48 protein-coding genes and 1 pseudogene (2 of these 49 running past the window's edge) are annotated in these 57,671 nt (G+C 59.5%); 15 read left to right on the top strand and 34 right to left on the bottom strand.

The features are described 5' to 3' along the window. Positions 1-2,281 carry the 3' portion of an AAA family ATPase gene (locus LVW35_RS13050; protein ID WP_233896042.1) on the top strand. The gene continues 1,358 nt to the left of window position 1, outside the view, so the window shows 2,281 of its 3,639 coding nt (coding positions 1,359-3,639); the start codon falls outside the window, past its left edge; it ends in the stop codon at positions 2,279-2,281. Continuing rightward, complete coding sequence (locus LVW35_RS13045; RefSeq protein ID WP_233896041.1) at positions 2,278-2,871, top strand: glutathione S-transferase; 594 nt, start codon at positions 2,278-2,280, stop codon at positions 2,869-2,871. The genes LVW35_RS13050 and LVW35_RS13045 overlap by 4 nt, the downstream gene beginning before the upstream one ends. A gap of 46 nt (positions 2,872-2,917) precedes the next feature. Here LVW35_RS13045 and LVW35_RS28925 read toward each other — a convergent pair whose 3' ends face one another. From LVW35_RS28925 to LVW35_RS13020, 6 genes are all read right to left on the bottom strand, one after another. Then, the gene (locus tag LVW35_RS28925; RefSeq protein WP_267924900.1) at positions 2,918-3,043 is read right to left on the bottom strand and encodes a hypothetical protein; all 126 of its coding nucleotides are present in this window, start codon (positions 3,041-3,043) and stop codon (positions 2,918-2,920) included. Positions 3,044-3,202: 159 nt separating this feature from the next. Further along, a complete protein-coding gene (locus tag LVW35_RS13040) occupies positions 3,203-3,382 on the bottom strand; it encodes a hypothetical protein (RefSeq protein WP_016980181.1) in 180 nt (59 codons plus the stop codon). A 156-nt stretch (positions 3,383-3,538) separates the two neighbouring features. Then, positions 3,539-4,714: a lactonase family protein gene (locus tag LVW35_RS13035; RefSeq protein WP_233896040.1), complete on the bottom strand. Its 1,176-nt coding sequence runs from the start codon at positions 4,712-4,714 to the stop codon at positions 3,539-3,541. Then, the gene (locus tag LVW35_RS13030; RefSeq protein ID WP_233896039.1) at positions 4,701-4,997 is read right to left on the bottom strand and encodes a DUF5629 family protein; all 297 of its coding nucleotides are present in this window, start codon (positions 4,995-4,997) and stop codon (positions 4,701-4,703) included. Before LVW35_RS13030 ends, LVW35_RS13035 begins: the two co-directional genes overlap by 14 nt. A gap of 78 nt (positions 4,998-5,075) precedes the next feature. Further along, on the bottom strand, positions 5,076-7,451 hold the full coding sequence (locus tag LVW35_RS13025) for an efflux RND transporter permease subunit (protein WP_233896038.1): 2,376 nt from the start codon (positions 7,449-7,451) through the stop codon (positions 5,076-5,078). 16 nt (positions 7,452-7,467) lie between these two features. Further along, the gene (locus LVW35_RS13020; RefSeq protein WP_233896464.1) at positions 7,468-8,508 is read right to left on the bottom strand and encodes a WD40/YVTN/BNR-like repeat-containing protein; all 1,041 of its coding nucleotides are present in this window, start codon (positions 8,506-8,508) and stop codon (positions 7,468-7,470) included. Positions 8,509-8,814: 306 nt separating this feature from the next. Here LVW35_RS13020 and LVW35_RS13015 point away from each other — a divergent pair, with 306 nt between their 5' ends. Continuing rightward, positions 8,815-9,930: a Gfo/Idh/MocA family protein gene (locus LVW35_RS13015; RefSeq protein ID WP_233896036.1), complete on the top strand. Its 1,116-nt coding sequence runs from the start codon at positions 8,815-8,817 to the stop codon at positions 9,928-9,930. Positions 9,931-10,044: 114 nt separating this feature from the next. Here the strand turns inward: LVW35_RS13015 and LVW35_RS13010 are convergent, their stop codons facing one another. The 10 genes from LVW35_RS13010 to LVW35_RS12965 all read right to left on the bottom strand — a co-directional run bounded on the left by LVW35_RS13010 (position 10,045) and on the right by LVW35_RS12965 (position 23,551). Then, a complete protein-coding gene (locus LVW35_RS13010; RefSeq protein WP_233896034.1) occupies positions 10,045-11,748 on the bottom strand; it encodes an AMP-binding protein in 1,704 nt (567 codons plus the stop codon). A gap of 31 nt (positions 11,749-11,779) precedes the next feature. After that, positions 11,780-13,078: an acetyl-CoA C-acetyltransferase gene (locus LVW35_RS13005; protein WP_233896032.1), complete on the bottom strand. Its 1,299-nt coding sequence runs from the start codon at positions 13,076-13,078 to the stop codon at positions 11,780-11,782. Further along, complete coding sequence (locus LVW35_RS13000) at positions 13,075-13,965, bottom strand: MaoC/PaaZ C-terminal domain-containing protein (protein ID WP_233896030.1); 891 nt, start codon at positions 13,963-13,965, stop codon at positions 13,075-13,077. The genes LVW35_RS13005 and LVW35_RS13000 overlap by 4 nt, the downstream gene beginning before the upstream one ends. Positions 13,966-13,968: 3 nt before the next feature. Then, positions 13,969-15,312, bottom strand: a complete 1,344-nt coding sequence (locus tag LVW35_RS12995; RefSeq protein WP_233896028.1) for a 3-oxoacyl-ACP reductase — start codon at positions 15,310-15,312, stop codon at positions 13,969-13,971. Positions 15,313-15,341: 29 nt separating this feature from the next. Then, positions 15,342-17,867, bottom strand: coding sequence for an acyl-CoA dehydrogenase (locus tag LVW35_RS12990; RefSeq protein ID WP_233896026.1), 2,526 nt, complete (start codon positions 17,865-17,867; stop codon positions 15,342-15,344). Between the two features lie 269 nt (positions 17,868-18,136). After that, positions 18,137-19,591, bottom strand: coding sequence for an outer membrane protein transport protein (locus tag LVW35_RS12985; protein WP_233896024.1), 1,455 nt, complete (start codon positions 19,589-19,591; stop codon positions 18,137-18,139). Between the two features lie 131 nt (positions 19,592-19,722). Beyond that, positions 19,723-20,217 carry an alkane oxidation protein activator PraB gene (praB, locus tag LVW35_RS12980; RefSeq protein ID WP_233896022.1) on the bottom strand — a complete coding sequence of 165 codons (495 nt, stop codon included), beginning with the start codon at positions 20,215-20,217 and terminating at the stop codon, positions 19,723-19,725. Between the two features lie 132 nt (positions 20,218-20,349). Beyond that, a complete protein-coding gene (praA, locus tag LVW35_RS12975) occupies positions 20,350-20,844 on the bottom strand; it encodes an alkane oxidation protein activator PraA (protein WP_233896021.1) in 495 nt (164 codons plus the stop codon). 133 nt (positions 20,845-20,977) lie between these two features. Continuing rightward, the gene (locus LVW35_RS12970; protein ID WP_233896020.1) at positions 20,978-22,258 is read right to left on the bottom strand and encodes an alkane 1-monooxygenase; all 1,281 of its coding nucleotides are present in this window, start codon (positions 22,256-22,258) and stop codon (positions 20,978-20,980) included. A 294-nt stretch (positions 22,259-22,552) separates the two neighbouring features. After that, entirely contained in the window at positions 22,553-23,551 is a 999-nt protein-coding gene (locus LVW35_RS12965; protein ID WP_233896019.1) for an alpha/beta fold hydrolase, read from the bottom strand. 266 nt (positions 23,552-23,817) lie between these two features. Between LVW35_RS12965 and LVW35_RS12960 the strand changes: the two genes are divergently transcribed. Genes LVW35_RS12960 through LVW35_RS12950 form a run of 3 tightly spaced genes read left to right on the top strand, consistent with a single transcriptional unit; the run spans position 23,818 to position 27,092 of the window. Then, complete coding sequence (locus tag LVW35_RS12960) at positions 23,818-25,356, top strand: flavin-containing monooxygenase (RefSeq protein ID WP_233896018.1); 1,539 nt, start codon at positions 23,818-23,820, stop codon at positions 25,354-25,356. Further along, complete coding sequence (locus tag LVW35_RS12955) at positions 25,353-26,243, top strand: SDR family NAD(P)-dependent oxidoreductase (RefSeq protein ID WP_233896017.1); 891 nt, start codon at positions 25,353-25,355, stop codon at positions 26,241-26,243. The genes LVW35_RS12960 and LVW35_RS12955 overlap by 4 nt, the downstream gene beginning before the upstream one ends. A gap of 15 nt (positions 26,244-26,258) precedes the next feature. After that, positions 26,259-27,092: a metal-dependent hydrolase gene (locus tag LVW35_RS12950; protein WP_233896016.1), complete on the top strand. Its 834-nt coding sequence runs from the start codon at positions 26,259-26,261 to the stop codon at positions 27,090-27,092. Here the strand turns inward: LVW35_RS12950 and LVW35_RS12945 are convergent. Further along, positions 27,089-29,164 (bottom strand): EAL domain-containing protein, encoded by a 2,076-nt coding sequence (locus tag LVW35_RS12945; protein WP_233896015.1) that lies wholly within the window; start codon positions 29,162-29,164, stop codon positions 27,089-27,091. The genes LVW35_RS12950 and LVW35_RS12945 overlap by 4 nt on opposite strands. A 252-nt stretch (positions 29,165-29,416) precedes the next feature. On the opposite strand from LVW35_RS12945, the gene LVW35_RS12940 reads away from it, so the two are divergent. Beyond that, positions 29,417-29,746 (top strand): DUF6388 family protein, encoded by a 330-nt coding sequence (locus tag LVW35_RS12940; RefSeq protein ID WP_233896014.1) that lies wholly within the window; start codon positions 29,417-29,419, stop codon positions 29,744-29,746. Positions 29,747-29,750: 4 nt separating this feature from the next. Here the strand turns inward: LVW35_RS12940 and LVW35_RS12935 are convergent, their stop codons facing one another. Genes LVW35_RS12935 through tssA form a run of 16 tightly spaced genes read right to left on the bottom strand, consistent with a single transcriptional unit; the run spans position 29,751 to position 49,445 of the window. Next, positions 29,751-30,596 carry a serine/threonine-protein kinase gene (locus tag LVW35_RS12935; RefSeq protein WP_233896012.1) on the bottom strand — a complete coding sequence of 282 codons (846 nt, stop codon included), beginning with the start codon at positions 30,594-30,596 and terminating at the stop codon, positions 29,751-29,753. Next, on the bottom strand, positions 30,593-31,336 hold the full coding sequence (locus tag LVW35_RS12930; RefSeq protein ID WP_442799649.1) for a PP2C family protein-serine/threonine phosphatase: 744 nt from the start codon (positions 31,334-31,336) through the stop codon (positions 30,593-30,595). Before LVW35_RS12930 ends, LVW35_RS12935 begins: the two co-directional genes overlap by 4 nt. Next, positions 31,303-34,653 carry a type VI secretion system membrane subunit TssM gene (gene tssM, locus LVW35_RS12925; RefSeq protein ID WP_233896007.1) on the bottom strand — a complete coding sequence of 1,117 codons (3,351 nt, stop codon included), beginning with the start codon at positions 34,651-34,653 and terminating at the stop codon, positions 31,303-31,305. The genes LVW35_RS12930 and tssM overlap by 34 nt, the downstream gene beginning before the upstream one ends. A 15-nt stretch (positions 34,654-34,668) precedes the next feature. Beyond that, positions 34,669-35,532, bottom strand: a complete 864-nt coding sequence (gene icmH, locus LVW35_RS12920; protein ID WP_233896005.1) for a type IVB secretion system protein IcmH/DotU — start codon at positions 35,530-35,532, stop codon at positions 34,669-34,671. A 5-nt stretch (positions 35,533-35,537) separates the two neighbouring features. Further along, the gene (tssK, locus tag LVW35_RS12915) at positions 35,538-36,866 is read right to left on the bottom strand and encodes a type VI secretion system baseplate subunit TssK (RefSeq protein WP_233896003.1); all 1,329 of its coding nucleotides are present in this window, start codon (positions 36,864-36,866) and stop codon (positions 35,538-35,540) included. 1 nt (position 36,867) lies between these two features. Beyond that, entirely contained in the window at positions 36,868-37,353 is a 486-nt protein-coding gene (tssJ, locus tag LVW35_RS12910; RefSeq protein ID WP_233895997.1) for a type VI secretion system lipoprotein TssJ, read from the bottom strand. 5 nt (positions 37,354-37,358) lie between these two features. Further along, on the bottom strand, positions 37,359-38,531 hold the full coding sequence (tagH, locus tag LVW35_RS12905) for a type VI secretion system-associated FHA domain protein TagH (RefSeq protein WP_233895991.1): 1,173 nt from the start codon (positions 38,529-38,531) through the stop codon (positions 37,359-37,361). A gap of 15 nt (positions 38,532-38,546) precedes the next feature. After that, positions 38,547-38,678 carry a type VI secretion protein gene (locus tag LVW35_RS12900; protein ID WP_233895989.1) on the bottom strand — a complete coding sequence of 44 codons (132 nt, stop codon included), beginning with the start codon at positions 38,676-38,678 and terminating at the stop codon, positions 38,547-38,549. 42 nt (positions 38,679-38,720) lie between these two features. Continuing rightward, a complete protein-coding gene (locus tag LVW35_RS12895; protein ID WP_233895988.1) occupies positions 38,721-40,253 on the bottom strand; it encodes a sigma-54 interaction domain-containing protein in 1,533 nt (510 codons plus the stop codon). After that, positions 40,250-42,682 carry an AAA family ATPase gene (locus LVW35_RS12890; RefSeq protein WP_233895986.1) on the bottom strand — a complete coding sequence of 811 codons (2,433 nt, stop codon included), beginning with the start codon at positions 42,680-42,682 and terminating at the stop codon, positions 40,250-40,252. Before LVW35_RS12890 ends, LVW35_RS12895 begins: the two co-directional genes overlap by 4 nt. A gap of 12 nt (positions 42,683-42,694) precedes the next feature. Then, positions 42,695-43,702, bottom strand: a complete 1,008-nt coding sequence (gene tssG / locus LVW35_RS12885) for a type VI secretion system baseplate subunit TssG (RefSeq protein WP_233895983.1) — start codon at positions 43,700-43,702, stop codon at positions 42,695-42,697. Further along, positions 43,666-45,453: a type VI secretion system baseplate subunit TssF gene (tssF, locus tag LVW35_RS12880; protein ID WP_233895981.1), complete on the bottom strand. Its 1,788-nt coding sequence runs from the start codon at positions 45,451-45,453 to the stop codon at positions 43,666-43,668. The genes tssG and tssF overlap by 37 nt, the downstream gene beginning before the upstream one ends. Continuing rightward, positions 45,443-45,844 carry a type VI secretion system baseplate subunit TssE gene (tssE, locus tag LVW35_RS12875; RefSeq protein WP_233895975.1) on the bottom strand — a complete coding sequence of 134 codons (402 nt, stop codon included), beginning with the start codon at positions 45,842-45,844 and terminating at the stop codon, positions 45,443-45,445. The genes tssF and tssE overlap by 11 nt, the downstream gene beginning before the upstream one ends. Before the next feature lie 14 nt (positions 45,845-45,858). Further along, entirely contained in the window at positions 45,859-47,334 is a 1,476-nt protein-coding gene (gene tssC, locus LVW35_RS12870) for a type VI secretion system contractile sheath large subunit (RefSeq protein ID WP_233895973.1), read from the bottom strand. A gap of 27 nt (positions 47,335-47,361) precedes the next feature. Then, positions 47,362-47,859, bottom strand: a complete 498-nt coding sequence (tssB, locus tag LVW35_RS12865) for a type VI secretion system contractile sheath small subunit (protein ID WP_233895971.1) — start codon at positions 47,857-47,859, stop codon at positions 47,362-47,364. A gap of 32 nt (positions 47,860-47,891) precedes the next feature. Further along, positions 47,892-49,445: a type VI secretion system protein TssA gene (gene tssA, locus LVW35_RS12860; protein ID WP_233895963.1), complete on the bottom strand. Its 1,554-nt coding sequence runs from the start codon at positions 49,443-49,445 to the stop codon at positions 47,892-47,894. A 477-nt stretch (positions 49,446-49,922) separates the two neighbouring features. On the opposite strand from tssA, the gene LVW35_RS12855 reads away from it, so the two are divergent. Continuing rightward, positions 49,923-50,438, top strand: coding sequence for an Hcp family type VI secretion system effector (locus LVW35_RS12855; protein WP_233895958.1), 516 nt, complete (start codon positions 49,923-49,925; stop codon positions 50,436-50,438). Positions 50,439-50,489: 51 nt separating this feature from the next. On the opposite strand, the gene LVW35_RS12850 is transcribed toward LVW35_RS12855, so the two are convergent. After that, a complete protein-coding gene (locus LVW35_RS12850) occupies positions 50,490-51,311 on the bottom strand; it encodes an aldo/keto reductase (protein WP_233895957.1) in 822 nt (273 codons plus the stop codon). 106 nt (positions 51,312-51,417) lie between these two features. On the opposite strand from LVW35_RS12850, the gene LVW35_RS12845 reads away from it, so the two are divergent. The 7 genes and pseudogenes from LVW35_RS12845 to LVW35_RS12815 all read left to right on the top strand — a co-directional run. Then, the gene (locus LVW35_RS12845) at positions 51,418-51,912 is read left to right on the top strand and encodes a DUF1543 domain-containing protein (protein ID WP_233895956.1); all 495 of its coding nucleotides are present in this window, start codon (positions 51,418-51,420) and stop codon (positions 51,910-51,912) included. 97 nt (positions 51,913-52,009) lie between these two features. Beyond that, positions 52,010-52,339, top strand: a pseudogene (locus LVW35_RS12840) (hypothetical protein); the annotation flags it as partial. Between the two features lie 141 nt (positions 52,340-52,480). Continuing rightward, complete coding sequence (locus LVW35_RS12835; protein WP_010210937.1) at positions 52,481-52,762, top strand: peptidylprolyl isomerase; 282 nt, start codon at positions 52,481-52,483, stop codon at positions 52,760-52,762. 130 nt (positions 52,763-52,892) lie between these two features. Beyond that, on the top strand, positions 52,893-54,752 hold the full coding sequence (locus LVW35_RS12830) for an extracellular solute-binding protein (protein ID WP_233895955.1): 1,860 nt from the start codon (positions 52,893-52,895) through the stop codon (positions 54,750-54,752). Then, positions 54,752-55,816 carry a microcin C ABC transporter permease YejB gene (locus LVW35_RS12825; protein WP_233895954.1) on the top strand — a complete coding sequence of 355 codons (1,065 nt, stop codon included), beginning with the start codon at positions 54,752-54,754 and terminating at the stop codon, positions 55,814-55,816. The genes LVW35_RS12830 and LVW35_RS12825 overlap by 1 nt, the downstream gene beginning before the upstream one ends. Then, complete coding sequence (locus tag LVW35_RS12820; protein WP_233895953.1) at positions 55,816-56,838, top strand: ABC transporter permease; 1,023 nt, start codon at positions 55,816-55,818, stop codon at positions 56,836-56,838. Before LVW35_RS12825 ends, LVW35_RS12820 begins: the two co-directional genes overlap by 1 nt. Positions 56,839-56,848: 10 nt before the next feature. Next, on the top strand, positions 56,849-57,671 hold the 5' portion of the coding sequence (locus LVW35_RS12815; protein ID WP_233895951.1) for an ABC transporter ATP-binding protein. The gene runs 752 nt beyond the window's last position; only the first 823 of its 1,575 coding nucleotides appear in the window; its start codon is at positions 56,849-56,851; its stop codon lies beyond the right edge, outside the window.

The following is a 57,671-nucleotide window of genomic DNA, read 5'->3' as shown; positions in this document are numbered from 1 at the left end:
GATCGGCAATCGCCTGAATAAAGGTCAGGCCGAACTGCCGCAACTGGAGCAACGTGCGACCAGCGCCGCCGAGCAGTTCACCCAGCAACGCGAAGCCCTGGACCTGCTGTATCAAGAGGCCGGTGCCGAGCCCCATGCAGTGGCCGAGCAGATCCAATTGCTGGCGAGCCTGCTGCAAGACAATCGCAAACAACAACGCGCCTTCGAAGACCTGACGCGTCTGTGGGACAACCAGCAACAGCTGGACCAGCAAGCCGCTGCGCTGACGCAAAAGCTCACCGATGCCCAACAGCAACGCGAGCAGCTCAACCAGACAGGCCTGCAAACCAAGGCCGAGCTGACCGTTGCCGAACAGACGCTGAGCGTGACCAAACAATTGCTGGAACGTCAGCGCCTGGCCCGCAGCGCCAGCGTCGAGGAGTTGCGCGAGCAGTTGCAAGACGACCAGCCCTGCCCGGTGTGCGGCAGCCACGAACACCCCTACCACCAGCCCGAAGCGCTGCTGCAAAGCCTCGGTCGTCATGACGAAAACGAAGAAGCCACCGCGCAGAAAGCCGTAGATAGCCTCAAGGAAAAACTCACCGAGTTGCGTGGCGAAGTGGGCGGTTTGATCGCCCAGCAGAAGGAATACCTGCAACAGCAGGAACACCTGGCGACCCAACAGCAAGCGCTCAAGCCAAGCCTGGATGCGCATCCGCTGACCGCATCGTTGCTCAATCAGGAACCTGCCAAACGCAGCGCCTGGCTTGAACAGCAACTGGGCCAACTGAGCCAAAGCATCGCCCAGGACGAGCAACGCCAAGGCGCCCTGCTCAACCTGCAACAAAACGTCGGGCGCCTGCAGCAACAACTGCAAGCCGCCCAGGAAGCGAGCCAGCAGGCCCGTCAATTGCTGGTTGACCAGCAACGCGAGCTGGCCAGTGACCGCGAACGCCTCGACCAGGAGCTGAACGCCTTCGCCAGCCTGCTACCCGCACAAACCCTGGAAGGTCTGCGCACCGAGCCGGCCGCCACCTTCATGCGGCTGGACCAGCAGGTCAGCCAGCGCCTGGAACAGCTGGGCCATCAACGCGATGAGCTGGCCGAACAACAAGAACGCCGACAGGCGATCGAGAAAGAACAGTCTCACCAGCAGCATCGTCAACAACAGCTCGACGCCCTGCTCCAGCAGGTCACCGAGCTGGCGACCCAACAGCAAGCGGCCCAGGCAAAACTCAGCGCGTTGCTCGGTGAACACACCAGCGCCGAATACTGGCAACAGCAGCTGGACCAAGCCGTGACCCAGTCACGCCAAAGCGAAACCGACGCCAACAAACAACTGCAAGAAATCCATAACGCCCTGATCCAACTGGCCGCCGACCTCAAGGCCCAGCAGGAACGCGAACAGGCGTTGCAGGCCGAACAATATGCCCTCGCCACGCGTATCCGCGAATGGCGCGCCTTGCATCCGGAACTCGATGACGCTGGCCTTACCCGCTTGCTGGCCTACGATGACGCTCAGGTCAGCCAATTGCGCCAACAGCTGCAGCACAGCGAAAAAACCGTCGAACAGGCCAAGGTGCTGTTGCAAGAGCGCGAACAGCGCCTCGCCGATCACCAGGCCCTGCACAATGGCAACCTCGCAGCCGAGGAGCTGGACAGCACCTTGGCCACGCTCAATCAACAACTGGCCGAGAGCGAGAAACACTGCGCCGAATTGCGCGCGCGCCAATCCGAAGACCAGCGCCGCCAGGAGGCCAATAAGGCCTTCGCCGAGCAGATTGCCAAGGCGTATGACGAGTGGCAGCGTTGGGCTCGCCTCAATGCACTGATCGGCTCGGCCACCGGTGACACTTTCCGCAAGATCGCCCAAGCCTACAACCTCGATCTGCTGGTGCACCACGCCAATGTGCAACTGCGTCAGTTGGTGCGGCGCTACCGCCTCAAGCGCGGCGGCAGCATGCTCGGCCTGTTGGTGATGGACACGGAAATGGGCGACGAACTGCGCTCGGTGCATTCATTGTCCGGCGGCGAAACGTTCCTGGTATCCCTGGCGTTGGCGCTGGGCCTGGCATCGATGGCGTCGAGCACGTTGAAGATTGAGTCGCTGTTTATCGACGAAGGCTTCGGCAGCCTGGACCCGGAATCCCTGCAATTGGCCATGGACGCGCTGGATGGCTTGCAGGCTCAGGGCCGTAAGGTTGCAGTGATCTCCCACGTGCAGGAAATGCACGAACGTATTCCGGTGCAAATCCAGGTCAAACGCCAAGGTAATGGCTTGAGCACCCTGGAGGTCAAGTGAGCGAGGCGCTGTTGTATTCGTTCCGGCGCTGCCCGTATGCCATGCGGGCGCGTCTGGCCCTGTGCTACAGCGGCGTGCCCGTGCGCGTCATTGAAGTCAGCCTGAAAGCCAAGCCGGCCGAGATGCTGGCGTTGTCACCCAAGGGCACAGTGCCGGTGCTGAGTGTGAATGGCGAGGTGATCGATGAAAGCCTGGCGATCATGCAATGGGCGCTAGCGCAGCATGATCCTGATGATTGGTTGCTGCAGGGTGACCCGGCGGTACTGGCGTTGATTGCCGAGAACGACCAAGGCTTCAAGTATCACTTGAATCGATACAAATACGCCGAGCGCTACCCGGAACATCCCATGGAACAGTATCGGGCCGAGGCAGAGGTGTTCTTGCAGAAGCTAGAGGGTTTGCTGGCGGGTCGCGCCCATTTGCTGGCCGATCACCCGAGTATGACGGACATGGCCCTCGCGCCGTTTGTGCGACAGTTTGCCCATGTGGATCGGGAGTGGTTTGCCGGTGCACCGTATCCCCGGTTGCAGCAGTGGTTGCAGCAGTTTCTGCAGTCGCCGCTGTTTATTGCGGTGATGGCAAAACATTAATTAACTGTGGTGAGCCCGCTCACCGCAGAAAGGCCGCTCACCACCATTAGCCCTCAACCAGGTTCAGTAATCGCTCGCGGGCAATCTCAGGCTCACCGTCCGGCAAATGCACGGAAGACAAGATGGGAGTGGAATAGAGGGCCAGAATGAGTGCGGCGAGTCGGATTGCCATGCTGTCGATTCCAGGTAGAAAGGCGTCAAAAGTTGAGCGTCAAATTTAAACACATGGCAATGTGATATCAATCATTTTTCTTTCGCACCTGCACAAACGCCAAACCACTGGAACAAGCCTGGCTTCGTTCCAGTGGTTTGGCGTCTGCTGTTGCGCGGGTTATTGCTGGGTTTTGTGATCCAGTGCAGCGTAGAAGTTGGCGCTCTGTTGCAGGTATTTCTGGGTGTAAGCGCTGGTGCTGGATTTTTTGCCGGAGACTTCCACGCTGGCCGCAGCTGGCAGGGCAACGGTGGCGGAAACAGCGGATGCGGCGATGATGGAGAAGAGATTCAGATTCATGTCGGTAACCCTTGTGTTCGTTTGGTTGAGTGGCCGGGGAAGGCCTTGGAACCAAACTTACGCCCGAGGGCTAAGCCTTAGAAATGCTTTGAAACATTAGCCGCTATTAATAGAATTAATACAAAGGCTCAGGCCCCGCATTGCGGGGCCTGTGGCTTATTGACGCAGCAGGAATTTGAGGTCGCTGGGCGCATCGATCGGCAATTTCTGCACGGTTTTACCCAGCAGGCCGGTTTTGGGGTCGCGTTCGACCACCACGATTTCGTTGCTTTTCTGGTTGGCGATCAGCAAAAACTTGCCGCTCGGGTCCAGGCTGAACTCGCGCGGATGGTCACCTTCCACGGAACGGCGTTGCAGTTCCTTGAGGTGCGCGGTGGCCGGGTCGATGCTGAATACCAGCAGTTGATTGGCCGTGCCACGGTTGCTCACGTACAGGAATTTGCCATCGCTGGAGGCGTGCAGCGCGGCGCCGGCCTTATCGGCCACCGGTTGCCCGGCGGCGAAGTCCACCAGCTGGGTTTGGGTCAGTTGGCCGTCTTTGTAGTCGAACACGGCGACCTGCGCGCTCATCTCGGTGGTCAGCCAGGCATGCTTGCCATCGGCGCTGAACAACAAATGACGCGGGCCACTGCCGGGCGGTAATTGCACCGAGGCGGGACTGGCCGGGGTCACTGGCAGCTCAGGGTTGGCCTTCGGATCGTAGTGGTAGGCAAACACCTTGTCCGCGCCCAGGTCCTGCACAAACACGTATTTGCCATCCGGCGACGAGACCACCGAATGCACGTGATTGGATGCCTGGCGTTCAGGGTTGATACGACTGGCCGGGTGCCCGCTCAGTTGCACCGGCGCTGACAGCTTGCCCGTGGCATCCACCGGCAACACCGCCAGGCTTCCGCCCGGGTCTTCCAGTACCGAATAGTTGGCCACGAACAGGTAGCGCCCATCGGCGGCCACGCTGGAATGGGTCGGTTCGTTGCCCAGGCTCTGCACTTGATTGATCAGGGTCAGCTGATGATTCTGCGGGTCGATGCTGTAGCTGCTCACACGCCCGACCGGGTCTTTCTGGCCTGGACCGTTCTCGTTGACCACAAACAGATGCTTCTGGTCCTTGGAAACCGTCAGCCAGGACGGGTTCGCCGCTTTGGCGGCCAGCACTGGCCGGCCCTGGAACTTACCGGTTCGGCTATCGAACTGCAGGCGGTAAATACCTTCGCTGCTGCCAGCGGTGTAGCTGCCCACCAGCAGTTCATAAGTGTCGGCCGGCGCGGCTTGCACCGACATGGCGCCTACGCTGCCGGCAATCAGCAAAGGCCAGAATTTACGCATCATCATCCGCTTCATCCTCATCGTTATTGTTGTCGCCCTTGATCGCGTTCAGGCAGACCAGACGGTGTTCACCGTCTTCGTTGCGCAAGAGCCAGCTTTGCAAGCTGTCATCAAAGGTGGCGGCGCTCAGTTGTTCTGGACTGAACATCCAACGCTTGAGTTCCCGGCCATCCATGCTTTCGATCAGCAAGTGCTGGTCGAACGTGAAGTCGAAGGCATGCAGTCCGTTGATGATCAGCATGTCGCTGTCGGTCAGGGCGGTGCTCAGGTTGGGTTGCGAATCGGTCATGATGTGAAGTCACTGCGGGGGAAAAGACACATGATAGGTCAATTCCCCCGCGGTGCCTTGCGGCAATGGTCTAATCGATCAATGCGCGAAGAGTGAGTTGCCCTTCTGCCCTGCCAGTTTCTCGGGTTTGATCAGGAAACGCGCCAGCGCCGGCAGCAGCCACAACGCACCAAACATGTTCCACAACAGCATGAAGGTCAGCATCAGGCCCATGTCGGCCTGGAACTTGATGGCCGAGAAGATCCAGGTGCACACGCCAATCGCCAGGCACAGGCCGGTGAACAGCACGGCCTTACCGGTGGACTTGAGCGTCTGATAGTAGGCCTCTTGCAACGGCAACCCGGCACGCAGGAAACTCTCCAGGCGGCTGTAGATGTAGATGCCGTAGTCCACGCCAATCCCCACGCCCAACGCCACCACCGGCAAGGTCGCGACCTTCACGCCGATGCCCATGAACGCCATCAGCGCGTTGCCCAGCACCGAGGTCAGGACCAGCGGCAGCACGATGCACAGGGTCGCCGCCCAGGAGCGGAAGGTAATCATGCACATGGTCGCCACGCACAGGTACACCAGGATCAGGATGGTCAGTTCCGATTCCTTGATCACCTCGTTGGTGGCGGCCTCGATCCCGGCGTTACCGGCGGCGAGGATGAACTCCAGGCCGTCCTTGTTGTTTTCCTTGGCGAAGTCCTGCACCGCATGCACCGCGCGGTCGAGGGTTTCGGCCTTGTGGTCGTTGAGGAACACCAGCACCGGTGCCAGCGAGCAGGTATTGTTGTACAGCCCATCGGCGCGGGCGATGGAGTTGTTCAGTACATCCGGGTTACGCGACAGCGTTTCCCATTTCAGGTTGCCCTCGTTCATGCCCTTGATCATCTGCTTGGACACGGTAACCAGCGAGATCGCCGACTGCACGCCCTCGGTGTTCTGCATCTTCCACATCAACTGGTCGATGGGCGCCATGGCTTCATAACGCGAGCAGCCTTCGGCCTTGGTCTTGACCATCACCACCAACACGTCGGAGCTGGTGGAGTAGTTGCTGATGATGAAGTTGTTGTCTTTGTTGTAGCGCGAGTCCGGGCGCAGTTCCGGCGCGCCTTGGTCGAGGTCGCCGATCTTGAGGTTCTGGCTGTACCAGAGGCCACCACCAAAGGCGATCAGGGCCAGGAAGATCGAGACTGGCGCGACTTTCGGGCTGGCGAATTTCGACAGCAGGCGCCAGAACGGATGCTCGCGGTTCGCGTCTTTCTTGCTCTTGGCAATCGCGCGTTTGCTGATACCGACGTAGGAAATCGCCACTGGCAGGAGGATGAGGTTGGTGAACACGATCACCGCCACGCCGATAGAGGCGCCGATGGCCAGTTCGCGGATCACGCCAATGTCTATGATCAACAGCGTGATAAAGCCCACCGCGTCGGCGAGAATCGCGATCATCCCTGGCAGAAACAGTTGGCGGAAGGTGCGGCGCGCCGCGGTCAGTGCGTTGTCCGCTTCGCTGGATTGCAGGGCGATACCGTTGATCTTCTGTACGCCGTGGGAAATACCGATGGCGAAGATCAGGAACGGCACCAGCATCGAGTAGGGATCCAGCCCGAACCCGGCGGCATGCATCAGGCCCAGTTGCCAGACCACCGCCACCAGGGTGGTGCTCAACACCGCAATGGTGCTGCGCAGGCAGTTGGTGAACCACAGCAGCAGGACCAGGGTGATGCCGAAGGCCACGCCGAAGAACAGCACCACCATGATCAGGCCATCGATCAGGTCGCCGACTTTCTTGGCGAAACCGACGATATGAATCTGGACGTTGGGATTCTGCTCCTGGAATTTGGTGCGGATCTTGTCTTCAAGCTCATGGGAGAACTTGCGGTAGTCCAGGGCCAGCAACTTGCCCTGGTCCTGCGGGTCCGGGTAGGACTCCAGCAGCGGGATGTCGACGATGCTCGACTTGAAATCGTTGGCCACCAGGCGCCCGACCTGGCCAGACTTGAGCACGTTGTTGCGCAGCTGATCGAGGCTTTCAGGCGAGCCGTTGTAGCTTTGCGGGATCACTTCACCGCCGGCAAAACCTTCTTCGGTCACTTCGGTCCAGCGCACGCTGGGGCTCCACAGCGACTTGAGGCCCGAGCGGTCGACGCCGGAAATGTAGAACACCTCGTCGTTGATCTGCCGCAGGGTTTCCATGTATGACTGGGTAAAGATGTCGCCGTCCTTGGCCTCCACCGAGATGCGCACCGTGTTGCCCAGGTTCGCCAGGTCATTGCGGTGCTCCATCATCTTCTCGATGAAGGGGTGCTTGAGGGGGATCATTTTTTCAAAGCTGGTGGACGGGCGAATCAACGTCGCCTGCCAGAACAGGAAAATGCTCACCAGCAGGCAGATCACGATCACTGCCGGGCGGTTGTTGAAGATCAGGCGCTCAAGAAAGGTCGCTTTATCGTTGTGATGACTGCTCATTCTATCCCCGCCCTTCTTATTGTTTTGTCGGTTCAGCGCCAGTTGGCGTGGCAACACGCACGCCACCCTGCCCGGCCAGAATCAAGTTGCCATTGCCGGCCGCCGTGACGGACGAAAGGGAAATGCGGTCCGGACGGTTGAACACGCTGAATGTCACGCCGTCGTCATGGCTGACCACCACGCTGCCACCGTTGCCGACGACAACAATCGAACCGTCATCCAACAACGTCGCTCCGGACAAACCAAACTCCAGCGCTCCCCGCGCGGCGTTCAGCTCAACTTGCTCCCAGGTGCTGCCGAAATCCGTGGAGCGGTACAGGTTGCCGCGCAACCCATACGCCAGCAGGGTTTGCGGCTGCGCCGTGCTGATCACGCCAAACAGCGAACCCTCGTAGGGGCCTTCAAGCTTTTCCCAGGTCTGGCCGTCGTCGCTGGAGCGGAACATGCTGCCCTGCTCACCGACGATAAGCAGGCCAGCGCCCTTGATACGGGCGATGGCGTTGAGATGGTATTGGTCTTCGTTGTCGAGGCGGTCGCTGACGTCCTCCCAGGTCTTGCCGCCGTCGGTGGTTTCGACCAACGCACCGTAGGCACCGACGGCCAGCCCGTGGTTGGCGTCGTTGAACCATACGTCGAGCAACGGGGCTTCGCGCTTGAGATCCTGGTATTGCTGGCTCCAGGTGGCGCCGCCATCGGAGCTGGCAAGAATTTGCGCATCGTGGCCCACCGCCCAGCCTCTCTTGTCATCGACGAAAAACACCGCCGTGAGCAACTGCCGGGTGGGGACTTTGGCTTGGGTCCAGGTGCTGCCCTGGTCATCGGAATAGAGGATGTGCCCGCGATCACCGACCGCCACCAGGCGTTTGCCCGCGCGGACAACATCGATCATCAGGCCTTTGGCGGCCTTGGGGGATTCAATCGCAAACGAGGTATCACCGGCGGCCTGGACAGAGGTCGACAACGCGGCCGCCGTCACCCCCAGTCCAAACAGCGAGAGCGCTGCGGCCAGCATCGCAACCCTGCGTGCGGCGCGTGGGCGGCAGACAACCCACCCCATGACAGGCTCACTCATAGACCTTTCTCCCATTTATTATTGTTATCGCTGCCTTCCGGGGCCTTGAAACCTGCAATCTAGAGCGCCTGGAGGAAGCAGGGGCCATCCTATCGGGCTTTCGAATCGTCTGACAATCGGCGCTACGTTATCTTTTGTTAACTGACGCCCTTTCGTCAGAGCCTGAATATAGTTGCATTCGCCGGGGTGATCATCGTAACCCTTATGAATTTTTATTCTATCTATTGAATTTAGGGAATTTTTATTCCATTAATAGCCCTTCTGAAAACAATAATCCAAAGGACCACGGCGATGCGTGAACTCGGAATCGGCTTGATCGGCACAGGCTTCATGGGACGCGCCCACGCCTTGGCCTTTAATAACGCTCGCGCGGTATTCGAACTGCCGGCACACCTGAAGCTGGCGGCACTGGCCGATGCCGACACCGAACGCGCACAGCGCTGCGCCACCGCCTGGGGATTTGCACAGGCCCATGGCGACTGGCAGGCGTTGATCGATAATCCCAACGTCGATGTAGTAGCCATCACCACCCCCAACCATTTGCACTACCCCATGGCCATGGCGGCCATCGCCGCAGGCAAGGCGGTATATTGCGAAAAACCTCTGGCCGTGAGCCTGGAACAAGCCGACGCCATGCGCCGCGCCGCCAGTAAGGCAGGCGTAGTGACACGGGTGGGTTACAACTACCAGCACAACCCGATGATTACGCTGGCGCGGCAAATGATTGCCAAGGGCGAACTGGGCGAAATCATCAGCTTCCAGGGCGAGTTCAGCGAAGACTTCATGGCCGACCCGGCCTCGCCATGGTCGTGGCGTTGCGAAGTCGAGCATGCCGGCGGCGCCCTGGCGGACCTGGGCAGCCACTTGCTGTCTATGGCGCGTTATCTGGTGGGTGATGTGGTCAGTGTGTGCGCCGATACCCAGACCGTCCACGCCCAGCGACCGTCCGTCAAAGGTAGCTCGGAGCACAAACCCATCGCGGTGGATGATCAGGTGCACGCCCTGCTGCGCTTCGCCAATGGCGCGCGCGGGACGGTGAGCAGCAGTTGGCTCAAGCAGGGGTACAAAAATCACCTGAATTTCGAGATCAGCGGGACCCAAGGCACCTTGGCGTTCGATCAGGAGCGGTTGAATGAATTGCAGGTCTGTCGCGTGGGCCAGGACGGATTCCAACGTCTGCTCGCAGGCCCTGCCCTGCCCGGTTATGCAGCGTTCAGCCCAGCGGCGGGCCATCAGTTGGGGTACAACGAGTTGAAGACACTGGAGGTGCAGGAGTTGATTCTGGCGCTGGCCGGTCAAGGTGCGGATGGCACGGACTTCGAGGGGGCGTGGGAGGTGGAGCGGTTGGCGACGGCGATTCGCGTGGCAGCCCGTGAAGAACGCTGGGTACAAGTGGGCACGGTCTAAACCGTGGGAGCGGGCTTGCTCGCGAATGCAGTGCGTCAGTCGCCAGATTCATGCACTGACACTCCGCATTCGCGAGCAAGCCCGCTCCCACATTGACTCACCTAAGCCGTAAGATCAGCGCAAGGCCCGGCGCAGCACTTTGCCGACGGTGGTCTTGGGCAACTCGGTGGTGCGGAACTCCACATATTTCGGCATTTTGTACCCTGTCAGATATTCCCGGCAGTGCGCCAGTATCTGCTCCTGGGTCAGGTTCGGGTCCTTGCGCACCACGATAATCTTGACCTTCTCCCCGGTCACGCCATCTTCCACCCCAATCGCCGCCACTTCGGCCACGCCAGGATGAAGCGCCACCACGTCCTCGATTTCATTGGGGTACACATTGAAACCCGAGACCAGGATCATGTCCTTTTTGCGGTCCACCAGGCGGATGTAGCCGCGCTCGTCCATCACGCCGATATCACCCGTCGACAACCATCCCTCGGCGTCCAGCACCTCGGCAGTGGCCTCCGGTCGTTTCCAGTAGCCCTGCATCACCTGCGGCCCACGCACTTGCAGTTCGCCCTGCTCGCCTATGTCGGCCAGTTCGCCATCTTCGCGAATAAAGCGTACCCAGGTCGACGGTAATGGCACGCCGATGCTGCCTGTGAACTCCATCTCGCGCATGCGCGCAATGTTGATCGGGCTGATGCTCACCACCGGCGAACACTCGGTGAGGCCGTAGCCTTCGATGATCGGCAGCCCAGTGACTTCCTTCCAGCGCTTGGCCACTGCCGTGTGCGTGGCCATGCCGCCCGCGATTACCATGCGCAGGTCGGAAAAGTCCCGTGCGCAGAATTCCTTGTTCTCCAGCAGACCGTTGAACAAGGTGTTAACCCCGGCAATCCCATTAAAGCGTTCCTTGCGCAGTATCATCTGCACGCGCTTCACGTCCCGTGGGTTGGCGATCAGGATGTTGCGCCCGCCCAGGCACATGAACATCAGGCAATTCACCGTCAGGGAAAAGATGTGATACAGCGGCAACAAGGTGACGTTGGTCTCCTGTTTGTCCTGATCCAGTTGGTCACCCACCCAGGCCTTGGCTTGCAACAGGTTGGCGATGATATTGCGGTGGCTGAGCATCACACCCTTGGCATCCCCCGTGGTGCCGCCGGTGTACTGCAGAAAAGCCAGGTCATCGAGCTGCATCTCTACCGGAAAATGGTTGAGCGCCCGCCCCTGTTTCAATACCTGGTTGAAACGCACCGCCCCCCGCAGGTTGAACGCCGGCACCTGCTTTTGCACGCTACGCAGGATGAAGTTCATCGCCGCGCCCTTGAAGGTGCCGAGCAAGTCGCCGATGGCCGCGATCACCACGCGCTTGACGCTGCTGCCGGTGATGACTTTTTCCAGGGTGTGGGCGAAATTTTCGAAGATCACCACGGTTTCCGCGCCGCTATCCTTGAGCAGGTGCTTGAGCTCGTGGGAGGTGTACAGCGGGTTGACGTTGACCACCACCGCGCCGGCGAGGATCGTGCCCAACAGGCAGATCGGATACTGCAAGCAGTTGGGCATCATCAGCGCCACGCGGTCGCCTTGCTTGACGCCCTGACCCTGCAGCCAGGCAGCGAACGCAATGCCCTGGACCTGCCAGTCGGCGTAGGTCATTTCGGTGCCGATGCTGACGTAGGCCACGCGCTCGTGGAATTTGTCCAGGTGTTCCAGGAACACTTCGCGTAACGATGGGTAGTCCATGATAGCGGCATCGATATCCGCCGGGACGCCAGGCAGGTAAGCGTTCAACCAGATCCGTTCGGTGTGTTCCAGGCTTACAGCGTTCATGGCAGTCTCCTTGTTGTTGTTTTTGATAGAGCTACTTTTCGACGATGGCGGTAATGCCCAGCCCACCCGCCGCGCAGATGGAAATCAGGCCACGCCCGCCGCCACTCTCATGGATGAGCTTGGCCAGCACCGCCAACTGCCGCCCCCCAGTGGCGGCGAATGGATGGCCACAACCGAGCGAGCCACCGTTGACGTTCATTTTCGTGCGGTCGATAGGGCCCAGCGGTGCGTCCAAGCCTAGACGCTCGCGGCAATAATCGGCGTCTTCCCAGGCTTTGAGTGTGCACAACACCTGGGCGGCAAAGGCTTCGTGGATCTCGAAAAAGTCGAAGTCAGTGAAGCTCAAGCCTTCGCGCTTGAGCATGCGCGGCACCGCGTAGGCTGGGGCCATCAGCAAGCCTTCGGTGCCGTCGACAAAGTTCACCGCTGCGGTTTCGCCAGTACGCAGATAAGCCAACACCGGCCAGCCGTTGGCGGCCGCCCATTCCTCACTGGCCAACAGCACCACCGAGGCGCCATCGGTCAGCGGAGTGGAGTTGCCGGCCGTGAGGGTACCGTTCTGACGATCGTAGGCTGGAGACAGGCCGGCGAGTTTCTCCAGGCTGGCATCGGCGCGCAGATTATTGTCCTTCGCCAAGCCGCGATAGGGGCTGATCAGGTCGTCGAAAAAGCCGCGGTTGTAGGCCGCATCCAGACGTTGATGGCTGGTGAGGGTCAACTCATCCTGGGCCAGGCGCTTGATCTGCCAGCGCTTGGCCATTTCTTCGCAGTGCTCGCCCATGGACAGGCCGGTACGGGGCTCGCCGTTACGTGGCAGCAGCGGCTTGAAGAACATCGATGGCTGGACTTTCATCAGCGCCTTTAACTTGTCGCCCATGCCCTTGGCACGATTGGCCGCGAGCAAGGTGTGGCGCAAGGATTCGTTGATGCCGATGGGCGCGTCGGAGGTGGTATCGGAACCGCCAGCAATGCCCACTTCGATCTGGCCGAGGGCAATCTTGTTCGCCACCAGCAACGCGGCTTCCAGGCCGGTGCCGCAAGCTTGCTGCACATCGTAGGCCGGCGTGTCCGGGGACAAGGTGGTGGACAGCAGCGACTCACGGGCCAAGTTGAAGTCCCGCGAGTGTTTGATCACAGCGCCAGCGGCAAACTCACCCAGCCGCTGGCCGTGCAGATTATAGCGGTCGACGAGCCCCTGGAGGGCGGCGACCAGCAGGTCCTGGTTGCTGTCGTAAGCGTACACCGTGTTGGAGCGTGCAAAAGGGATGCGGTTGCCGCCGATGATCGCGACGCGTCGGACCGGGGCCGGGTTGAAGCTGTAGTCAGTCATTGAATGCTCTCTTTCCAGACAAACAGCCCGCGCATATGAGGTTTGTCACCGGTGAAATTGCGCACTTCGAACTCACGGCGTGGGCCGGTCACGGGGTGACTCCATAGGGCGACCTGGCCTGGCAGGTAGATCGGCAGCTTGAAGTCGCAATGGGCCTCGGCCTGTTCCAATCCGCCAGGCGGTTGCTGGGCAGCGAGTGCGCGCCCCAATGTCCACATGCCATGGGCGATGGCGCGGCGAAAGCCGAAGAGCTTCGCGCCGACCACCGAGGTGTGGATCGGGTTGAAATCCCCCGACACCTGGGCAAAACGGCGGCCCAGGTCAGCGGGCAAGACCCAGCGTTGGGTACGCAGCAAACCGTCCTCCTGCAACGACAGCGCGTCATTCCACGGTTCACCCACCGGGTCCTTGACGGCTCGGCGCAGGTACAGGCTGTCGCTTTCCCACACCAGTGCGTCGGCGCCATAGGCACGGGTGGCGATGCTCAGCGCCTGACCCTTGGGATGGGCGACCCAGCGCTCGCAATACACCTCAATGCGCAACGCCTGGTCTTCGTGCAAGCGTTGGTGCTGACGAATCCGATTGGCCAGGTGCACCATGCCGCTGGCCGGGTACGGGAAGCTGGGGCGGGTCAGCAGCATCAAGTGCAGCGGGAACGCCAGCACATGGGGATAGGACAACGGCACACCCTGCTCGCGACGAAAACCACAGGCACGGCTATAAGTGGCGATGTCTGCGGCAGACAACTGCACTGCCGAGCGCACCAGGCGCTCCCTGGGCAGCGCAGGCGTACCGTCGAGCTTGGGTTTGCGCAAGGCACGCACACCATCCAACAGCAACCGAGTGCGTGACGGCGGCGGATCGATGATCTGTGTCACGTAGTCCATGGCTCAGGCTCCCAGCAAGCTTTGGCCGCACACACGCACGACTTGGCCGTTGACCCCGCCCGACGCTGGGTGCGCCAGCCAGGCGATGGTCTCGGCCACATCGATGGGCTGCCCGCCCTGGGACAGCGAATTCATTCGCCGGCCCGCTTCGCGAATCATCAGCGGGATCTTGGCGGTCATCTGGGTTTCGATAAACCCGGGCGCCACCGCATTCACGGTGATTTGCTGCGCCGCCGCACGCGGTGCCAGGCCCTGCACCAGGCCGATCACGCCGGCCTTGGAGGTGGCGTAATTGCTTTGGCCAAGGTTGCCGGCGATGCCGGAAATCGACGACACACACACGATACGACCACCGGCGTTCAGCCCCTGGTTTTCCAGCAACGCATCGCTGAGTTGCAACGGTGCTTCGAGGTTGACCGCCAGCACGCCGCGCCACGCGGCCTCGGTCATCTTGGCGATGGTCTTGTCACGGGTGATCCCGGCATTGTGCACCACCACGTCAAAGGCACCGTATTGGCTGACGTGGGCTTGCAGCAGCGCGGCGGCGTCCGTCGCGGTGATGTCCAGGGGCAGCGCCGAACCGCCGACACTGTCCGCCGCCTGTTGCAGCGCCGCCTGGGCCTGGGGCACATCCACGCACACCACATGGGCGCCGTCGCGCGCCAACACCTGGGCAATCGCCAGGCCGATGCCACGTGACGCGCCGGTGACTAATGCACGACGGCCGGCGAAGGGTTTGTCCCAGTTGACGGCGACTTGACCGCCCACCGATTTCTCCAGGCGCACCACTTGTCCCGATACGTAGGCCGAACGGCGCGACAGGAAAAATCGCAAGCTGCTGTCCAGCGCGTCTTCAGCGCCTGGCGCCACGTAAATCAACTGCACGGTGATCGCCCGACGCAGCTCTTTGGCCAGCGAACGCACCAAGCCTTCAAGGGCGCGTTGCGCAATGGCTTGAGGCAAGTCCCGGCAATGTTCCGGCGCGGTACCGAGCACCACCACACGACCGTGATGACCAAGGCGCTTGGCGTTGGCGTGGAAGAACACATACAGCTCGTCCAACTGTTGCAGGTCGGCCACGGCGCTGGCGTCAAACACGGCGCCCTGCACTTTTACCGTGGACGGCGCCTTGAGCGTGGCCGCGTTGGCCATGACCGTATCGGTCGCCGCGAAGATTCGCTGCACCTCGGCGGCCAGGCGCCCTGCCCCGGCGACGATCACCGGGTTGACCAAGCCCTGCTGACCGCTGCGGTGACGTTGCAGTGGCAGAGGTTGCGGCAAACCGATGACTTGGGCCAGGCGCCGGCCCCAGGGGGAGTTGACGAAAGAAAGGTAGCTGTCACTCATTGATAGATTCACTCACAACGCTGTGTTGGCTAATTGACCGAGGCGTTTTCGTTTTGACTGGTGCGACGTTTCGCGGTCGGCTCCAACGCTTGCTTGCGCTGCTGCAACGCCTCCAGCAAGCCGAAGTCCTGTGGGAAATCGTCCACCTGGATGCCATGATCGGCGTATTCCACGTAGCGCCCGAGCAAGGTATCTTCGTCGTCGCTGATCAGGTCCAGCGCCCGTGCCTTGACGCGCCAGGCAGTAAAGGCCGTGGCCGAGATCGGCATCGGCGCGATCAGGCCCTGCTTGACCGCCGGCTTGAGTCGGGCGTCGATCAACTCGACTTGCGGCAGTAGGCGAAAGCCCAGTTCGCCGTAGGCCAACTTGTCGATTTCCGGACGGGGGATATAGGAATTGGCCAACAGTCGGTCACGGGTTTCGCCCGGTGTCTGCACCACATCGGCCACTTGGGCCAGCAGCCGGTCCGACGGTTTGCGCAGCGGGATACCGAACGGGAACGTCAACGCCTTCAGCACGCTTGCGGCCACTTTCGACGGGTAATTATCGAGCACTTCGGCCAGCGCTTCATGGGCGCGCAACAACGCGTCCTGGGCCGCCCAGTGCACCAGCGGCAAGTCTGCCTGGGGCCGACCGTCATCTTCAAAGCGCTTGAGCACGCAGGACAGGATGTACAGCTGCGACAGAATATCCCCTAGGCGCCCGGTGATACTTTCCTTGCGCTTGAGGGCACCGCCCAGCACGCCCATGGACACGTCTGAAATCAGCGCCAACACCACTGACAGACGATTGGCTTGGCGGTAGTAGGATGCCAGTGCGGGGTCGGTCTTGGCTGGAGCAGCAATCAGCCGTCCCCCGGTGAGGGAATGCACAGCTGCGCGTACGGTATTGGCCAGTACAAAACTCACATGACCGAACATCGCACTGTCAAAGTCTTCCAGTGCCTTGCGCCGGTCCGGGTTGCGCGCCGCTTCCATCTCGCGGAACACATAGGGATGGCAGCGGATCAGGCCCTGGCCGAAGATGATCAGGCAGCGCGTCATGATGTTCGCGCCTTCCACTGTGATTGCGATGGGACTTTGCTGATAAGCGCGGGCCAGGAAGTTGTTCGGGCCCATGCAGATGCCTTTGCCGGCGACAATGTCCATGCCGTCATTGACAATGATCCGTGCGCGTTCGGTGACGTGGTACTTGGCGATGGCCGAGATCACCGAGGGTTTCTCACCCGCATCCAGGGACGCCACCGAGACCTTGCGCACCGCATCGCAGGCATACAGGTGACCGGCCATGCGCGCCAGTGGCGCCTGCACGCCTTCGAATTTGCCGATGGGCAGACCGAACTGTTTGCGCATCGCGGCATAGGCGGTGGTGCCGCGTACCGCGACCTTGCCCAGGCCAACGTTGGCCGACGGCAGGGAAATTGCCCGGCCGGCGGCCAGGCACTCCATGAGCATGCGCCAGCCGTTGCCGACTTGCTCGCGACCGCCGATCACCCACTCCAGCGGAATGAAGACGTCCTTGCCGGTGGTAGGACCGTTCTGGAACACCGCGTTGAGTGGCCAATGGCGGCGACCGCTGTTCACCCCCGGATGGGACGTCGGGATCAACGCACAGGTAATTCCCAGCGAACCGGCCGGGCCGAGCAATCCGTCCGGGTCTTCGGCGCGAAACGCCAGGCCGAGCACCGTGGCGATCGGGCCCAGGGTGATGTAGCGCTTGTCCCAGGTCACGCGGAAACCCAGGACTTCCTCGCCTTCATGCTGGCCTTTGCAGACGATGCCCAGGTCGGGAATTGCCCCGGCATCGGAGCCGGCATACGGGCTGGTCAGGGCAAAGCATGGGATGTCTTCACCCCGCGCCAGGCGCGGCAGGTAGTAGTTGCGCTGAGCATCGGTGCCGTAGTGCAGCAGCAGTTCGGCCGGGCCCAGGGAGTTGGGCACCATCACCGAAATCGCCGCCGCCGAGCAACGTGTCGACAGCTTCATCACCACTTGCGAATGCGCATAGTGGGAGAAGCCTTTACCGCCGTACTGCTTGGGAATGATCATGCCAAGAAACCCGGCATCCTTGGTGTACTGCCAGCCTTCGGGGGACATGTCTTGCCAGACCTGAGTGGTTTCCCAGTCATTGGCGATGTCACACAGGGTTTCCACTTCATTGTCGAGGAAGGCTTGTTCTTCGGCACTCAAGCTAGCGGGAGCCGCCTGCAACAGACGCTGCCAGTTGGGTTTGCCGCTGAACAGTTCGGCGTCCCACCAGACAGTGCCGGACTCGATGGCAGCGCGTTCGGTGTCGGACATTGCCGGCATGATCGTACGAAACATGCCTAGGGCCTTGTTGGTCAGCAAGGTGCGCCGCAGGGGTTTGATCGTCATCAGCAACGCGGGAGCGACCACCAGCACCGCCGCGACAGTGATGCCGAATCCGGCCACCCCATTGAACAGGTAGCCCGCTGCCAGCCAGACCAGGCCTGCGCCCAGCCAGTGAAGGGCAGCGGCTTGTCGATACGCCAGGGCAATCGCGGCTGCGAAACCCACCAATAACCAGATAACCATGGGGATACCTCTACTCGATTCAGGGCACGACCGTTACGCAGGCCGCTCGATGTGAGCTGCGGCGTATAGCCACACTACAAACTTGGCAAGCTAATTTCAAATTTTGTTTTGAAATTTTTATTTAATCACTTGGCGAAAAAAGAGCGGCTGAACGCGTCAGCCTGATCATTCAATCCATAAGCAATTGCTATCACTGGAATGAGGACGAACCACTGGGTGAAGGCAGCAAGATGCGCTTGATACCTTCCTCCATCGTCCTCATTGAAGCGTCAGAACGCGTAAGTGGCCGACAGGCTGACCACGTCGCCCGAAGATTCGGCCTTGCCGTTAAGGCTGGCGCCCCCGAGTCGATCGACGTTCTTGGTTTTCAGCTTGACCTCCTGAACGAACTGGTGGGAATAGGCAACATCGAAGCTCAAGCCCTTCACCGCTTTGACATCATACCCAGCACCCAGTGACAGGAAGGTGCGGTCGCCATCGGGGATTCGTGGGTCCCGGGTCGAATTGCGTGTGGGTGTCTGATCAAGAGCCACGCCCGCACGCAGGGTCAGCTCATCGGTCACACGATAGTCGCCGCCCAGGGAGTACATCCAGGTGTTCTTGTAGTTGTAAGGTATGGACACAATGGTGTTGCCGCCCGACTTAAGCGTCAGGTCTTTAAACGAAGACCACTCGGTCCAGGTCACGCTGGCGCCCAACGTGAAACGATCGTTGAACTGGTGCACCCAGTCCAGACCCGCCGTGGCAGGAATATCCAGTTGAACGCTGGCATGGGCGCCGTCCGGCGCCAGCTCCAACCCTGGATAAGCGGTATTCACCAAAGTACCGCTACCGCCAAACGGGCTCGGCTGGGTCATCAGGTTGTAGGAAAACTGATCGGCATACATATTGTATTTGCCGGTCATCTTGTTTTTGATCTTGGCGTGGTAATTCAAGCCAAGCGTGTCTCGTTCTGTGGGTTTCCAGACGACGCCGGTAAACCAGCCAGCCGAAATATTGTCAACTTTGACACGCATCAGCGCAGTGCCGACATCCGATGGGAAATTGATGCCACCCAGCACCGAATCAGACACTGCCGCGGCAGACAGCAAGTCGACGTTCTGGCTGACGAAGCCTTTACTGTGCTGCACGATCACGCCGCCGCCGATGGAAAACTGATCATTCACTTTGAAAGACAGTGACCCGGTCAACCCTACCGTTTCGATTTTGGTATCCACTGCAAAGTCGCGCAGTTTCGAGTCCTGATCCCAGGTGGAGCGCATGCCCTGGGGCACAACCTGGCTCAAGCCGAAAGCAAAGCGATCGCCCAGAGGCATGACCATGAAACCGGTCGGCAACCAGGCAGTAAAGCCGCCTTGACCACCGTCGTTGTTATTGACTGTGGTCGCCGCTGTATCGGGAAAACCATTGGCATCCAATGGCGTGTTGGAAATGGGGTTGCCTGCATAATCAGAGGCATCGCCCTTGTACTTGATCTTGATGCGCGCGTAGTCGACGGTAAATTGCGCGACGTTGTGCTCTACAAACGCCATGGCCGCCGGGTTGTTGTACGCCGAACTCGGGTCGTTCTTGAACAGTGAACCACCGGCAAATGCCCGCCCCCAACCCGGCGCCCCGTAGGTCGGTGTCGAGAAACCACCGGCCTGTGCGGGCGCGGCGGCCATCGCCCCGCCAATCAACGCCAGCCCCAGCAAAACTTGCACATGTTGTTTTTTATTATTCATGCGGCACTCCCTATTTTTATCTCTCTGAGCCAGCCCTGCCGGTTCGTCTTGCGGCTTGCAATTCATGAACTGGCGCCCAATCAAGGCGCCAGTTTTCAACGGGTGATCAACCCTTCATTCTTAAGCTTTGTTCAAGGCACGATGGTCAGCGCAGGGCTTGGGGTAACGCTCAGGCTCACCACGGTGCAACTGCCGCTCAGGGTCTGGTTGGCTGCGGACAGCACACCACCGCTGTAACCTACGGTGATGGTAGAAGGGCCGCAATTGGAGGCTGGGTACAGAACCGAACTGGCGATGGTATAGCCGACGTTTGTCACCGAACCGGCGGCAGGGCCGGTGGCAGTCAGGGTCCAAGGCAAGCCGGTGATCTTAGGCAGCGCGCACAGGCCGCCACCGGTGACCGCGACGCCGGTGATCTTGGCAACACCTGTCGCATCGACATTCCCGGTAAACGTGGCGCCGCAGTTCACGGTGGCCTGGAAGGACGAGGGTGACTTCACTGAAATAGTGCCTGGCGCCGTGAAGTTTGTGCTCACAGGACTGATGCTGTACGCATTCGCCATCGAAGCAGCACCCATGCAAACAGTCAAAGCAGTCAACGACACGAGAGTTTTCAAGCTTTTCATTGTTTTTCCTCACATGTTATGGCGAGTCATTTCGCCAGGGGTAATGGCCATGATCGAGAGGTCACGGTGACGCTGCAAAACTCCCTTTCCAGCCAAATCTCAATTCAATTACCGCCGTAAAAAATTCGATAGTTATTCAACAACTTTAAAGTTCGGCGGCATCTTTATGGACACCGTTTTGATCGTGCAATCTTCGCCAATCGGCACATTGGCGGCTTCCAACTTTCCGGTGGCGTTGTCCCATGTACCGTTGGCCGTGGATGGCCCACACTTGCCCCCCAGGCCAAATGCATGGACATCCACGGCGATCTTCGACATGGAACCACTCTGGGTGTCTTTCGCAACAAGTACCCACGGCAAGTTGATAGCTTCAACGCGGCTGCATTTCAGGCCACCGTCGAATTCGACCTTGTCGACATTCACCGATGAACCATCCGCTGCGACCTTGCCGGCCACCTTGATGGTGCAGTCGGCGCTGATCAGCGCACCTTTGGAAAAGCTGATGGGGCCTTGGGCGGTAAAGGCGCTGCCAGCCGGTTCGATACGTGCGGCCTGAGCCTGGTGATAGGCGATCAAACCCAGCGCGGCCAATACGATATGAGTGGTGAACTTGGCAGGTGCTTGCATGGTGTACGTCCTTCCCTTTAATTATTTTTGTTCGGGTCAAACAACTTTATTGCCACTTGTCTGGAAAACCTCGGGCGATAGAAGCCTGCGCGACACGCACGCCCCGAGCACACAAACAACGTGTTACTTGAACTTAAAACAGCTTGGCGCTGTTACTGTACTTCTCCAGGTACTTCAACCGTTGCGAGGGTTGAAGGTTGGTCAGGTTTATATCGCCGGCATAATGATTGAGGACTCGGTGGTCCATGCGCCGACGCCATAAGTAAGGCACATACGCCCAGACAATCATGCTTGCGTAGCCATAAGGAAGTTGCGGTGATTCATCAAAGTGGCGCAACGACTGATAACTGCGCGTGGGGTTGGCATGGTGATCGGAATGACGCTGTAACTGGAACAGGAAGATATTGGTCACAATACGGTTGCTGTTCCACGAATGCCGAGGCGAACACCGCTCATAACGACCATTGGGCAACTTCTGGCGTTTAAGGCCGTAGTGTTCGACATAGTTCACGACTTCCAGCAATGAGAACCCGTAAACGCCCTGGATAATCAGGAAGGGAATAACCGCCGCCCCCAACCAAGTGATCATCGCGCCCCACAACACCCCGCTGTACATCCAGGCACTGAGCACGCCGTTCTGCCAATGCCAGGCCGGCAGGCCAAGTTTGCGCAGGCGTTCGCGTTCCAGGTTCCACGCCGAGCGGGCGCTGAACCAGACTGAACGTGGCAGGAAGGCCCAGAAGCTTTCCCCGAGGCGCGAGCTGGCCGGATCTTCCGGCGTAGCGACGCGTACGTGGTGACCACGGTTGTGCTCGGTGTAAAAATGCCCGTAGAACGTCGGGGCCAGGGTGACCTTGGCCAGGAACACTTCCAGCGCATTGGGCTTGTGCCCCAGCTCATGCGCCGTGTTGATCGCGATGCCAGTGGCGGCGCCGGTCGACATGGCCATGCCCACGTAGGTAAACCAGCTCGGTTCGCCGTGCAGTTGAGTGCGTGCAGTGATGTAACTGGCGGTGTGAGACAGCCAACTGGAAGGTTCCAGGTTCGCGACTGCCTGCGACAGGCCGCCCTGGATGATCCAGTCAATACCGCCGGCGGCGAGCCAACCGGTGATCACTACCGAGGAGATGACAAAGAACACGCCGGTGTAGACGATCCAACGATAGTAACTTTGGGATTCGAGGTGGCTGACGGCGGATTCGGGTGGGTTGCTCACGTCTTCACCGAGCAAGCCATCGATCAACGGGATCAGGCCGAAGATCACCAACACACCGACCCACCAGAGTTGCTGGATACCAGTGCTGATGGCGAGTGAACCGGAGAGTAATGGAGTGGCCAGAGGCATGATGCCCAGCCACCACAGATGACGCTTGCCGTCGGTCCAGACGCTTGGGGCTGCCAGAGTCTGATTCATGGCAATCTCCGTGGCAGGAGAGCGGAAAACAGGTTCAGGGAGCGCTGAATGCCCCGGGAAATCAACCATGCGATAAAAGACGTTTTCTTCATTTTTATTCGCTCTTAGGCATTTCAAAAATCATTTCAAAATAAACATTGAAATATTTTTTTAAAGAAATAGCGCGGAATCGATAGGTCGTCAACTACTTTTTCGAACCCTTTTGAATATGACCAGGCAGTCTGTTTTTCTGCTGTTTAGTCAGGTCTCTAGGGCAGGCATTTCGGACGGTCCACGCCGCATTGAAGGCCACGATTATTTGTTCGCCAGGGCAAATGGCGGGTGCAGGATGGCGGCGCTTTGCAGCGGGCGCGCTCGCTTGGCCACCTGCTGCACCGCCTCCACCACCCGTGCGGTGGCGGTGATCGGCAGCATATGACCGCGCCCCTCCACCACCTGTAGCTTCAAGCCCGGGACCTTGTCGGCCAGGGCCTGGCCGTGTTTGCGAAAGTCCAGGACATTGTCACGCGCGCCATAGATCAGACTGACGGGCAGCGTCAGTTGCGGATAGCGCTTGACCATCTCGGGCAGGTAATCGTTGACCAAGGCAATCTCGCTGGACGCGGCATAGAAATTGTCGGGTCGCATGCCCAGCAGCCCGCCTCCCCGCGTGGCGAAATCTTCGGGGGCAATGTCTGGGGCGAACACGCCCTTGACCACCGAACGCCGCGTCAACAGCCCTATGGGGACCGTCAATGTGTGCGATACCCAGCGACGTAGCCAGGCCGGTCGTACAGCCAGCGACCAGAACACCAGGGGCAATGTGGGTTGGGGATGAGTCAGTGGCGCCACCAATACCAGGGCCGATACAGCATGGGGATGGTCAAGTGCCAGCGCCAACGAAATCGCCCCGCCGAGGGAATGCCCCAGCACCAGCGGTTTGTCCAGGCCCAGCGTATTAATGAAAGCCGCGACTTGCCGCGCCTGGGCGGGCAAGTCCGCGGCGGTGCCTTTGTGACGCGTGGAATAACCCGACCCCGGACGGTCGAGGGTGATGACGCGAAAGTGTTCACGCAATTGCCCGGACAACGCATAAGTCAGGTTGCGACTGCTGCCCATCAGCCCGTGAATCATCACCAGCGGCGGGCCCTTGCCTTCCTCGTAATAATGAAAGCGCTCGCCATCCACCTCCACAAAGCGCCCGTTGTTCGGAACGGCGGCTTCAATGCGTCGTGTCATCCACGCGCTGACCCCCCATAAAACGGCGCTCGCGCCCATGAAAACAGCCGCAGCGATAACCCATTCGACAGCCATAGATCGGTCCTCTGCATCCCTGCTGCTGTCGACCCGACCGGTATTGATCAAGGCCTCAGCTATCGCCCATACCCTGGACCTGAGCACCGCGGCTGTCCGTCGGACAAGTCGCGCATGAGAGACCTGGAACTAGCGTAGGCGATATTTTCAGGTAGATTATTTAAAATCTTTTTTAAAATAAGTAATTCAATTTTTCTTTGCAATGGTGTTCTATCTAAAAGACACAACAAGAAAGGAGCACACCCGATGCCCACGAAGGACTGCTTATGAACGCCCAGAGTGATTCAATCGACATCGCCATCATCGGCTCCGGCTTTGCCGGCCTGTGCATGGCGATCAAGCTCAAGGAAGCCGGGTTTACCGACTTCTTTATCGCCGAGCAGGCCGACACCCTCGGCGGCACGTGGCGGGACAACCACTACCCGGGCTGCGCCTGCGATGTGCAGTCCCATGTGTATTCCTTTTCCTTTGCGCCCAACCCGGACTGGACGCGCCAGTTCGCGCCGCAAGCGGAGATCCGTGCGTACCTGGAGCAATGCGCTGCGCGCTTTGAGCTGGCGCCCTACCTGCGTTTCGGCATGGGCCTTGAGCGCGCAGTGTTCGATGAAGCGCAACAACGCTGGCAGTTGAGCTTCAAGGACGGTCGCCAGGTCAGTGCGCGGGTGCTGGTGTCGGGCATGGGCGGTTTGTCGCGGCCGGCGCTGCCGGATATCCCAGGGCTGGACCGCTTCAAGGGAAAACGCTTCCACTCCCAACAGTGGGACCACGACTATCCCTTGAAAGGTAAACGCGTGGCGGTGATCGGCACCGGCGCCAGTGCCATTCAGTTTGTGCCGCAGATTGCGCCGCAGGTGGCTCACCTGGACCTGTTCCAACGCACCCCGCCATGGATCATGCCCAAGCCCGACCGGGCGATTTCACCCGTTGAACGCTGGCTGTTCAAGCATCTGCCCTTTACCCAACGCCTGGTGCGCAGCGCCTTCTACTGGGCGCTGGAAGGCCGCGTGGTTGGCTTTTCCCTGCACCCAAGGCTGATGAAAATGGTGCAGAAGATCGCCCTGCGCCACTTGCACAAACAAGTGGCGCGCCCTTCCCTGCGCAAGACCCTGACTCCGGACTACACCATTGGCTGCAAGCGCGTGCTGATTTCCAATGACTACTACCCGGCGTTGTCTCGCAGCAATGTCACGGTGGTCACCGACAACGTGCTGCGCATCGAAGCCGACGGCGTGATTACGGCCGACGGCATCAAGCACCCGGCTGACTGTTTGATCTTCGGCACCGGCTTCCAGGCCACGGATCCCCTGCCCCGCGACTGCATCATCGGCAACGGCGGCGTGGACCTGATGGACACCTGGCAAAACGGCGCACACGCCTACAAGGGCACGACGGTACCCGGCTACCCCAACCTGTTCCTGATCGTCGGCCCCAACACCGGCCTTGGGCATAACTCGATGATCCTTATGATCGAAGCCCAGGTGACCTACATCCTCGACGCTCTCCAGCAAATGCAACGGCATCGCATCGCGAGCGTGGAGGTCAAATCCACGGTGGAAAGCGCCTACAACCAACGGTTGCAAGACCAGCTCAAGCGCACCATCTGGAACACCGGTGGCTGCCAGAGCTGGTATCTCGATCCCCGCACCGGCAAAAACACCACCCTGTGGCCCGGCTCGACCTGGCGTTTCAAGCAGGTCACCCGGCAGTTTGCGCTGAAGGACTATGTGACCAATCTGTTGCCGGCCCATGCGCCTGAACGCCCTGTACCGACGCCTCACTCCACTGCAGAAGGCAGCCTGTCATGAAATCATTCAACGGCCGCGTAGCGGCGATAACCGGTGCAGCGTCCGGCATGGGCCGCGCACTGGCCCTGGCCCTCGCACGGGAAGGCTGTCATCTGGCCCTGGCGGACAAAAACACCCAGGGGCTGGAGCAAACCCTGGCGCTGATCAAGGCCTCAACCCTGGCGCCCGTGTCCGTTACCACCCAGGTGCTCGATGTTTCCGACCGTCAGGCCATGGAGGACTGGGCCGCGCGTTGCGTTGCCGAACATGGCCAGGTCAATCTGGTATTCAACAATGCCGGGGTGGCCCTGTCGAGTACGGTAGAAGGTGTGGACTACGCCGACCTGGAATGGATCGTCGGCATCAACTTTTGGGGCGTGGTCCACGGCACCAAAGCGTTCCTGCCCTACTTGAAAGCGTGCGGTGATGGTCACGTGATCAACACGTCCAGTGTGTTCGGCCTGTTCGCCCAACCGGGCATGAGCGGCTACAACGCCACCAAGTTCGCAGTGCGCGGTTTTACCGAATCCCTGCGCCAGGAACTGGACATGCAGCGCTGCGGCGTGTCGGCCACCTGCGTGCACCCCGGCGGCATCCGCACCGACATCTGCCGCAGCAGCCGTATCGACGCGAACATGACGGGCTTCCTGATCCACAGCGAACAGCAAGCCCGCGCCGACTTCGAGAAGCTGTTCATCACCGACGCTGACCAGGCGGCCAAGGTGATCCTGCACGGCGTACGCAAGAACAAACGCCGTGTGTTGATCGGCCGCGACGCGTATTTCCTCGACCTGCTGGCTCGCTGCCTGCCCGCGGCCTATCAAGCGCTGGTGGTGTTCGCCAGCAAACGCATGGCGCCAAAACCACGCACGCCCGTGTACGAAACCAACGACGAGCCTCGCCTCTGAACAGGAGCACGCACTATGTTGCCGATTCGCCGTGACATCCGTTTTAGCCTACCCGCCGAACGTATCAAGGACTGGCATGAACAGGGCCCGTTCATCACACATTTCTTCAATGCCCTGTCGCTGCTGTTTCCCCAGGGCGAGCTGTTTTTCATGGACAGCGTGCGCCATTACCGCCAGCGCATCGACGACCCGCAGCTGAAAAAAGAGATCCAGGGATTCATCGGCCAGGAAGCCATGCACAGCCGCGAGCACGTGGCCTACAACGACCTGCTGCAAGCCGCGGGGCTGCCCGCGCACACCTTGGATCGCCGGTTGAAATTCATCCTCGATCTGCAGAAAAAACACCTGCCGCCGTCGTTCAACCTGGCGGTGACTATTGCGCTCGAACACTACACCGCGATGCTTGCGGAAATACTCTTGAGTGATCCTTCACGCTTCGGCAATTCGCTCAAAGGCTACCAACAGATGTGGTACTGGCACGCCCTGGAGGAAACCGAACACAAGGCCGTGGCCTTCGATGTGTGGAACCGTGTGATCAAGCCCGGCCCCAAGCGTTACTTGTTGCGTACCGGGACCATGCTGACCACCACGCTGTTCTTCTGGTTGGTGGTGTTCGATTTCCACCTGCGCCTGTTGATCGCCGACCGCAAGTCGGGTGGGCACTTGAAAGGTTTCTGGCGCATGTTGAAGTTTCTGTATGGGCCCAAGGGTGTTTTCCCAAGGATGCTGGTGCCATGGCTGCATTACTTCAAGCCCGGTTTCCACCCCTGGGATCACGACAACCGTGCGCGCCTGGCCGGGATTGACAGCCTGGTCGAAGCAATCGAGCAAGCCCAGCGCGGGTATTAGGCCTGCGCCAGGGCGGCGCGCTCACGCACAAAGTCCGGTAACTGATCGCCTGGCAGTGCCTTGCTGAAATACCAGCCTTGGATAATCATTTCAGTGCCCGTATTCAGGAAGGCCAACTGCTCGGCCGTCTCAACCCCTTCCACCACGACCCCCAGGTTCAGCGCCTCACAAAAACGCAGCATGCCGGTCATGACCTGAGCGCCCTTGGGGTCGTGCTGAGCCAACACGAAACTGCGGTCGATCTTGATGTAGTCCACCGGAAACTGGTGCAGGTAACTCAAGGCGGAAAACCCGGTGCCGAAGTCATCGATGTAGACTTTGGCGCCCATGGCTTGCAGTTTTTGGATGGTTTGGCGCGTGACCTGGATATCGCTCACCAGCGCGTCTTCGGTGATTTCCACCGACACCTGCCCATGGGCCTGGGCCAGGATCTCCACAAGGCGCTCACCATAGGCGGCGTCGGTCAGAGTTGCGCTGGAAATATTGATGGTCATCGGCAATGTAAAGCCGAGTTTTTGCCACTTCTGATATTGGCGAACCGCCTGAGACGCCACCCACACATCCACATCCGGCATCAACCGTGCCTGGGCCAGCCATTGCAGGAACTCCCAGGGCGAATGCACCGTACCCTGGGCATCACGGGCACGCATCAGCGCTTCACAACCGGTACACAGCCCGGTTCGGGACGACACCTGCGGCTGGAATTCGAGGTAAAACTCGTAGTCGCTGATCTGCTGGATGCGGTTCAGTTCAGTGGCCTGGCGCACCAGGGTTGTGTGGGAAGCAAGTACCGGATCCATTTCGCGCAGGCGGCCCTTTTCCTCAAGGCCCCGGAAGGTCATGTCCAAGGACTTGAGGTACACCGTGCCACCTTCGGTAGCCTGGCGATGGATCGCGCGCACATACGGCGCATAGACCAGGGTGCCCAGGCCCAGTAAAGCCAGTTGCAGCGCCACTGCCGCCAGGTCGCCGTGGGTACTGAGGTAGGCATTCAGGAGCACGGGGGCCGTGAACGGTACGCTGACCACCGCGGGTGACACCCATCCCATCTGCACCACCGTCAACGCCACCATGGCATTCAAGGCCGGCACAATCAGAAACGGTATGAACAAACGCGGGTTAAGGATGATCGGCAAACCGAACAACAGCACTTCACTGACGTTGAACAGTGAGAGCGGCAAACTCGCCACCGCCAACAGGCGCATGGACTGGCTCTTGGAAAACAGCAGGATCGCCAGCAACAGGCACAACGCACCGCCCGAACCACCGATAAACGCAAAACTGCCCAACAGGCCGCTGTTCAACAGATACCTGATGGGCTCCCCCGCCGCCAATCCCGCATTGTTCAGGACCACGGCCTGGTCCAGCACATCGAACAGCGGCTGCATGGCGTACACACCGTGAATGCCGAAAAACCACAGCAGCGAATTCATCAGGGTCACAAATAGACCGCTGCCATAGGGCGATTCCAGTGCATCGAGTACCTGGGGTCCCTGCAGTTGCACCACGTAGGGCACTTGCAACAACACAGATAGCACCACCACCAATGCCAGAGCGGTGATGGCACCCGGCACTACCATATTGATCGTGCCGCGCAGGTTGTGACCCACCAAATCTTCGTTCACCAGCCGAGTCCAACGGTAACGGTGCAGCCAGGCAATGGTCGGCACATTCAGCAACGGCGAGGCGATGGCAATGAACAGCACGAAGGTGGCCGAAGCCCGGGGATAGTCCCGCAGGACAAACGTCGCCACCACCACATGGGCCAGGCATAGGAACGCCACGGGCAGTTGCGGCAGGCGGTACTGGATCGCCAGCATGTAGCCAATGGAAGCGGCCACGAGCAGTGGGATCACGGAGCTGATCTGATTATGCAAGCCGGCCAGAAACGTCACCACTCGCAGGTCGAAGCCAAGTACACGCGCGCATTCGGAGAGGATCAGAAAGCTCGCCGACACCAGCAGGCACGGCAGGATCCACAACAGCCCTTCACGAATCGCTCGCAACGACTCCGTGCTGGCCAAAGCGGCCAAACGTTGAGTGAAGAAAAGCTTGAACAGCGTTTGCGTCATGACTCATCCCTCTGCCCATCGCCCACTGTCCCTGGAAGGCAGGGCCGGAAACATTGGGCTAACGCTACACGTCCTGGCACGGTGAGTGAAAGCCTTTTGCCATTCATCTCGGTGAATTTGCGCAGTCGATGACAGGCGATTCCCCGACTTTTCCAAATAATCGAATTTTCTGACCCGGACCAATCGCCGAATCTGCTTCAATGAGGATTGTCTGAACACGACCCTGACCTGACCATCCTCTGGAGTAACCCCTTGTCACAACCCGGTGATAACCACCAGCGCGCGCTGGACAGATTTCTTGACGAACACCCCGCCATAGCCACCGAACTCAACACCCTGAATCCGTTGGCCGCCCAAGCCAAGGGCGAAACGCTTGCGCACTACCGCGCCGAACGGCTGCATGAAGCCTTCGAAGCGGAAGCCGAACGCCAGGGCCTGTTTGCCTGGGAATTGACCCTCAAACTGACCAGCGAATCCTGCGAAGTCTTTGAAGCCCAGCGCCTCGAAGTGCACAAGGAAGTGGCGCAGATGGCAGGCCTGAGCTGGGACGAGTATTGCCAGTTGCATGACCTGGCCGGTTGACCCGCTACCCCAAAGACCAGCAACGACGCCGGCCCGCAAGCGCCTCACGCAGTTCGGCCACGCATACGGTTCGATATTCGGGATCCATCGCCAGGGCTGAACACAGCGTAGGCCAGCAGTGCCTGGGCAGGTGCCTGGGCCGGGATAATCGCTGATTGCATTGGCGCTCGCCGGGACGGCGTCCTTCAGCCAGCTCATAGAGCACACAGGCAACCCCGTACACATCGGTGCTGGTTGACGGAAGCTCTCCGGCGATCAGTTCCGGCGCCGCATAGGCAGGCGTCCAGGCATTCAGGCGATTGCGGCTCAAGCACGGTAAACCGACCCTTGCCTGCGCCTCTGCGTGGCCCAAGCCAAAATCGAACAAGCGCAATCCCTGTTCCCCCACCATGATGTTCGCGGGTTTTACATCGCCATGCAGTACACCTTGCCGATGGGTGTAAGCCAGTGCATCCAGCAACTGCAGGGCCATGGGTTGCAACGCCTGCCACGCCAGCCCTAGCGGCCACTGCGGGAGCAGGCGGTCCAGGGTCAGGCCGCGCATCACTTCCATCGTGAAGAATGCCCGTTTGTGGACTGTATCGACCTCGAAAGAAAACGCGCGGACTACGTGTTCATGTAGCAGGCTGCGCGTCAGGGCGAATTCGCTGTACAGCAACACATGGGCGTCGGTGGAGGCAGAAAGGGTCTCGCCCAACATCTTCAGCGCCACACGACAGTCGGGTTCGCCGAACGCCTCATGCAACAGGTCTCGAGCGCGATAGACCACCCCCATGCCTCCAGTGCCAAGGATTCGCTCAAGTTGATAGCGCCCCGCGAGCAGGTTCGGCAGGCCTTCTACCGCCTTCATGGCTGGATCACCACGGCAGTGAGGTCATCCCGCGCGGGCCCACGCAACACGTCGCCAAACACCTGGTCCACCACTTGCCGTGGCGTGCCCACACTCATGGCACGCCCCAATTCCCTATGGCTGAGCCCCTGGTATACGCCGTCACTGCACAGCAAAAATACGTCCCCAGGATGAGGGCGCAGCTCAAGTATCTCGAGGCTCAGGGGCTGTCGGGCACCAATTGCCCGGGTCAAAGCGCGGGCGTCCGGGTGAGCGCGGGCCAGTCCGGGGCTCAACTGCTGGGTATCCATCAGTTGCTGCTGCAGGGAGTGGTCACGGGACAACTGGTACAGGCGCTGCCCTCGCCAGAGATAGCATCGACTGTCCCCTGCCCAGATACACGCCGCGCGCTTGTGTCCAAGCAACAACGCAACCACCGTGCTGCCCATGATGCCTGCCAGGCCGTCGTCGGGCTGTAATTGCCTGTCGAGGCCTTTCAGGCAGCAGCGGACGGCCTCGATCCGCTCATCAAGGCCCCCTTGGCCTGACAGTGCCGCAAGGCTGTTAACCACCTTTTGACTGGCCACATTCCCGGCATGATGGCCACCCATGCCATCCGCCACTGCCCAACAACCCCGCTGCGGGCAATCGAGGAACGCATCCTCGTTGCGCGCTCGGCTCTTGCCTTGCGCAGTGCGTCCGGCGCTTCGCCAAGAGTACGCCAGGTTCACAATTGCTCCGGCAGGCGGAAGGTACGCCATGTTGTCATTTGGAACGGGTTGGAGTTGCGTTGGCTAGTCAGCAGGTAATTGGCACGCAGGCCGGCCAGTTCAGCCTTGATTATCTGCGCGTCCCTTCCGCTCGCCGGCTCGCTGTGCATCAGGTCGATCAACCGAAACAACGACCAGGCACCAGTGTCTTTTTCGATGCCCAGCGGCCGCTCCGCGCCGCGCTCCAGTACCAGGCTGCTGCGACCATTGTGCGCCTCGTTCGGCCAATGGAACGCCATCGGCACGATCGGGCCATGACGGTATTCCAACTGCTGATCGCCCAGCCGTAGCGTCGCCCGGCTGACAGCCTGGTCCAGGCTGTAGGGCGCCACCGTGAACCGGACGGCCCAATCACCGTGGTCTTCAGTGAAGAAGCCTTGCCGAATGACCTGGGCCTTGGTCAGTTGGTCCAGCAACGAACGCGACATGGGCAGGCTGTGTCCCTCCAGGCCACGCAATCGGTAGCGACTGCCCTCAACACTGACGAAAGGCCGCAGGTAGCCGTCATAAAAACGCTCCAGGGTCCCCCGCGGCTTGAAGAATGCCTGGAAATCACCCAGGGCAACGTCACTGCCGGCATGGGCATTGAACGGGTACCGGCGCTGAATCGCCTTCGCATAAAAGCCATAGACCTCACTTTGATAACGCTGATTCACATATCCATAGGCGTCATCGAGCAAATGGCTCCAGCTTTGCTCTGCAATACCTTCGAACCATCCCTTGAGCGGCTGCGGCAAACGAGCGGCCGAATCACGCAGATTGCCCAGTAGCGGCTGCTGGCCATCCATGCGTTGCCTGGCCAACTTGAACGCTGCCTGCTGGGGCGAGCTCTCCCGGCTCAGTGACGACAACTGCAGGTGCAGCTCATTCAGCAAGCGCAGTACTTGCGTCAGCTCGTCGTTTGGGTTTTGCGCTTCGTCGAGCAGCTGATGCAATGGCTCGAATCGGCGCTGTAATGCACGCCGGGATGTATCCGGCAGCGCCGTTCTGATCAGCACGCTGGAGGGGGAAGCGCCCAACTCGGCAACCTGCTGGCTCACTGCTTCAATCCGTTCCTGAATCGGCAATAATCGCGTGTTCTCACGTACCTGCTGCAGCAACTGCATCAATGCCGACTGAGCGGAGGTAAGGCTGGCAATCTGATCCGCTCCGTGGCGCAGACTGTCACTCTGTAACAGCCTGATTTGCCCGAGGGCGCTGCTCCAGACATCAGCATATTCACTGAAATAGCGTTGCTCCAACTCCAGCATCAACCTGCGCAAATCCGTGGCATTGAGGTCGATAGCTTCCCCCAGTACCCAGTTATCCTGGGCAATGGCATTGACCATCCGAAGGCCCTGCTTTTCGAAAAACTGCAGGTATTTTTTAGTGTAGAAACCCGGAATGGCCGGCTCTACCCTGGAAAACGCAGGGCCTTCAGCCAGACGGTAAGGCTCCAGGTTCCGCGCCTGCTCCCGTAGCGTCCGGTAGACTACCTCCGCCAGCGACTCACCGCGCAATACCTGGCGAGCCTGAGTGATCAACTCATCATTCAACGGCGTCAGGAACGCCTGCTGGAGAAGCTGCGCAAAGTGTTGATTCAGGCGGTTTTGCGCAGACATATCTCCCGCCCACTGGCCGGCCATGTGCTCTGCCAACCACGTCGTATCGCGCCGCTCGCGCAAACTGAGCATCAGGTAGGCGCGCAGGTTGCTCAGCAGCAGCTCGCGGTCTCCCAGGCTCGCTCGCACTTGCTCCTCGAGCAGGGTGGTCACGTATGGCAGCAATTGCTGACGCAAGGCTTCTTCGTAGGCTTCGACCAACAGCGGGCCACTCGCGTGCCCCTGGTACAAGCCGGCCCGCTCAAACCAACGAACCTCTGTCACGGGTGGGAAGATTGTTGTCGCCGCCCGGCGACTGTCCAACAACACCAACAATGCCTGGCGCTCATCCGAACCGGGCGCGGTGGAGGGTTGTGGTTTGATCAATTCCAGCAGCTGCGCCAGTCGTTGGTGGTTGAATGCATAGCTGTGCATCCATAACGCCCCCGCGGCGCTGATGACAACTGCCGCGGCCAGCGCCAACACCCCATGGCGACGGCGTATGCGTTGCCGCTCCGGGGCATGCAACCCGGCAAGGTCTGCCTCGGCAAAAATCACTCGGTTCAACAACCTTTCGGCAAAGTGTGGGCGCACATCGCCAGTCTTCGCACACGTCAGGTAGAACCCGCGCAACCCGCTGACACGCTGGTAGCGATGGGCGGAAAATGCGGTCTCGATAAACAGGCACATGCGGTCGCCGATGCGTGCGAGTTGCTGAGGAAAATCCAGCATCCGGCCTCGACGCTCAAGGTTCCGCTCTTGATGCAAGCGTGGGATCAGCTCGCGGCCCAAGCGTTGCAGCAACGCCTCGAATGCTGCGTGTACTTGCGCGATATCAATGCTGGCGGTGCCTACGTCCAGTCGCCCGCCCAACACATCTTCTGTGCTTTCACCCTGTTGCGCATCGAAGAATTCGACACATCCGGCCAACCGGTCGGCCTGAGTCAACACCAGATAAACCGGCACATCCACATGCAGTGCCTGCTGGATGTCCTGCAAGCGCGTACGCACATGACGCGCGTGAAACTCCAGGTCGTGTTCATTACTGCGCAACAGCGTATCGACTGGCAAGGTCACTACCACCCCATTGAGTGGCTGTGTCCTGCGCCGCGACTTGAGCAAGCCCAGCAATGTCATCCACCCTGCCGAATCCAACGAACGGTCAGGCTGGTCCAGGTAGCGACCCGCCACCTCGACCATCACGGCCTCCTCGGCAAAATACCAGGTGCAGTGAGGGGTCGCGCCCGCGGGCGACGTTTCAGCCCGGTCAAGGGGCGCCTGTAACCCGCATGCGGCCAACAGGCTGGTCTTGCCACTGCCCCGCTCGCCAATCAACAGGTACCAGGGCAATTCATTGCGCCATCGCTCGCTACGCTCGCCGTAGCGACGAGATGTCTTCAGCGTCTGCAGGGCCTCCTTGAAACGCCCTCGCACCTGCATCGTTTCATTGTTGATCAGTGCCTGCCGTTGATGACGCTCGCGGTATTCGGACTGATTCAGCCGAACGTTTCGCCGTGCGCCTACCACGACCATCGCCAGTCCCCACAGCAACAATAAACCGCTGATGGTCAACAAACGGGCGGTAGAGCCCTGCCAGAAACGGACGTCGTCCACCGCCAGCAAAGGTCCAAAAAACCACACCAACAGCGCACTGGACAACACCAGCAGCAAGCTCCATACCCAACTTTTGCGCAGCACTGTGCCCACGCCCTTGAAAAATGCGTTCATTCACTGCTCCCAGTGTTACAAGGGCGCCCGAGACGGGCCTGATACCAAAGGTTGGAGGGACTGCAAAGCCGTCATTCGCTGCTGGCCCAGCACCCAGGCGAACCCTGAATACATCACGAACAAACAGATCAATGTGCCAATGGCGACACCGACTGTGGACACAATGCGGACCCGCGGTTGAGCGGCCTTACCCGTCTCTGACGAAGTGGAGACCGGCATCCGGTCCCCTCGTACATGCCTGATCTGTCGGTACACCGCATCGTGTACGGATTCAAGCTGCGCCCTTCCGCGCTCCATGACGCGGTACTTGCCTTCGAATCCCAACGATACGCACAAGTACATAAGCTCCAGCATCGCCACATGCTTGACGGGGTCGCGAGATAAACGCTCCAGCAGTTGGAAAAACTTTTCGCCGCCGAAGGTTTCGTTGTGAAACCGACTCAACAGGCTCGTCTTCGGCCAATCACTGCGACTGCCCCAGGGCGTGGTAACCACAGCCTCATCGATGGCGCAGCACAACACATAGCGCGCCGACATCACTTGACTGCTCTCAGCCCCCAAGTGCAAGGCACGTGCCTCAAATGCGTCGACGCTCGAGGAAAGTTGGTCATTCAGCGCCTGCAGGCTTTCCCGGCCAGGGCTGGCTTTGAGCTGGACAACCTGCAACAAGAGTTCCCACGCTGCGGACAACAAGATGTTGGGGCCCACGTTGAAGCTCTGTGCGCCCGACAGATGAGCGCTATAGATCATCCGGTCTTCCAGTTGCTCGAAGCGTGGCGGTGACGCAAAGTCCGTGACGGCGCCATGCGCCGGGCAGAGCCCATCACGCTCAAGCAACACGGTTTTTTCGTCCTGAGAGTATTCACTGTCCATAGTCATGACGTTCAGTTCCTGATAGCCCAGAAGTTGAGTTGCAGCTCGGCGAATTCACCACTGGCGTGGAAGGCAAAACCGCCCGATTGCTCCAGCTGCGTGACGTCACGGGGACTCAGCTCAAGCATGAAATAGGTCTTGCCGGCATGAAAAGGGATCTGCCGTGGCGCCACCGGCAGCGGCGTGACCCTGATGCCTGCGAGGTGCAGGTTTACCAACTCGCGGATGCGTTCCACCGGCCCGATCTTGAGATGCGCTGGCAGGCGATGGCGCAGCTCCTCGGAGTCACACTGGGCCGTGGCGGCCAGGATGAACGTCGCAGTGCCCAGTAACTTGAGGTCACTTATCGGACAAACCAGCACGCCGTATTGACGCTGTTGCAGCGTCAGCTCGATGGCATGTTGTTCCAGCACTAGCGACAATACGGTGCGAAGTCCCTCCATCAGCCCGCGAAAGCTCGCCCCCTGATCGCCATGCTGATAGTGCACCGCCAACTGCACGCGTTTGTTGTCGCTGGCGAACGTCGAAAGTTCGCCGAGAATCGACAGTAACTCCCGATACAACGACTCAGGGCGGACCTGGGCCTGGCTCAGGTAGTGACGCAATATCAACTCCGCACGATTGATCAACTGCAGCATCAGAAAGTCGCCGACCTGCGCCCCGGCAGAAGCCCCGGTACCTTGAATGCGTGAGGCGATGGCATCTCCACGGGCCGCTAGCAGGCTGACCACCTCCTTGACGCAGGACGACACATATCCTGAGCCTTGGAGATAGATGAACGTCGGTACGAAATCCGCGTCCAGTCTCACGCCGCCTTCGTGGGTCGAATCCAGCACCTGGGCGACCTGGAGTTTGACGTAGAAAGGATCACTGGGCTGCTCTCCCAACATCAGCCTCAAATCCGGGCGCGCGCAGTTGATCTGGCAACGGGAATCGACGCCGGCATTGGAGTCGCCGATCTCTGTCTCACAGGCGACGTACCGCGCCACTACATCGCTTTGTTCTTTCCTTCGTACTTCAACCTGATTGTCAGTCGCCAGCGGCAACGCCAGGTAAACAGCTTGCTTTCCTGAAGTGGCAGGCACCTGCAATACGAGGGGTTCCATGGCGCCACTCAGTTCGAACAGACTTCCATCCGGCAGCACTCCGCTGGCCTGGTTGACAACGATCTTGCCCAGATTGAGGTACTGCACATCAACGTCCAACGTCAGGAACCCCCAGGCATCACTGCCCAGGAGACGAGTACGATTGAGTTGCTGCTGGTAATAGCGGCTGTTGTGCTGCAGATGCTGCGGCCTCAGCAACATGCCTTCTTGCCAGATAACGTTATGGATTTGCATCTCAATCCTCCGTCCTGTCGGTTTGAGGTACTGCACGGCGGATACCTGTCTGATCCAGCACAATGTGGGCACGGGTCAGTTGCCCGGGTGCTACAGCCAAGACCATCCGCCATTGCACATGGGGCAGGTCGCGATAGGCCGCCAGCACGCCAACATAACGGCTGCGCGGCTCGACACTGAGTTTGAGCGCCAAGTGTTCACCGGGACGCAGCTCCAGCTCTTCACTGCTGACCCAATCCTTGGGCAGCACCTGCTCAGCCCGATCATAGAGGCTGAAGAAATCGGTATTTTCGAATGCCACGGGGTGCCGCAGCTCAACCAGATGCACCACAACCGGCGAGGGACGGCCATGAAGATCGGGGTTCACCTCATCGCTGGCCGTGAACGTCAGGTCCAGCTTGGTCAGGGTCGAAAAAGGTGAAAGGTTGCTGCAGCCGCCCAACAAGCCCAGCACCAACAGCATTGATGTAACGGCAACTCGAGACATGAATATCATCCTGAATATCCGGCATGCAGGCTGGAGACCAGGCGTACCTGCTCCTCGTAGGCGTTGGCAAACTCAGTACGCAGCAAGTGTTCACCCTGCGGCAGCTCGTCAGTCACCCGCCGATAGTGACGTTTGTAAGCCCGCCAGTGAGCACCGTCCGTAAAGAACCGGGGTGGCTTGCCCTCACACTCGAAACGCAGCAGCAGATGCCCAGGCGCAAAAGCTGCCAAGGCTCCGCGCACGGTAGCTCGGCAGGCCACGACCAGAGCCAGTTGATGAACTTGCAGGTCTCGGCAGACCTGGGCAACTGCCTGTTCGGCAGAGAGCCGGCCCGGCTCATCCCCCCCCAGCAGTGTCGCCAAGGCGGCCTGTGTGTCAGTGCCATCGTTCAACGGATTGCGGCTATTCAGTCCAGAGGCAGTCAGTGCCCCGCTGATCTCACCGATCAATTCGTCGCGGGTTCGCAGGCTTTGCTGCAACCCTTCAACGGTTTGCCTGAGCAGGCTTGCCACCCTGATCGCCAGGGCTTCGCGAGCCTGCCTATCAAGCGTGTCCACTTGCATGCCCAATGTCTGCGCAAACTGCTGCCAGAATGCTTCCGCTACGGCTGGTGCAGCCGTGATGGGCGCTTGAGGCAGCTCTTCCCTTTCCGGCTCGGCGAACGTCGGGACGAGCAGATGATCACGGTCCACAGCCCCATGACAGAGCGATTGAACAGCCGCCTCCCTCGACATACCCAAGGCATCCAAATCTGCCGATGAGTGATCGCGCAATTGCGCGTGATCCAAGGCATCGACAGGATCAAGTCCCAGGAACGCATCGTCTGGAATCGTGTCATCCCGAGCAAACGACTGCCGGGTGTTCGCTATAAGGCGGGCACGAATTTCCAGTGTCCCGAGTTGATAGACCTCTCCATCGCTGATGAGCCGTGCCTGGCCCTTGCACAGACGCTCCATGCTGCCTGACACACTGATCCCGTTGCTGCTGATATCCGTCAGTAAGTAGTGACCGTCCCGATAACTGACCAAACCGTGGTGACTGGAAATCAAGCGATCGGCATCAGGGATGATCCAGTCACATCCCGCACCACGGCCAATCACACCCCCCACCTCCTCGAACGTCTTGCGCGCAGACGGCACACCGCCTGTAGAGCTACACACTTCAAACACCAATTGCATGCCAATGCTCCTTGTTCAACGCCCTTGACGAGACGCCTGGGGATCACCCAACGGACGGTAGTCAGCATCATCAAAGACATAATTGGCGTTACAGCCGCCCAGCAAACACAACACAAGCACCAGGGCTTGCCACGGATGAAAAGGCATCAGGTATCTCCCATGAAAATAAGGTGCCCACACGGTCCCCATTCAGCACTCCCCCCGAACATCACCAACGGGGATCTTCAGGCGCGCCAGACGGTAAAGCAGCGTGCGCCGCGCAACGCCTAGCTCGCGTGCGGTACGGGTGCGATTGCCACGGTTCTTGTGCAGACAATCGATCAGGAATACCCGCTCGACCCGCTCCAGCCGTTGGCGCAAGGTTGCATCGACCGACTCATTGGCTGGTGGCGCAGACAAGGACAGGTGCGCCGGCAGGATCACACCCTCATCACACAGCAGTACTGCACGCTCCACCAGGCATTTGAGCTCGCGGACATTGCCAGGGAAGGCGTGACTTGAGAGTTGATCCAACGCCGCGCTGGACCAACCCACCGGAACCCGCCCAAGTGCAGCACAAGCCTTCTGCGAAAATTCGCGCGCCAATAGCAACACATCGCCGTCGCGCTCACGCAAGGGCGGCAGTTCGATGGGAAACTGCGCCAACCGGTAGTAAAGGTCCTCGCGAAAACTGCCTTCGGCCACCATCGCCGCGAGGTCCCGGTGAGTTGCGGCGATGATGCGTACATCGACCTTGTGAGCGGTGCTGGCCCCAAGCGGGCGGACTTCGCCTTCCTGCAGAACCCGCAGCAACTTGGCCTGCAGCGCAAGTGGCATATCGCCGATTTCGTCCAGGAGCAACGTGCCACCGTGCGCCGCGTCAAACAGCCCAGTGTGGTTGCGATCAGCCCCGGTGAAAGCGCCTTTGCGATAGCCGAACAGTTCACTCTCGAGTAGCCCTTCAGGAAACGCCGCACAGTTTTGCACCACGAACGCTTTGCTGCTGCGTCGCCCAGCCGAATGGATCGCTCGCGCCACCACCTCCTTACCCGTACCGGTCTCGCCGCGCAGCAATACGGTATAGGGGGTATGCAACACCTTGCCGATCAGGCGGTACGCTTCATCCATGGCCGTACTGGTACCGACTAACCCAAATGCCGCGCGGGGCAGCGGCGTGGGATCAGCGGGCGTCGTGAAACGGTCTACGCAACGCTTGCTCCGCAGCAAAGCCAGTTGCGTCAGGGCAAAGCTGCCCAGTCGGCTCAAGGTGGCGGCGTAGTCCTGCAGGTTTTTCGGGTGATGGCTGGCACATAGCAACACGCCATTGATGGTCATCTGTCGATTGAAAAGCGGTACGCATGACAACGCTCTCCAAGGCGTCGCCCCTGACGGTAGGAATCCGCAGTCGTAGGCGCTGCCAGTGAGGTCTTCCAGGCTTAGCGCTGTTTGATGAGCGAGCACGTAGTGCAAGACCTGCTCATGCTGAAAGTCGGCGGTGCAGATGGCATCGCTGAGGGACAGCGCATCGGGCCGATGCTGGGCAATCAGCTCAAGTCGGCCTGTCGCTTCGTTGCGCCAATACCATTGGCTGAGTTCGCATTCGCTCAGTTGCGCTGCCGCTGCCACACACAGGCCAGGCAAGGTCATCGCGTCAGCTTCGATGCCCAGGCGGGCGAACCAGCCGATCAGGGCTTCGGCGTAGGCCAGCGGATGGGGTAATCGAGCAAACAGGTCATCCCTCATTGGCTGAACTCACAGAATGGGTACCCATCGCCGTCCAGGCCTGCGCGTATCTGTGAAAGGGGCGCGCCTTGAGCCATGGCGTCCAGCAGGCGATCGACCATCTGCGGCAACAAATGGAGTTCGATCCATTGGTCTATGTAACGAGCACCGCTGTCACCGTGGGCACAACGCTCGGCCATGTGGGTAACCAGCGCTGCCGTATAGCTGAACTCCAGCTTGCGCAGGTGCAATCTTTGTCCCAGGCGCTCCAGTTTCAGCCTTACCAGGTCATGCAGAATCTCACCGCTGATCGGGTAATACGGCACTACGCGCATCCGGGCCAGCAGCGCGGGTTTGAAGTGGTCGCGCAGCACCGGGTGAATCGCCTCTTGCAGCACCTGCACATCAGGTCGTCGGTCACCGGTACAGAGTTGGCCGATGCACTCGCTGCCCAGGTTGGACGTCATCAGGATCAGCGTGTTGCGAAAGTCGATTTCCCGGCCCTCTGCGTCATTGACCAGGCCCTTGTCGAAAATCTGATAGAACAGGTTCAATACTTCGGGATCGGCCTTTTCGACCTCATCAAGCAACACCACCGAATACGGGCGTTGGCGCACGGCTTCTGTCAGCACCCCGCCCTCACCAAATCCGATATAGCCAGGCGGTGCGCCAATCAACCGAGACAGCGAGTGTTTTTCCTGGAATTCCGACATATTGAGAGTAGTGACAAAGCGCTCACCGCCATACAACAGATCGCCAATGGCCAGTGCAGTCTCGGTCTTGCCCACGCCACTCGGGCCCACCAGCAGGAATACACCGACCGGCGCATCGGCATTGTTCAGACCAGCGGCCACGGCGCGCAGATTGCGGTCCAGGGCTTGCACCGCTTGCTCCTGCCCGAGAATGCGCAAACGCATGGCGTCGGCGAATCCCTGGACACGTGTACTGTGCTCGACCGCCAGTTGCTCAACCGGGATTCCGGTCCATGCACTGATGACCTCAGCCACCAGGCGCGGGCATACCTGCTGTGCCGATGCGCGCTGATCAAACCAGCGCTGCTCCAGATGCTGACGCTGGCGCTCATTCGTCTCCATGCGCAGGGTCAGCGTGTGCAAGACCTGCTCATCCACGCAAAGCCCTTCATCCCTGTCGCGGCTCACTGCTTGATGCTGTTGCGCAGCTTCGGCCGCTTGCGCATAGAGGTGCTGCAATTCTTCTCCAGGCGTTTCTTGACGAGTCCGCAAGCGAGCACAGGCGGTATCCAGCACGTCCACTGCTTTATCGGGTAACTGGCGTCCGGTCATGTAGCGGGCGCTCATCTGCACCGCCGCCACGACCGCATCGTCTCGCACATAAACACCATGGCTGCACTCATACACCGAAACTAATCCGCGCAGGATCGAAATCGCTTGCTCGACACTAGGCTCGCCAACCATTACAGGCTGGAAACGTCGCGCTAATGCCGGATCTTTTTCGAAGTATTTCTTGTATTCCGACCAGGTGGTGGCAGCGATGGTACGCAGCTCACCACGAGCGAGGGCCGGTTTGAGCAGATTGGCAGCATCGGACCCGCCTGCCTGGCTCCCTGCGCCCACCAGCGTATGAGCCTCGTCGATAAACAGGATTACCGGTTTTGCCGAGGCGTTGACTTCATCGATGACGCCTTTGAGGCGTCGCTCGAACTCCCCCTTGATACTGGCACCAGCCTGGAGCAGTCCCATATCCAGTGTCAGCACACGCACATCCTTCAGAGCCTGCGGCACTTGTGCGCTGGCGATACGCAATGCGAGACCTTCAACAACAGCGGTCTTGCCTACCCCGGCGTCACCAACAAGTATCGGATTGTTCTTGCGCCGCCGCATGAGGATGTCGATCAACTGGATGATCTCGGCGTCGCGGCACAACACCGGGTCAATACTCCCGTCATGGGCCTGGCGGGTCAGGTCATGGGTGAAGCGCTCCAGCATTGAATCGCCCCGCGGGGCGCGTTCAGTTTCAGGTGCCTGGCTCAACAGGTAGCTTTGCACACGCTGCGCATCCAAACCGTTCAAAAGCGCCTGATAGGCAGTGCCCGCGTGTTGTAGCGGGTGACGCAGCAGTGCCAGCAAAAGAGCACCGTGATCGACTTCAGTCTGCCGAAGCTCCAGATGGGCAATCATCAATGCCTGCTGCAGCCATTGCACGAGTGCCTGGGCAAACACTGGGTTGCGCGAAGCGCTTGTCTCCTTCCTGGGTTGCAACGTGGCTTGCAGCGCTCCCACGTCGATAGCCGCATCCGCCAGCGCTCGAGCCAACAGGCCGTCATGATGTTCCAGCTGGGTCAACAACAGGTCCTCCACCAACACTTCCCTGCCGCCGCGCATGACGCATCGCTCGGCCGCGCGCTCCAAATCTCGACGGGTGCGGCTGGTCAATGTCTGGATAAGTTGTTGCAGGTCCACATTCATCATAATGATTCATCCCTAATGAGCGTTGCTCGACACAATGACTGCACCGTCGGCGCACTCATGTGCCAGCCAGCTGGTCCAGCCGAGGCGACAGACGTTGTGTTCGCCAATGTGCAACGGTTTGATTTCTTCCTTGGCCAGTACCAGGCGCAGGTCGTATTCCAAAGGATCACGAGCCGTCAGCCGTACCAATGAACACAGCAATGGGTAGTCCGTGCCCGAGGGCAGAAAGCCGTGGAATTGGTGCCAACCCAAGCCCAGCAAATGCACCCTGAACTTGCCGCTGCGATCGACGACCTGGCTCCCCAGCACCTGATCATGGCCAAGCACGCTGTTCGCCGCGCCAAGCCGGTTTTGCTGTGAGTGCGCGATGACGACCGTGCGTAATACCCATTGTTCGATGAACAAACGGTTGTGCCTGAAGTAGTAGCGCAGCACTGTCTCGATCAAGGTTGCCGAATGTGCCCGAAGGCCAAGCAACCCCAGATAGGGCAACAGCCGCTTGCAGTTCAATTGAGCGGCACTGCGAATCTGTCGCCCCCTCAAACCGATCAATGCGAACATCTGCTCGGAAAAGGCATCACGTGCATCCGACTGGAAACACGCCCGATAACGATACTTGCGCCATATCGGCAACATCAGCCGTTGCAAGCGATGGTGAAACACATCCAGAAAGTCCCGAGTAACATTTCCATCCGCGCCATCGGCACAGGCCTGCTCCGCATAAAAGGCGGGCAATGGCGACCCCGCGCCACACAAACTCAACAGGTTGAGGCGAAGACGCGCCCGTAACTGTTCGTGCTCAATGAAAAACTCCACCCGATCAATATCGTGGGCGGGAAACCCCAGACCTGGGTTGGCTTGAAACTCCAGCAGGTCATACAACGCGTCGTCATCCAACACTGGATGGGCATCGCGCAGACGCTGGATCACCTGCGATACTGCCTGGAACAGTGAGTACTCGCGAATGACCCGGGACAGTTGCGTCAAAGAAGAGGCTGTTGGCCCATCCGTGGTGGCCATAGGTACACGTCTCCTTGTGTGCTGAGGACTCTTAGTTCGTGATAGGTGTTGAGGCTGGCATAGAGTGCAAAAAATTCGTTGAGGACCGAGGCGAACACGAACACTTCACCCGGGCCAAGAAAGCCCTGGAAATCGATGGTCAAATCGATACGTACCCCACGAAATGGCAAGCCTCGGTGCAATCGATCGACGGCTGAATGGCTGACAGACCGGATTGCGCCCAACTTTCTCTCGCTCACCTTTTGTGCCTGCCGGTCGTGATAGCGTGGCAAATCATAGGTTTCGAGGATCATTTTCAAGGCAGCGATGTCGCTCAATGACAGGTAGTTGAGCGACATGTTGCTGATAAGGCGCCAGAGAAAATCCTGGTCCAGAGGCGGAAAGAAGCTTGCTGTCGGTGCGCAGATATTTCGGAACGACAACCCTTCCGGCGTCTGCTCGCAAGGCTGGTTGATGTCGCCTACGTGCAACAGTCGAGGCAGGTTGTGATTGGTGCATGTCAGTTCGATAGACAGTGTTTGTTGGCTTGACTCTTGGCAGGTGTCAAACCCAAGCCAGGTATCGAGCCCTGCATGCTGTGCCGATGGCCGTTGGCGAATGCTGTAACTGGCTGGGGCCTCAGGCAGGTTGGCATCACCATCGTGCTCGAAGGATTCGAAGGGCACATAGGTACGATAGCCAAGCCCTCCAGGATGCCAGCCTGTCACGCTGTCTACGGAGAAAACGCAGGCGTTTTCCCGCGAATACTCACTGGCGATCAACAAGTATTCATCCTGCTTGCCATCCAGGCGAATGGGCACCGCGTCATGCTTGAACAAATTCACGATAGGCGTGCAGTACAGCTTTACGTTATCCAGCGTGGGTTGCCGGGCCCCACGCCAGGGGTTGCGCAATTCGAAGCGCAACATCACGCCACACACCTGCTCTAGCACCTCACCGGGAAGACTGCGCAGTACGTCCAACCCCTCCACATCGACAAACAGAAACTTGTCTGGAAACGCAAAGTACTCCTGCAGATGGCGATACCCGCGAAAAGTATTCTGCGGATAGGGTATCAACGCATGTTCTTCATTGAATCCGACCGGTTGTACCTGGTCGGCACCCAGCCGCAACGTTATTGCCTGCCCATCAACCCCACTGACTGCCAGGCCATCACGATCGAAAGGCAGCAGCACGATGCCGTCCAGATCACGCAGCAAACTCAGGTACAGTTCCTGGCTGATGTAACGATCACCCGCCAGGTGCAGGCGCAAACGGGCAAAGGTCCATTCACTGAAATTACCTTCAGCGCTCATTTCCAAACGCAAGGTCAGAACTGCCCGCTCTGCCTGGGTGCTGTACTCCAGCTTGCTCAGTTGCAGCGCAAGAACCTGCGTGGCGTAACAGGTACGAAAACGGCAGCGCTCATCATTGACGGCAGCACTTTCAACCGGTGTGTCCCGTGCAACCCACACACCAGGAACTGAGTGCTTCAGTGGATCAAACTGCAGAATGCTGAATGCGGGCATCGGTCGCATGTAGTTGGGCCAGAGCAAATGCATCAGCGAATGCGTCAGCTCCGGAAGCTCGTCATCCAGTTTCTGGCGCAAGCGCCCCGTGAGAAAGGCAAAACCCTCCAACAGCCTTTCCACGTCCGGATCCTGGCCGGGCTCTGCAAGAAAGGGCGCGAGCGCAGGATTGCGCTCCGAAAAGCGTCGCCCCAGCTGCCTCAACGCACTGAGCTCGCTTTGGTAGTAACGGTTAAACGACATCCGGCAAAACCTCTACCCGGCCGACATCGCACAGCCGTGCAGTGAACGCCACAGACTGCTTGATACCTTTGACCGTCAGTGTGGCTTCGATAGCGAACGCCTGGGCTAACGGGTCATGATCCCGCGGCAATGTCGTGACCCGCACATGCTTCAAACGAGGCTCGTAAGTGCGTATAAACCGCTCGATCAGAAGCCGCGACTGACTCAACGATTCATGCAGGCTCTGGTTCATGTCATTGAGGTCAGGCAGGCCGTAATCCGGCAGTGTCTGCACACTGCCCGCACGGATACTGAGCATTTTCCCAAGATGGGTTGCGACAGATGTCACGTTACATGCAGGGGCAGCCGTCGGACGCTCGAGCCGCTCGAAAAGGCTTTGATGGTGGGGCATTCCCTGGTCTCTACTCATTCTTTGTCGAGCTTGCCTACCAGTGACAGCGTGAAATCCGCCCCCATGTACTTGAAGTGCGGTCGCACACTGAGGTTGACGCGGTACCAGCCGGGCTCGCCGTCGACATCACTGACAACAATGCGAGCCGCACGCAACGGGCGTCGCCCACGCACTTCGGCACTGGGGTTTTCCTGATCAGCGACGTATTGGCGAATCCACTTATTGAGCTCCAGCTCCAGATCCGTACGCTCCTTCCATGACCCCAATTGCTCGCGTTGAAGAACCTTGAGGTAATGGGCCAGGCGATTGACCACCATCATGTAGGGCAACTGGGTACCCAAGCGGTAATTCAGCTCGGCTTCCTTGCCCTCCGGGCTGAGGCCAAAGTGTTTCGGCTTCTGGACAGAGCTTGCGGAGAAAAATGCGGCGTTGTCACTGCCCTTGCGCATCGTCAAGGCAATGAAGCCTTCTTGCGCCAGTTCGTATTCACGGCGGTCGGAAACCAGCACTTCAGTCGGAATCTTGGTTTCGATTTCTCCCATGCTGTGAAAGTGATGCAACGGCAGGTCTTCTACCGCGCCACCGCTTTGCGGACCGATGATGTTCGGGCACCAGCGAAACCGCGCAAAACTATCGGTCAGGCGCGTGGCAAAGGCGTACGCCGTATTGCCCCACAGGTAGTGCTCGTGGCTGTTAACCACGTTCTCCTGGTAGGCGAAGGTCTTGACTGGACATTCAAGGGGATCGTAGGGCGTTCGCAGCAGGAAGCGCGGTACCGTCAATCCGATGTAGCGTGCGTCTTCGCTCTGGCGAAAGCTTTGCCATTTGGCGAATTGAGGACCTTCGAAATGGTCTTTCAGATCCTTGAGGTCCGGTAGACCGGTGAAACACTCCAACCCGAAGAACGCAGGCCCGGCTGCGGCGATAAAAGGCGCGTGGGCCATGCAGGCCACACTGGACGCGTACTGCATCAGCTTTACGTCGGGTGCACTGGGTGAAAGAAAGTAGTTGGCGATAATCGCCCCCACAGGCTGGCCACCAAACTGACCGTATTCAGCACTGTAGATATGTTTATACAACCCGGACTGGGTCACTTCCGGGGAGTCTTCAAAGTCTTCCAACAGGTCCTGCTGGGAGACGCTCAGCAGTTCGATCTTGATGTTTTCGCGGAAGTTTGTGCGGTCAACCAACAACTGCAACCCCCTCCAGGACGCTTCCAGGGCCTGGAATTCGGGATGGTGCAAAATCTCGTCCATTTGCAGGCTTAGCTTCGTATCGATCTCGGCAATCATCCGGTCGACCATGCGTTTCTTGACGAGCTCGCCACGGTTCTGCGGTTTGATCAGCTCTTCGATGAATGCCGAGACGCCCCGCTTGGCGATGCCATACGCCTCGTCGTCTGCACTCAGCAGCGTCTGGGAAATGATGTTGTCGAGAATGCTGTATTGATCAGTGGCTTGTGCGTTCAGCGATTGCGGTTGTGTCGTCATTCGGTCAGTGTCCTTTTACTGAATATGTCAGGCTTGTGGGCTGTTCAGCCCCAGCTCTGCCAGTACCCGAGCGCGCGACTCGTCATTCGCCAGGGCCTGCTCGATTGCGTTGCGAAAACTCGGGGTGTTGCCCAAGGGGCCTTTTAGAGCCATGAGTGCCTCACGCAACGCCATCAGCTTGTGCAATTCGGGAACCTGCTGAACCAGATTCGCGGGATTGAAGTCCTTCATGGAAGCAATGCGTACCTGAATCGCCAGTTCTTCCACGCCTGCATCCCCCTGCAAGCGATTGGGCACACTCAGCGTCAGGCTCAACGCCTGTTTGGCCAATACGTCATCCAGCGTGTTTTTGTCGATCGCAATGGGCTTGCGGTCTTCAAGCTTGCGCACATCCTCACGACGGGTGAAATCGCCCAGCACCAACAGTTTCAGGGGCAGTTCAACCTCTTCCTGCGCCCCGCCAATGGCGGGTTTGAACGTGATGTTGATACGCTCTTTGGGGGCTACCGAACCTTCTTTGGCCATGGTGCATCTCCTTTTTCATGTGGCTCGAAAGCCTATTCAAGTACCGCTTCCAGATCGAAGAGGCACAGCCTGCGATGGGTGTCTTCCTTGCGCTCACGCACGGGGTGGTTTCGTGGCAGCAGGTCGCAGCACCGGTACAGCAGCTGTGTCACCTGCATTGCCAGCTCCGGCTCCCAGCGTTCAAGGCCTGTGCATTGCAGTTCGTGGTCCAGGTGTTCGAGCTGGATGCTTGCCAGCTCATGTTTACCGGCCTGCACACACAGGCGTGCCTGGGCCAACCGCCAATGAAAGCGCGCGCGGTCACTGCGAGCGGCGTGCATGCCCTGCTTGAGCTCACGGATGGCGGCCTTGAGCCCCTGCTTACGCAGACGGGGAGCCACCGCCTGAAAGGCGGTCTCCCAGGGCTCAGCTTCGGTATCAACTATCACGGTGGGTGATTCGGGCATTTGCAGGTGACGCGCAACCTGCAGCGTGATCCAGTCGCGCGTAGCGGTGTCGGCAAAAGGGGCACCGTCGTAAAAACGAAATGCGAGCAGGTCCGGCAAGCGTTGCAACAGCAAGGCGAATGTCACTTCCAGCTCGGTCATGGCCTGGTCAGCGTGCAACGCGTCCAGGCATTGCCAGAGCATGTACAGTCCGTCGAACCAGAACATCGCACCCGCGAGACTGACCTCGAGTTCAAGGACCAGGTCGACGTATTGGCCTTGGGCAAAACGCTCCTGATAACGTTTGAGCTTGTCGGGGGCTGGCCCGCGCAAGGCTGTAATCCGTTCATTGTCGGCATCCGGGTAGCTGGTCAGTGCCAACCAGTTCAATGTTCGGTTGAAGCGCAAGGCGCGCAGGTCGGTAGCATTCTGGCGTAACCACCAGGCACAAAGCGGACGGGCCTGCTCCTGCAAGGTGCGCAGCAACTTGCAGGCGTCTTTTTCGTTGTCCACCACCGTTTCAGGTTTGAGCAATTGGCTGGTCGCCTGCTTGGCCTGTGCAATCACACCGTTCAACCCGGCCGCCGGAGCAGCGTCCTGCGCGGCCTGCTCCAGCCGTAGAGCCAATTGCCTGCGAATCGGCAGCAGCAGCGGCGCTCCATCGCCCATGTGTTTGCCCCATAGCTCATCAAGGCCTATCAGGTGCTCAAGTACTGCACGGAATAAGCGCTGCTGGTTATGCAGCGGCACACCTTGCGCAAACAGAGGCTCAAGACGCAACACCAACCATCCGAACGCCGCGCTACGGGTGCGCAGTTTTTCGGGGTGGACCACCGACCAATGATGCTCGCAGAGATAGCGCAATAACCCCAGCCCGGCCAATAACCCTGGGTAGGATTCACGCTGGTGCAACGCCCAGGTCAGCCAGACAGCCACGCGCAGATCCTTGGACTGATGCCGCAACATGATTTCGCTGGTCTCCACGACTTTTTGCCAGTCGGGCTGGCTGCCGCCATGAATCGATCGTGCCTTGGCCAACTCGGATTCCAGAACTTCATATTCACTCGAAAAGCGCATATCGCCGCCCACAAAACTTGTTTGCGTACAGGGTACACTTGCAACTTCAAGGTAATAATCACACAACTTGTCCGAATGAGACATTCTGCACCAGGCACAACTGATCAATACAGGAAAGGCGAACTAATTTCGCATAAAGTGCGCACCAGAATGCCATTTTAACTTTGCGAGAATCCCTGCAAAGCTTCCAAACCATAGCCATGGATAAAACATTCAGCAAGCGACAGAACGGCACTTAATCCTTTTCCTACAAATCCCTAAAATCAGCCACTGTGCAGTTTTTTGCGCACTCAATCATAGGTATTTTCTCGATTCCCCTTACAACTTCAATACCCACACAACGTTTCAACTGAGCAACTAAGTGCGCACAGTTGCGCAAGCGAATACAACTTAAACCGACCAAACCCAGCCTATCCAATTGAAAACCCGAACCTATATAACTCGGCGACCCTGACTTTATTGGCTCGCACACTTTCAGGCACGCTTCTTGTAGTAAGCACTCGCCCAATCGGCACATATAACGTTTGGGACTACCACTTCAATCAGGCAAGGAAACCCGTCATGCCAACACCCGCGTATCTCTCCATCACCGGCGTCAAACAAGGTTTGATCACGGCAGGCACGTTTACCCAGGACTCGGTAGGTAACATTTACCAGGAGGGCCATGAGGACCAGATCCTCGTCCAGGCCTTTTCTCACCAAGTGATCATTCCGCGTGACCCACAGTCGGGCCAGCCAACAGGCCAGAGGGTCCATAAACCCTTGATGATCAGTAAAGTCTTCGATAAATCCTCGCCATTGCTGTTCAGCGCGCTAACCAGCGGCGAAGAGGTCAAGTGTCGACTGGAATGGCTGCGTACCTCCTCCGCTGGCACCCAGGAGCACTACTTCACCATTGAACTGGAGGGGGCGACCATCGTGGATATCCAGTCACGCATGCCCAACTGCCAGGCCCCGGACAACGCACACTTCACTCATCTGGAGGATGTGTACTTCACCTATCGCAAGATCGTATGGACCCACGAAGTGTCCGGTACCTCCGGTTCGGATGACTGGCGCAGCCCGGTTGCGGGTTAAACCGGATTAGCCTAGGAGCGGCACCAAGGAAGGTGCCGCGCCTGCCAGTGACTAAACCATCGCCAGTGGATGCTTGCGCTTGGGTGCGCCAAACACACGATCAATTGCGTCCAGATCGTGCTCATCCAGCACCAGATTGGCGGCGCTGGCGTTGAGTCGCACATGCTCCGGGGTGACGGCCTTGGGGATCGCGATAACACCATCCTGGCGCAGCACCCAGGCCAGGGAAACCTGCGCGGGGGTGGCCTCGTGACGACGGGCAATCTGCTTGAGGGTCGGGCTGGACAACAGCTCGCCGCCCTGTGCGATTGGGCAGTACGCCATCAACGGCAAGTGATGCTGTTGCCACCAAGGTAGCAAGTCAAATTCGACGCCACGCTCTTCGATGTTGTAGAGCACCTGGTTGGTGGCACAGGCCGGGGACGCGAGCTCCTGCAGGTCAGCCACATCAAAATTGGAGACGCCCCAGCGTCCGATCTTGCCCGCTTCGCGCAGGCGCTCGAACGCTTCGACGGTTTCTTCCAAAGGATATTGGCCGCGCCAGTGCAGCAGATAAAGATCAATGTAGTCCGTGCCCAGGCGTTGGAGGCTGGCTTCACAGGCACGAGGCACGCCTGTGTGGCTGGCGTTGTGTGGGTAAACCTTGCTCACCAGGAACACCTGGTCGCGCCTGCCGCGAATGGCGTCGCCGACGACTGTTTCAGCGCCGCCCTCACCGTACATTTCGGCGGTATCGATCAGGGTCATGCCCTCGTCGATGCCCAATTGCAGCGCGGCAACTTCAGCGCGGTGCTGGTCGGGATTTTCGCCCATGCGCCAGGTTCCCTGGCCGATGACAGGGACGGGAACACCCGCCAGATCAATGGTACGCATGACAACCTCCTGATGAGTTCGCGGATAAACAGTGTGGCATTGACCGGACAAAAGGGTTCAATCGAAGTATGGTTGGCCTCTGCGAAGTCGCCAGGAAGTCTCTGCAATGCTGTTTGTCGTCATGCTCGGGGGCAAACACCCACGGGCAAAAATTGAGGTTCACGATGTGGTGTTCGTTGTAGCGGACACGCTGGAAGCGGCTTACCCGCAATTACGCGCCGACTGGTTCGGTAGCCCCAAGGGTGTACATATCGATTCCTGGATGGCCGTGGATGGCGTCGACGGTTGGAAAGTCGAACTCAGCCATTTGGCCCCCGCTGCTGACGCGCACCGCCTGTACTTCATCAACCTTGGCGGTTATGAGTCCAACCGCTTTGGCGAAGCCCATCACTACCTGCTGGTGGTTGCCCGCAACAAAAGGGAGGCCACGAGCAAAGGCAAGCAACACATGCTGCGCCAATGGTCCCAAGCCCACACCGATGGGGTGCTGGACATCGACGACTGCCTGCCCATCGATCTGGTAGACGGTCGTTATATCCACCTGATTCAGGGCCCGCACCGGCCGCTCCTCCAGCAGAACCACTACATCGTCCTGAGCTGAACCCTACCCGAACGGGGCATGGCGCCCATCGGCCACCTGCCTGACAGTGCAATCAGTCCCTCAGCCTGATAACAAGCACAACTCAAGGTGGGTCCCCATGCGTAAAGCCTTTGTCGTCCTGTTCAGCGCTGTACTGCTTGCCTCCTCCACCTTGAGCAAGGCTGCCGACGACCCCGGCAATACCTTGCGCATCTACAACTGGGCGGACTACATCGGTGAAACCACCCTGGCCGAGTTCGAGAGGGCCACTTGCATCAAGGTGATCTACGATTCCTACGAGACCGTGCAGGGCAAATTACTCTGCGGGCGCTCCGGGTATGACCTGGCCCTGCTCAATGCTTCTCTTCTGGCGATGATCTTTGCCCCCAAGGTAGTGTCCCGGTTTGCCAATCGCGGCATCACCCTCATGGACTCACCGACTGACATGTTCCAAGGCTTGAGCGCCGGGCAATTCACTGAGCAACAACTGGCGCTGCAGAAGGCCACTCAGGCAATCGACGGGAACTTTGCCAGGAAATAACCGCCTGAATCCGGTAGGCTCACCCTTTTCACTCAAGGAGTTATTTCCATGGCCAAAGCCACCGCCCGTCACATCCTCGTTTCCACTGAAGACAAGTGCAACGAACTCAAGGCCCAAATCGAAGGCGGCGCCGATTTCGCAGAAATCGCCAAAGCCAACTCCAGCTGCCCATCGAGCCGCGACGGCGGCAACCTCGGTTCGTTCGGCCCAGGCCAGATGGTCAAGGAATTCGACACCGTTGTGTTCAGCGCCCCGGTCAACACCGTACAAGGCCCAGTGAAAACCCAGTTCGGCTACCACCTGCTGGAAGTCACCAGCCGCCAGGACTGATCCAGTCTGCGCTGATGTTCTGAACAACGGCCCGCCTTTTGGTGGGCCGTTGTGCATGTGATGACTGGCGACGCAGATGCCGTTAGCGTACAAATCCCTTTTCATCTTCATACGGCGTTCAAGGCTGACAATGCGATTGGCTTTTTCCTATATTTTTAGCTCGACCCTGGCCTTGCTGCTGGCCAGCACGGCCGTGATCGCGGCGCCTCAACCGTACCTGACCGTGTACGGTGAACCGGCCAAGTACCCCGCCGGCTTTACCCATTTCGACTACGCCAACCCGAATGCGCCCAAGGGTGGCACCCTGCGTCGCTCGGCCATCGAGATCGGGCGCTTCGACCATGTGCTGCCGTATATCGACAAAGGCATCGGGGTTTCCCAGGTCGACGGCTGGCTTTACGCGCCGCTGGCCCAGCGTTCCCTGGACGAGCCCTACACCGTTTACGGCCTGGTCGCCGAGAAGATGGAGCGCGCCGATGACGGCCTGTCGCTGCGTTTCTTCCTCAACCCCAAGGCACGTTTCGCCGACGGCAAGCCGATCACTGCCGAAGATGTGCGCTACAGCTTCGACCTGCTGATGACCCAAGGCAGCCTGCGTTTTCGCACCCTGTTCGCCGACGTCAAACACGTCGAAGTCGAAGGCGAGCGCCAGGTACGGTTTGATTTTTCCAGCAATGAAAACCGCACCCTGCCCCTGGACATCGCCACCCTGCCCGTCTTCCCGGAACACTGGTGGAAGACCCGCGACTTCGCCAACGGCGGCGGTTATGAAGCGCCTCTCGGCAGCGGCCCCTATAAAGTCAGCAAGATCGACTCCGGCAGCACCATCACCTTTACCCGCGACCCCGACTGGTGGGGCAAGGACCTGCCCGTCAGCCGGGGCCTGTACAACTTCGATCACCTGAGCCTGGAATATTTCGGCGACACTGAAGTGGCCCGCCAGGTATTGCGCGGTGGCGCCTACGATTTCAACCGCGAATTTTCCGCCACCGGGTATTCCATCGGCTACAACAGCCCGGCCCTGGACGATGGTCGCCTGCAACGCGCGCACTTGGCCAAAGAGATGCCGCAACCGGCGCAGGGTTATGTGTTCAACGTGCAAAAACCGATGTTCAAGGACCGCCGCGTGCGCCAGGCTTTGGCGATGCTGTGGGACTTCGAATGGGCCAACCGGCAGATGATGCGAAACATGTACATCCGCCAGCAGAGCTACTTCTCCAATAGCCCACTGGCGGCCAGCCAGTTGCCAACCAAGGAGGAGCTGGCGATTCTTGAGCCGTTGCGCGGCCAGGTGCCGGACGAAGTGTTCACCCAAGTGTTCAAGGCGCCGGTCACCGACGGCAGCGGCATGATCCGCGACAAGCAACTGCAAGCCTTGGCCTTGCTTGAGGAAGCCGGCTGGAAACCGGACGGCGACAAACTGGTGAATGCCGAAGGCGAACCGCTGGAGTTCACGTTCCTCAATGCCCAAAGCGGCATGGAACGCCTGCTGCTGCCGTACAAGCGTAACCTGGCGCAGATCGGCATCACCTTGAATATCCGCCGCATCGACCCTTCCCAGTATGTAAACCGCGTGATGGCACGGGACTACGACATGATCGTCACCGGTTTTCCGGTCACCACGTCGCCCGGTATGGAGCTGTACAACTATTTCGGATCGACCGCCGCCTATGACCCCGGCGCCAACAACTACATGGTACTCAAGGACCCGGCCGTCGACCGCCTCATCAAGGGCCTGGTCAAGGCGGACACCCAAGCGCAGATGCTCACCTACGCCCACGCGTTGGACCGGGTGCTGCAATGGAATTACCTGTGGATCCCCAACTACTACCCGCCCGGCACGTCCGCCGCGTGGTGGAACCGCTTCGGCCGCCCGGCCATCGAAGCGAAAAACGATGAAGCCCTGGAAACCTGGTGGGAAGTCAGCCCCACCCCACTGACGAATGAGCAAATGAAGGCTGAGCTGAAAAAACGCGGAGGTACGCGCTGATGTTTGCCTATATCGTGCGGCGCCTGCTGCTGATCATCCCGACGCTGGTGATCATCCTGCTGGTAAATTTCGTGATCGTGCAGGCTGCTCCCGGTGGCCCGGTAGAACAGGCCATCGCCCACCTGCAAGGCATCGGCGGCAGCGGTGGCGTCGGTGGTTCTTCCGGCGAAGGCATCGGCGGCGGCTCACGCGCCAGCCGTGGCCTGGATCCGAAGTTGATCAAAGACATCGAAAAACAGTACGGCTTCGACAAGCCCGCGCCGGAACGCCTGTGGCTGATGCTCAAGAGCTACGCCCAGCTGGATTTTGGTAACAGCTTCTTTCGCGGCAAGACGGTGATCGACCTGATCCTGGAAAAAATGCCGGTAACCATTTCCCTTGGGCTATGGGCCACGCTGCTCACCTACCTAGTGTCCATCCCCCTGGGGATTCGCAAGGCAGTGCGCCATGGCAGCAGCTTCGATGTGTGGAGCAGCACCGCGATCGTCATCGGCTATGCGATGCCGGCGTTCCTGTTTGCAATGTTCCTGATCGTGGTCTTTGCCGGTGGCACCTCGCTGAACTGGTTTCCAGTGCGCGGTCTGGTGTCGGAGAACTTCGAAGAGCTGAGCACCGTGGGCAAGATTGCCGATTATTTCTGGCATCTGGTGTTACCGGTGACCTCGTTGGTCATCGGCGGGTTTGCCACCCTGACCATCCTCACCAAAAACTCATTTCTCAATGAAATCACGCGCCAGTACGTGGTGACCGCGCGCGCCAAGGGTTTGAGTGAAAGACGCGTGTTGTACGGCCACGTATTTCGCAACGCCATGTTGCTGGTAATCTCGGGGATTCCCCAGGCGTTCATCGCGGTGTTCTTCGCCGGCTCCCTGCTGATCGAGGTTATTTTCTCCCTCGATGGCCTCGGCCGCATGAGCTACGAAGCCGCTGTCTCCCGCGATTACCCGGTGGTGTTCGGTTCGTTGTTCATCTTCACGTTATTCGGCCTCTTGATAAAGCTCATCGGTGACCTCTGCTACACCCTGGTGGACCCGCGTATCGACTTTGCCGCGAGGAACGCCTGATGCTTAACCTGTCTCCCGTGGCGCGCCGACGTTTCGAGCGTTTCAAGAAAAACCGCCGCGGCTGGTGGTCGCTGTGGCTGTTCATCGGCCTGTTTATCTTGACCTTGGGCGGTGAGTTGATCGCCAACGACAAGCCCTGGGTGTTGAGTTTCAAGAACGAACTGTATTTCCCGGTGTTCAAGCGCTACACCGAGCAGCAGTTCGGCGGTCAGTTGCCGTTCCAGGCCGACTACCGCAGTGACTACGTGCAAAAGCTGATCAAACAAGACGGCGGCTGGATGCTGTTCCCGCCGATTCCGTTCAGCGACGACACGCCCAACTATGAACTGACCCGCCCTGCCCCCAGCCCGCCCTCGGCAGTGAACTGGCTGGGTACCGATGACCAGTCGCGGGATGTGATGGCGCGGGTGATCTTTGGCGCGCGGGTGTCAATCCTGTTTGCCCTGGCACTCACGGCGATCAGCGCCGCCATCGGCATTGCGGCCGGCGCGTTGCAGGGCTACTACGGCGGTTGGGTGGATTTGATCGGCCAGCGTGTGCTGGAGGTGTGGTCCGGATTGCCGGTGCTGTACCTGCTGATTATCCTGTCTGGTTTTGTCGAGCCGAATTTCTGGTGGCTGCTGGGGATCATGGCGCTGTTTTCCTGGCTGGCCCTGGTGGACGTGGTGCGCGCCGAGTTCCTGCGCGGGCGCAACCTGGAATACGTCAAGGCCGCACGGGCCTTGGGCCTGGGTGACGGCAAGATTATTCGTCGGCACATCTTGCCCAACGCCATGACCGCCACCTTGAGCTACCTGCCCTTCATCCTGACCGGCGCGATTTCTACCCTGAGCGCCCTGGACTTCCTCGGTTTCGGCATGCCCGCAGGCAGCGCCTCGCTGGGTGAGTTGATCGCCCAGGGCAAGCAGAACCTGCAAGCGCCCTGGCTGGGCCTGACGGCGTTCTTCACACTGGCGTTGATCCTCTCGCTGCTGGTATTTATCGGCGAGGCATTGCGTGATGCCTTCGACCCACGCTCATGAGTGACCGCCTATGAACCTGATCGAAATCCGCGACCTCAGCGTCGCCTTCAGCGGCCAGACCGTGGTGCGTAATCTGAGCCTGGACGTGCGCCCCGGCGAGTGTCTGGCACTGGTGGGCGAGTCGGGCTCGGGCAAGTCGGTGACTGCCCACTCGATCCTGCAATTACTGCCCGAAGCCGGCACTGAAACCACCGGCTCCATCCAGTACCGCGGCCAGGAACTGATAGGTGCGTCGGCGGCCACCTTGCAGAAGCTGCGCGGCAACCGCATTGCGATGATCTTCCAGGAGCCGATGACCTCCCTGAACCCTTTGCACAGCATTGAAAAGCAGATCGGCGAAACCCTGTTGCTGCACAAGGGCCTGGGTGGCAAGGCGGCCCAGGCGCGCATCCTGGAGTTGCTCGACCTGGTGGGCATCCAGAAACCCAAGGAGCGGCTCAAGGCCTACCCCCATCAACTGTCCGGCGGGCAGCGCCAGCGGGTGATGATCGCCATGGCCCTGGCCTGCGAGCCGGAGTTGCTGATTGCCGACGAGCCCACCACCGCGCTGGACGTGACGGTGCAGCGCAAGATCCTGCTGCTGCTCAAATCCTTGCAACAACGCCTTGGCATGTCGCTGCTGCTGATCAGCCACGACCTCAACCTGGTGCGCAGCATTGCCCAGCGCGTGTGCGTGATGCGCGCCGGCGAGATTGTCGAGCAGGCTGACTGTCAGAGCCTGTTCAACGCGCCGCAACACCCGTACAGCCGCCTGCTGCTGGATGCGGAACCGACCGGTGATGCGCTGTGCAGTGATGAGCGAGAGACGGTGTTACAGGTGGACGACCTGAGCG

Source organism: Pseudomonas sp. HN11, from assembly GCF_021390155.1.
In the GTDB taxonomy this organism is placed as follows: domain Bacteria; phylum Pseudomonadota; class Gammaproteobacteria; order Pseudomonadales; family Pseudomonadaceae; genus Aquipseudomonas.
This window is presented reverse-complemented; position numbering and strand designations above follow the sequence as displayed.

What these genes read in the sequence shown, in the direction of transcription:
- LVW35_RS28925 (WP_267924900.1), bottom strand. Translation starts at nt 3,043, where the DNA reads ATGGCAATCCGACTCGCCGCACTCATTCTGGCCCTCTATTCCACTCCC.
- LVW35_RS13040 (WP_016980181.1), bottom strand. Translation starts at nt 3,382, where the DNA reads ATGAATCTGAATCTCTTCTCCATCATCGCCGCATCCGCTGTTTCCGCC.
- LVW35_RS13035 (WP_233896040.1), bottom strand. Translation starts at nt 4,714, where the DNA reads ATGATGATGCGTAAATTCTGGCCTTTGCTGATTGCCGGCAGCGTAGGC.
- LVW35_RS13030 (WP_233896039.1), bottom strand. Translation starts at nt 4,997, where the DNA reads ATGACCGATTCGCAACCCAACCTGAGCACCGCCCTGACCGACAGCGAC.
- LVW35_RS13025 (WP_233896038.1), bottom strand. Translation starts at nt 7,451, where the DNA reads ATGAGCAGTCATCACAACGATAAAGCGACCTTTCTTGAGCGCCTGATC.
- LVW35_RS13020 (WP_233896464.1), bottom strand. Translation starts at nt 8,508, where the DNA reads ATGGGGTGGGTTGTCTGCCGCCCACGCGCCGCACGCAGGGTTGCGATG.
- LVW35_RS13015 (WP_233896036.1), top strand. Translation starts at nt 8,815, where the DNA reads ATGCGTGAACTCGGAATCGGCTTGATCGGCACAGGCTTCATGGGACGC.
- LVW35_RS13010 (WP_233896034.1), bottom strand. Translation starts at nt 11,748, where the DNA reads ATGAACGCTGTAAGCCTGGAACACACCGAACGGATCTGGTTGAACGCT.
- LVW35_RS13005 (WP_233896032.1), bottom strand. Translation starts at nt 13,078, where the DNA reads ATGACTGACTACAGCTTCAACCCGGCCCCGGTCCGACGCGTCGCGATC.
- LVW35_RS13000 (WP_233896030.1), bottom strand. Translation starts at nt 13,965, where the DNA reads ATGGACTACGTGACACAGATCATCGATCCGCCGCCGTCACGCACTCGG.
- LVW35_RS12995 (WP_233896028.1), bottom strand. Translation starts at nt 15,312, where the DNA reads ATGAGTGACAGCTACCTTTCTTTCGTCAACTCCCCCTGGGGCCGGCGC.
- LVW35_RS12990 (WP_233896026.1), bottom strand. Translation starts at nt 17,867, where the DNA reads ATGGTTATCTGGTTATTGGTGGGTTTCGCAGCCGCGATTGCCCTGGCG.
- LVW35_RS12985 (WP_233896024.1), bottom strand. Translation starts at nt 19,591, where the DNA reads ATGAATAATAAAAAACAACATGTGCAAGTTTTGCTGGGGCTGGCGTTG.
- praB (WP_233896022.1), bottom strand. Translation starts at nt 20,217, where the DNA reads ATGAAAAGCTTGAAAACTCTCGTGTCGTTGACTGCTTTGACTGTTTGC.
- praA (WP_233896021.1), bottom strand. Translation starts at nt 20,844, where the DNA reads ATGCAAGCACCTGCCAAGTTCACCACTCATATCGTATTGGCCGCGCTG.
- LVW35_RS12970 (WP_233896020.1), bottom strand. Translation starts at nt 22,258, where the DNA reads ATGAATCAGACTCTGGCAGCCCCAAGCGTCTGGACCGACGGCAAGCGT.
- LVW35_RS12965 (WP_233896019.1), bottom strand. Translation starts at nt 23,551, where the DNA reads ATGGCTGTCGAATGGGTTATCGCTGCGGCTGTTTTCATGGGCGCGAGC.
- LVW35_RS12960 (WP_233896018.1), top strand. Translation starts at nt 23,818, where the DNA reads ATGAACGCCCAGAGTGATTCAATCGACATCGCCATCATCGGCTCCGGC.
- LVW35_RS12955 (WP_233896017.1), top strand. Translation starts at nt 25,353, where the DNA reads ATGAAATCATTCAACGGCCGCGTAGCGGCGATAACCGGTGCAGCGTCC.
- LVW35_RS12950 (WP_233896016.1), top strand. Translation starts at nt 26,259, where the DNA reads ATGTTGCCGATTCGCCGTGACATCCGTTTTAGCCTACCCGCCGAACGT.
- LVW35_RS12945 (WP_233896015.1), bottom strand. Translation starts at nt 29,164, where the DNA reads ATGACGCAAACGCTGTTCAAGCTTTTCTTCACTCAACGTTTGGCCGCT.
- LVW35_RS12935 (WP_233896012.1), bottom strand. Translation starts at nt 30,596, where the DNA reads ATGAAGGCGGTAGAAGGCCTGCCGAACCTGCTCGCGGGGCGCTATCAA.
- LVW35_RS12930 (WP_442799649.1), bottom strand. Translation starts at nt 31,336, where the DNA reads ATGGCGTACCTTCCGCCTGCCGGAGCAATTGTGAACCTGGCGTACTCT.
- tssM (WP_233896007.1), bottom strand. Translation starts at nt 34,653, where the DNA reads ATGAACGCATTTTTCAAGGGCGTGGGCACAGTGCTGCGCAAAAGTTGG.
- icmH (WP_233896005.1), bottom strand. Translation starts at nt 35,532, where the DNA reads ATGACTATGGACAGTGAATACTCTCAGGACGAAAAAACCGTGTTGCTT.
- tssK (WP_233896003.1), bottom strand. Translation starts at nt 36,866, where the DNA reads ATGCAAATCCATAACGTTATCTGGCAAGAAGGCATGTTGCTGAGGCCG.
- tssJ (WP_233895997.1), bottom strand. Translation starts at nt 37,353, where the DNA reads ATGTCTCGAGTTGCCGTTACATCAATGCTGTTGGTGCTGGGCTTGTTG.
- tagH (WP_233895991.1), bottom strand. Translation starts at nt 38,531, where the DNA reads ATGCAATTGGTGTTTGAAGTGTGTAGCTCTACAGGCGGTGTGCCGTCT.
- LVW35_RS12900 (WP_233895989.1), bottom strand. Translation starts at nt 38,678, where the DNA reads ATGCCTTTTCATCCGTGGCAAGCCCTGGTGCTTGTGTTGTGTTTGCTG.
- LVW35_RS12895 (WP_233895988.1), bottom strand. Translation starts at nt 40,253, where the DNA reads ATGAGGGATGACCTGTTTGCTCGATTACCCCATCCGCTGGCCTACGCC.
- LVW35_RS12890 (WP_233895986.1), bottom strand. Translation starts at nt 42,682, where the DNA reads ATGATGAATGTGGACCTGCAACAACTTATCCAGACATTGACCAGCCGC.
- tssG (WP_233895983.1), bottom strand. Translation starts at nt 43,702, where the DNA reads ATGGCCACCACGGATGGGCCAACAGCCTCTTCTTTGACGCAACTGTCC.
- tssF (WP_233895981.1), bottom strand. Translation starts at nt 45,453, where the DNA reads ATGTCGTTTAACCGTTACTACCAAAGCGAGCTCAGTGCGTTGAGGCAG.
- tssE (WP_233895975.1), bottom strand. Translation starts at nt 45,844, where the DNA reads ATGCCCCACCATCAAAGCCTTTTCGAGCGGCTCGAGCGTCCGACGGCT.
- tssC (WP_233895973.1), bottom strand. Translation starts at nt 47,334, where the DNA reads ATGACGACACAACCGCAATCGCTGAACGCACAAGCCACTGATCAATAC.
- tssB (WP_233895971.1), bottom strand. Translation starts at nt 47,859, where the DNA reads ATGGCCAAAGAAGGTTCGGTAGCCCCCAAAGAGCGTATCAACATCACG.
- tssA (WP_233895963.1), bottom strand. Translation starts at nt 49,445, where the DNA reads ATGTCTCATTCGGACAAGTTGTGTGATTATTACCTTGAAGTTGCAAGT.
- LVW35_RS12855 (WP_233895958.1), top strand. Translation starts at nt 49,923, where the DNA reads ATGCCAACACCCGCGTATCTCTCCATCACCGGCGTCAAACAAGGTTTG.
- LVW35_RS12850 (WP_233895957.1), bottom strand. Translation starts at nt 51,311, where the DNA reads ATGCGTACCATTGATCTGGCGGGTGTTCCCGTCCCTGTCATCGGCCAG.
- LVW35_RS12845 (WP_233895956.1), top strand. Translation starts at nt 51,418, where the DNA reads ATGCTGTTTGTCGTCATGCTCGGGGGCAAACACCCACGGGCAAAAATT.
- LVW35_RS12835 (WP_010210937.1), top strand. Translation starts at nt 52,481, where the DNA reads ATGGCCAAAGCCACCGCCCGTCACATCCTCGTTTCCACTGAAGACAAG.
- LVW35_RS12830 (WP_233895955.1), top strand. Translation starts at nt 52,893, where the DNA reads ATGCGATTGGCTTTTTCCTATATTTTTAGCTCGACCCTGGCCTTGCTG.
- LVW35_RS12825 (WP_233895954.1), top strand. Translation starts at nt 54,752, where the DNA reads ATGTTTGCCTATATCGTGCGGCGCCTGCTGCTGATCATCCCGACGCTG.
- LVW35_RS12820 (WP_233895953.1), top strand. Translation starts at nt 55,816, where the DNA reads ATGCTTAACCTGTCTCCCGTGGCGCGCCGACGTTTCGAGCGTTTCAAG.